Consider the following 57,671-nt stretch of genomic DNA (forward strand, 5'->3'; position numbering starts at 1 on the left):
TTCCTCGAAGATGGCTGCTGAAATTACACAATATGTCATGACGAGCTGGGACGATGCACGAACTGTCCAAGTCGATTTTATGAATCAATAAAACTTGTTAGAGGCCCGAAAAGGGTCTTTTTCTTTTGGTTGAAAGGTTTTTGAAACAAAAAACATGTTATCTGTTTCAAAATGTACGAAAAACGTCTAAAATAGGTTTGAACCCAATAAATATTAATGAGTCAGGAGAATCGCTAATGTTGAAAATTCAAGAAATTCGCGAAATAATTAAATTAATTGATCAATCATCCATTGACAAATTCACTTTTGAATCAGATGGTACAAAAATTAAACTCGAGAAAAAGAATGAAGGAGCAACACATCAAATGGTCGCTCAACCACAAAGTGAGCAACCGGTTCAGCAAGCGGCGCCTGCTGCTGTAGAAGTGAAGAAAGAGGAGCCGAAACAGGAAGTTGCTGAAAAAGTGGAAGAATCGCCAGCAGCGGAAAGCAAAAAGTCTGTTGACGATGCATCCTTGCACAAAATACCTTCACCAATGGTAGGAACGTTCTACAAATCTTCCGCACCGGACGCACCAGCTTACGTCCAAAAAGGAGATTCCGTCAAAGCGGATACAATCGTCTGCATCGTAGAAGCAATGAAGCTCTTCAACGAAATCGAAGCAGAAGTATCCGGTGAAATTGTGGAGATTCTCGTGGAAGATGGACAACTTGTTGAATACGGTCAACCTCTCTTCCTCGTCAAACAAAACTGAGGAGGAATGTAAAGATGAAAAAAGTGTTAATAGCAAACCGTGGAGAGATTGCGGTACGTATTATCCGTGCGTGCAAAGAAATGGATATTGAAACGGTTGCGGTGTATTCCGAAGCGGATCGTGAAGCCCTTCACGTTGAACTTGCTGACGAAGCCTACTGCATCGGCCCTAAACTGTCAAAAGATAGTTATTTAAACTTCTCAAACATTATTAGCATTGCAAAGTTAACTGGATGTGATGGAATCCATCCGGGTTACGGCTTCCTTGCAGAGAACGCAAGCTTTGCTGAATTATGTGAAGAAGTGAATATTGAATTCATTGGTCCTACTGCAGATGCCATTTCAAAAATGGGTACAAAAGACGTCGCAAGAGAAACGATGAAGCAAGCGGGTGTCCCGATTGTTCCAGGCTCAGAAGGCATTGTTGCTGATGAAGTGGAAGGATTGGCTGTTGCAAAAGAAATTGGTTTCCCAGTCATCATCAAGGCGACAGCAGGTGGAGGCGGTAAAGGAATCCGTGTCGCAATGAACGAAGAAGAGCTTGTCAAAGGGATTAAGATTACACAAAAAGAAGCGGCTGCTGCTTTTGGTAACCCTGGCGTCTATTTGGAGAAGTTCATTGAAGAATTCCGCCATGTTGAAGTGCAAGTGTTGGCAGATAAGCACGGTAATACAATTCACCTCGGGGAACGCGATTGTTCCATTCAAAGACGAATGCAAAAACTCGTTGAAGAAGCACCATCTCCAGCGTTAACGGCTACATTGCGTGAGCAAATGGGTGAAGCGGCTGTTAAAGCTGCACAAGCTGTTAATTATCGAGGTGCAGGGACTGTTGAGTTCATCTTCGACCATGTAAATGAGAAATTCTATTTCATGGAAATGAACACACGGATTCAAGTTGAGCATCCGGTTACTGAAATGATTACTGGCATCGATTTGATTAAACAACAATTGCGTGTTGCTGCGGGTGAAAAATTGCAGTATCGCCAAGAAGACATTACGTTTACGGGTGTGTCAATCGAATGTCGCATAAATGCAGAAAATCCATCGAAGAATTTCATGCCTTCTCCTGGTGAAGTGAAAATGTATATGCCACCAGGCGGCTTCGGCGTAAGGGTCGATTCTGCAGTATATCCAGGTTATTCGATTCCGCCATTCTATGATTCTATGGTGGCAAAACTCATTGTACATGCTGATACACGGGAAGAAGCTGTCGCAAGAATGAAAAGAGCACTGGAAGAATTTATCATTGAAGGTGTTCATACGACCGTTCCATTCCATGTGAATTTAATGGATCATGAAGTATTTAAATCGGGTGATTTCGATACGAAATTCCTGGAGAAATACCAAGTAATGAAGTAATGCATGCTTTTATAGGACCGTACACGATAGTAAGGGAGGAACAGTGAATGGCTGAAAAAACAAATCCTTCGTTCGTTGGAATGAGTTCAAAAGGTGACGCAATATTAGGTCGAGTCCAGCTTGCTCCTGAAGTGCTCGAAGTCATTATCGGTATTGCTACAAACGAAGTCGAGGGTGTAGCGACGACGAAAGGTAGCTTTGCAACAGGAGTGGCTGAGAAGTTCGGGAAAGTATTCCACGGAAAAGGCGTTAAAACGGAGTGGGTTGACGACAAACTTGTAATCGATGTGTATTGTGTCGTTCGGTACGGCTATTCGATCCCGAACGTTGCAACCGACATCCAAAAGCAAATTCGCCAAACCGTTTACAATATGACTTCACTCCAAACGAAAGAAGTGAACGTTCATATTACAGGAATCGCATTTGAATCATTGGCTGACACAGAATGAAGTTAAAAAGCATCGTCCATAGGATGGTGCTTTTCAACTTGTCCTACTATATCTTCATCAACTGAGTATGCTATGATAAAGCCCAAGAGATATAGGAATGAAGGAGACGAAACAATGAAACGAAGAGAAGCACGTGAAAAAGCGGTACAAACCCTTTTTCAATTAGACAACACTGAAATGACTGTGGATGAAGCCATTGCTTATATTACAGACTCACCGGTCAACGCATTTTATGAATCGCTCGTTAAAGGGACGATTGAAAACCGACAAGAAATTGACGCTGTGTTAAAAGACAAATTAGAAAATTGGTCACTCGACCGATTACCTAAAATTGAAAGAACGGTACTCCGATTAGCTGTTTATGAGCTACTGCATAATGAAGACGTTCCGCATCGTGTCATTTTGAACGAAGCGATCGAACTCTGCAAGCAATTTGGAGACGAAAAATCAGGCCGCTTCGTAAATGGCGTCCTCTCTAAATTCGAAGAGAAATAAAAAACGGGTTGTGTGGAGGGAAAGTAGATGACTGCAAAATTGATTAGTGGTGTGACGATTGGAAAAGAAATAAGAGAAGAGATTGCGACGAGTGTACTTGATTTGACAACAGAGGGTTGCCAACCTGGTCTAGCGGTCATTCTTGTCGGTGAAAATCCGGCTTCTCAAACTTATGTGAAAAACAAAGAGAAATCCAGTATTGAAGTTGGTATGAAATCACAATTGATAAAACTTCCCGACACAGTTTCAGAACAAGAACTGTTAGGACATATCGAAGAGTTAAACAGTGATGATAGCATCCATGGAATCTTAGTTCAATTACCATTGCCGAAGCACATTAATGAAGATTTGGTCATCCGATCCATTGACCCGAATAAAGACGTTGACGGATTCCATCCACAGAATGTCGGAAAAATGATTATTGGCCAAGAGGGCTTTCTACCTTGTACCCCATATGGCATTATGGAGATGTTGGAACGTAGTGGAATTTCAGTAGCTGGAAAGCACGCTGTCATTATCGGGCGAAGCAACATTGTTGGCAAGCCGATGGGGCAATTACTACTTCAAAAAGATGCTACTGTTACATATTGTCATTCTCGGACAAAAGATCTTCCATCTTTTACAAAGCAAGCAGATATTTTAATTGTAGCGATTGGTAGAGCTAAATTTGTGACTGTGGATTTTGTAAAAGAAGGTGCCGTCGTAATCGATGTCGGTATGAATCGGGATGAAAACGGCAAATTGTGTGGAGATGTAGATTTTAATACGGTGAAAGAAGTGGCTTCCGCAATCACTCCTGTTCCTGGCGGTGTAGGGCCAATGACCATTACAATGCTGTTAAAAAATACAGTGTTAAGTGCTGAAACGGCACTGCAAGAAGGCCGATGCAAGCAACAAGCGTAAGCAAACACAGTTAACTTAACTGTGTCAGATGTCAATAGCATTTCAAAACAGCGCTGTTTTTCAAAAGAAAGACAGCGTTTCTATACGTAAGCGACTTGGGGGTATGAAGGATGAGTCAAAATCTATATCTGACTGTACAATCACTTACAAAATACATAAAACGCAAATTTGAAGCTGATCCCCACTTACGGAACGTCTTTGTAAAAGGGGAGTTATCCAATGTGAAAATTCACCCAAGTGGCCATATCTACTTTACACTCAAAGACGATATGAGCCGTATCCAATCAGCGATGTTCAAAGGTGCAGCCAATCAGTTAAAGTTCAAACCAGAAGAAGGGATGAACGTTCTTATCAATGGGGATGTAAATGTCTTTGAAGCAAGTGGACAATATCAACTATATGTCCAGTCCATGCAACCTGATGGTGTGGGCGCATTATACTTGGCATTTGAACAATTGAAAAGACAATTAGCGAGTGAGGGTTTATTCGATCAACGATGGAAGCAACAAATCCCTACTTTACCTAAAAAGGTTGGTGTCATTACAGCGCAGTCTGGAGCTGCGATTCGAGATATTTGTTCGACAATCCAACGTCGATACCCGTTAACTGAAATTGTGTTGTTTCCGGCTGTTGTACAAGGACCTCAAGCAGCACCGTCTATTAACCAAGCGCTCATTCAAGCGGAACAATACGGTGATATCGATGTCATTATCGTTGGTCGCGGTGGCGGATCAATTGAAGACTTATGGGCATTTAATGAAGAATCTGTTGCACGGGCCATTTTTTCATGTAAAATCCCGATTATTAGTGCAGTCGGCCATGAAACGGACACGACAATTGCAGATTTTGTAGCGGATATGCGTGCACCTACTCCAACAGCAGCAGCAGAATTAGCAGTACCTTCAAAAGAAGAGTTGTTTGACAGGATATTGCAAAGGAAGCGGTCAATTTATCGCTCTTTTTCCAATCAAATTAAAACGGAAAGAAAAAGGTTGGTAAACGTTCAACAATCGTATCCTCTCCAATACCCAGAACGATTGTATCGACCATTTATTGAGAAAATGAGCGCTCTAGACGATCGACTCGTGCGTAGTCGACATGAGTTGACTGCTACAAGAGTTGCAGAACATGCACGATTAGCTAAGATGTTGGCTTTTTATTCACCCAATGTGCGCATTAAAGAAGAAAGTCGCTCCACAACGTTGTTGACAGAAAGATTGACGAGAGCAATGCAAATCGAACTTCGCAATAAAACAGATCATTTCACTGCTACTCTTCGGATGTTAAAAGCGCTAAATCCATTGGAAGTGATGGACAGGGGCTTTTCGATTGTGTATAAAGAAGGGAATGTCGCAAAATCTGTCAATACATTGACAGTAGGCGATCAACTAACCGTTCAATTACAAGATGGAACTTTACAAACTGAAATTCAGTCAATACAGTTGAAGGAAAAGGAGGAAGACAAATGAGCAAGGAGACGCTTCGTTTTGAAGAAGCAATGAGTAAGCTGGAAAGCATCGTTCAAAAATTGGAATCAGGTGATGTGCCATTGGAAGATGCGATCACTTTATACAAAGAAGGAATGGAATTGTCAGCTTATTGTCATGGGAAACTGCAAGATGCAGAAAAGCAACTCATTACAATAATTGATAAAGATGGTCAATCGAGCTCATTTGACCCTTCGAAAGGACAGGACACGAATGGATAAACAGTTAGAGATGTTCATGACAAAACACATACCTATGATTGATGAGCAACTACAGCAGTTATTAACAGGAGGCTATTCACCAATCTCTTTGAGGGAATCCATGCTCTATTCTGTCAAAGCAGGCGGCAAACGAATTCGTCCTCTTCTCGTTTTAGCGGTATTAGAGGATTTTGGTGTACAGTCTGCGGATGCACTGAAAGTCGCTAGCGCGGTGGAATTGATACATACATACTCACTCATACATGATGATTTGCCTTGCATGGATGACGATGATTATCGAAGAGGTCAATTGACAAATCACAAAGTTTTCGGTGAAGCGACTGCAGTATTAGCGGGTGATGCACTTCAAACGGCTGCTTTCAATGCATTGGCATCATTAGAACATACCTCAGCAGAAAAAGCGCTTGCATTAGTTCGATTGTTAGCGGAAGCTTCAGGTGCAAAAGGAATGGTCGGTGGTCAAATCCTTGATATGGAAGGGGAAAAAGCATCCCTATCACTCGAACAGCTAGAAGAAGTGCATTTGCATAAAACAGGTGCCTTATTATCATTTTGTATAGAAGCAGGTGCAATCCTTGCAGGGGCAAATGAAAACCAAATCGCTCAATTACGCAGTTACGCGCGTAACATCGGCCTTGCTTTTCAAATAAAGGACGATATTCTAGATGTAACCGCAACGACCGAACAACTAGGCAAGCCAGCGAACAGTGATACCGATAGTGAAAAATCGACCTATCCATCCTTACTTGGATTAGAAGGTGCCCGTCTACAACTGGAAAAATACCATACGAATGCAATTGAATGTCTTTCGTTCTTACCGAGTGATAAATCTTACTTAGCGCTTTTCGCAGATTATATTGTTCAAAGGGAACTGTAATTAGGTTTAATTTGCAAAGGTAATTGCTCAGAATTGGGAGAAACGTCTACGTCGCTCAATCAGAACAATGTTGAAAGTTTCTATTGGAAGGCCTTCTTGTTATAATGAATACAATTACTTACTAACAGAGGCAATCAATTTACAAAGGTGTGTGATCGTTATGGATCTGAATCAAATAACCAATCCGTCCTTTTTGAAAAAGATGAATAAAGAGCAATTGACGGAATTAGCGAAGGAAATACGAAAGTTTCTAATTGAAAACCTAGCTTCGACAGGTGGGCACATTGGACCGAATCTAGGTGTAGTCGAACTGACAATCATGATGCACAAACTGTTTCATAGCCCTGAAGACAAATTTATATGGGACGTCGGTCATCAAGCGTATGTGCATAAAATCCTAACAGGCAGAGCAAACCAGTTTGGGACACTTCGACAATATAAAGGGTTGAGCGGATTCCCTAAAATGGCTGAAAGTGAACACGATGTGTGGGAAACCGGACACAGTTCGACATCTCTTTCAGCTGCGATGGGAATGGCTGCTGCAAGAGATATGCAAGGCAAATCCAATTATGTCATTCCGGTAATTGGCGACGGTGCCTTAACGGGTGGTATGGCATTAGAAGCACTCAATCATATTGGCCATTTGAAAACGAATATGATCGTTGTGTTAAATGATAATGAGATGTCAATTGCGCCAAACGTAGGAGCTTTGCATACAGTTCTAGGCAAATTGCGTACTGCAGGCAAATACAACAGTGCAAAAGACGAGTTGGAATATATTCTGAAGAAAATCCCTGCGGTTGGTGGAAAAGTAGCGGCTGCTGCTGAGCGAGTGAAAGACAGTTTAAAGTACTTGCTCGTATCAGGGGTGTTTTTTGAGGAGCTCGGATTTACGTATTTAGGGCCAATTGATGGACATGATTTCGCAGATCTTGAACGTAACCTTTTATATGCGAAAAAGATGGAAGGGCCAGTGTTGCTTCATGTCATCACGAAAAAGGGGAAAGGTTACCAACCTGCTGAAGAAGATAAGAAGGGAACTTGGCATGGAACTGGACCTTACAAGATCGAAACGGGTGATTTTGTGAAATCGCCAACAACAGCGCCGTCTTGGAGTGGACTAGTTGCAGAAACGGTAAGGAAATTAGCGAGAGAGGACAAACGGATTGCGGCAATTACACCTGCAATGCCGGTTGGTTCGAAACTGGAGTCCTTTGCTGAAGAATTTCCTGAACGCTTCTTTGATGTCGGGATTGCTGAGCAACATGCTGCTACGATGGCAGGTGGCTTAGCGACGCAAGGGATGAAACCGTTTTTAGCGATTTACTCAACGTTCCTTCAACGCGCATACGATCAAATGCTTCATGATATTACGAGGCAAAAGTTAAATGTATTCATTGGCATCGATCGTGCTGGGCTTGTCGGTGCAGATGGTGAGACACATCAAGGTGTATTCGATATTGCATTTTTAAGACACTTGCCGAATCTTGTGATCATGATGCCTAAAGATGAAAATGAAGGCCAACATATGGTGAAAACGGCTTTTGACTACAATGAAGGGCCGATTGCAATGCGTTATCCAAGAGGGAATGGATTAGGCGTTAAAATGGATGAACAGCTTAAACCGATTCCAATTGGTACGTGGGAAGTTTTGAGTGAAGGTACCGATGGAACAATCTTAACTTTTGGAACGACTATTCCGATGGCGTTGGAAGCAGCTGAAACGCTCTCTAGCAAAGGAATCTCTGTGAAAGTTGTAAATGCTCGTTTCATTAAACCGCTAGATACGGATATGTTGGATCTTTTGTTTGTGGCAGGTAAACCAATTGTGACGGTCGAAGAGGCAGTGTTAGCTGGTGGATTTGGCAGTTCGGTCATTGAATATGCCCACGATACGAAGGCAACAACTGGTTCCATCGATCGCATTGGAATTCCTGATGAATATATTGAACACGGAAGTGTAGATAAACTGTTAGAGGAAATTGACGTTACTGCGGAAGCGATCGTAGCGACGATGGAAAAAGCTGTGGAAAATACGCTTGTGAGAAAAAGGGAAAAGATATGACGAACGGGCAACAAAAAGAACGAGTTGATATTTTACTTGTCCAAAGAGGACTCGTTGAAACGAGAGAGCAAGCGAAACGGTCTATCATGGCTGGCCTTGTATACTCGGCTGAAACACGTATGGACAAACCAGGAGAAAAGGTTAAAGTGGATGCGCCATTGCATGTGAAAGGTTCCGCTTTGAAATATGTGAGTCGTGGTGGTTTAAAACTTGAGAAAGCATTAGAAGTCTTCGAATTGGACGTGGCAGGCAAAATAGTATTGGACATCGGCTCTTCTACAGGCGGATTTACCGATTGTGCATTACAGAACGGTGCGGAGCATTGCTATGCACTTGATGTAGGAACGAACCAGCTCGCTTGGAAAATCAGGAGTGACGAACGGGTCACTGTTATGGAAAAAACGAACTTTAGACATGCGACACCCGCATTGTTTACGAACGGTTTGCCACATGTTGCGACAATCGACGTTTCTTTCATATCATTGACTCTAATACTTCCACCATTAAAAACGATTCTACTACCCGGTGGAGATGTGGTTGCGCTCGTGAAGCCTCAGTTTGAAGCAGGAAAAGAAAAAGTAGGGAAAAAGGGCATTGTCAGGGAAAAGTCTGTGCATTTGGAAGTATTGCAAAAAATAGCCGATGCTGCAATCGCGAATGGATTTTCCTTAACCGGTATTTCTTTTTCCCCTGTTACAGGGGGAGAAGGGAATATTGAGTTCCTCTATCACTTGATATCTGAATCCACCCCTGTGAATGGATTCACGACCGACGATTTTGAAAAGTTATTGCATGAAGCTTATAACCACCTAACATAAACAACTTTGCATTGGAGTGATATTCATGAACAAGGGGCAGAGGCATCTAAGAATTCGTGACATAATTTCTAACGAAGAAATTGAAACGCAAGATCAACTTGTCGATAAACTAAAACGTGCAGGCGTTGACGTGACGCAAGCGACAGTCTCTAGGGATATAAAGGAATTGCACCTCATTAAGGTGCCTGTTCAAGATGGAAGATACAAATATAGTTTGCCGACCGTCCAAAAATACAATACAGAAGAGAAACTTCGGCGCATGCTGACAGATGCTTTTGTTAGTGTGGATAGTGCAAGTCATTTTATCATCTTAAAAACACTCCCGGGTAACGCACACGCTGTAGGTTCACTTGTCGATAATCTCGGTTGGGAAGAAATGCTTGGGACGATTTGCGGAGATGATACATGTATGATCATCTGTCGGGAAGAAGCACTTACAGAAGAGGTCAAATCAAGACTATTAGCGTTACTTTAACGGTACTTTCGACAAAGGAGATGCATCCTAAATGCTAAATGAAATTGCCATCCATAACTTTGCCATCATCGAACATCTTGAAGTCCCTTTTGATGAAGGGCTTACGGTTTTGACAGGTGAAACAGGTGCAGGTAAGTCAATTATCATTGACGCTGTGCAACTTCTCGCAGGTGGCAGAGGCTCTCAAGAATTCATACGGCATGGTGCAAAAAAAGCGGAGTTGGAAGGAATGTTCACCGTGGAAGCGGAAGATCACCCTGTTTTTGAAAAGATGAGGGAGTTTGGGATTGACGCAGAAGACGGGAGCATTATTTTACGACGGGATATAAATTCAAACGGAAAAACGACTTGCAGAGTAAATGGTAAACTTGTCACAATCGCGACATTACGTGAAATTGGTTCACAATTAATTGACATTCATGGGCAACATGATAATCAAGAACTAATGCAGGAAAAACGACATATCCATTTACTTGATCAATTCGCCGGACAACCACTTGCCGAAGCACATGCGAACTACATGGATGTTTTCAATCGGTACAGTAGATTAAAAAAGAAGCTGGCAGCAACTTCTCAAAACGAACAACAAATTGCCCAGCGTATTGACTTGTATTCTTTCCAGTTGCAAGAAATTGATGCTGCTTCGTTAAGAATTGATGAAGAAGAAGAGTTGGAAGAAGAGAAGTTGAAACTGCAACATTTTAATCGGTTGTTCGAAAGGTTACATACAGCATACGAGTCAATAAGTGGAGACAATCATGCGCTGGATTGGGTTGGCTCTGCAATGAGTGATTTGGAAGATGCCGCTTCGATTGATAAACAACTTGCTGCTCACGCAGAAACGGTTTCTACTAGTTTCTATGCATTGCAAGATACTGCACACGAGATTAAGAGTCTAATTGATGAAATGGAATTCGACCCTTTACGCTTGGATGAAGTGGAAAATAGATTAGCAATGCTTAATGCATTAAAAAGAAAATACGGCAAGACAATCGAAGACATTGTGATTTATCGTGAAAAAATTGCGGATGAGCTTGATCAGTTGTTGAATCGTGACGAACGGATACATGCAGAGGAAGAAAAATTAGAACAGTTAAAGAAGGATTTGGAAGTTGAAGCGAATGAGCTATCGATGATTCGACGAGAAGCGGCAGTGCGATTAGAGGAAGCAATTATGACACAGCTGACCGAATTGCATATGGCCAAATCGACTTTTCATGTTTCCATTGAACAAAAAAGTGCGGGCAATTTTGATGCGAGTGGTTTTGATGATATTGCATTTCTCATCTCTACAAATGTCGGGGAACCGCTAAAACCGTTAGTGCGAATAGCTTCAGGTGGCGAACTTTCAAGGATTATGTTAGCGTTAAAAACAATCTTTTCAAAACATCAAGGTATTACTTCCATCATTTTTGATGAAGTGGATACAGGTGTGAGTGGTCGAGTCGCACAAGCAATTGCGGACAAAATCGCAATGATTGCTACACATTCGCAAGTATTGTGCATTTCCCATTTACCACAAGTTGCGGCGATGGCAGATCATCATTTCTTCATTTCCAAAGATGTAAAAGGTAACCGTACAACGACAGCTGTAACCGAAATTGTGGATCTTGACAGGACGAAAGAGCTGTCAAGAATGCTTTCTGGTGCAGAAATTACTGCGCTTACACTTCAACATGCCGAAGAGTTATTGACAATGGCAGAAGATAGAAAAGAGCAATTTCGTTAACGGATTAACTGGAATCGGTGGCGCATACTTTTGTATGCGTTTTTTCTTTATTTAACCTTTCATAAGTTCGGTTTGAAAGGACATACCAATAGTATCTTTCAGCCGAGGAGGTGAACCATGGGATGGAGTAAACGAGTCAAGTTGTCCGTTTCGTTCGCTGCGATTTTGTTTTTTCTCCCGTTCCATCATGAAACATCAGCATTGGCAAGTGAACAAGTGATACCGATGGGGCATTCCATAGGGATTCAAATGGAATTGTCGGGTGTGTTTGTCACGAACGATGTGCTATTGAATGGCGATAATTGGTTACGGGCCGGAGATGCTGTCGAACAAATTGATGATGCTGTCATAAGTAATCTGAAGGATTTTGAATCCGTTATGGCAACAGCTACATCAAAGCAAAATGTGTTGAAAGTGAAGCGACACGATTCGACACTTGAAATTTCAGCAGACCAAGAAGCCGTAAAACGCCTCTTACCCTTCTTGAAAGACCGGACAGAAGGGACAGGTACGTTAACTTACGTCGATCCGAAAAAAGGGACGTACGGTGCGCTTGGCCATCAAATCGTGGACAGTTCTTTGAAATCTCCACCTACCTTTAGACACGGCGCAATTTACCTCTCTGAAATTGAACAAATTAAGAAAAGTACTCCAGGAACCCCGGGTTATAAAATTTCCACCATCATTGCTGATGAAGACTATTTAGGCACCATTCAAACGAATGGGATTTATGGGATTTTCGGCATCTGGAATGATGCTTATAAGAAAGTGTTAGCGAAACCACTCGATATTATGCAACCATCCGAATTACAAACAGGGGACGCAGAGATTTTTACAACTGTAAAAGGGACCGAAGTCGAAACGTTCTCCATCCGGATTACACAAATTGAAGACGAACAATTTCATTTTGTATTAACGGACCCCGAATTGCTGAAAACAACGGGTGGCATTTTACAAGGGATGAGTGGAAGTCCAGTTATCCAAGAAGGAAAATTTGTCGGTGCAGTGACACACATGTTTGTGGATGAACCGACGAAAGGTGCAGGGTTGTTTTTAGTAACGATGAGAAGTGGGGAAAAAAATAAGTAAGTGTTACATGAACAATGGCTACAAAAAAGGTCAATCCTGCATGGATTGGCCTTTTTTATAAATTTCCGTCGAAAATTAGCGAAACCATCGTACGGAAGGTCTATTTTTAAAGAATTAAGAGGATAATCTGTTTGTTTGTCGAACTTTTCCTTTACAGCAAACTAAATTCATGCAAATAATGGAACAAGACGTTTTGCCATGGATGAAAAATGAGTAGGGGGAAAATGGGATGGGCAAATTGAAAGTTGCAATAGCGGATGACAATAAGGAACTTGTAAAAACGATGAATGTCTATTTTGATCAACATGAAGAGCTTGAAGTGATTTGGAATGCACATAATGGGAAGGTCTGTTTAACGATGCTCGAGGACAAAAAGCCGGATGTCCTGCTTCTCGATATTATTATGCCTCACCTTGATGGAATCGCAGTTCTAGACACCATTAAAGGAAATCCTGATTTTGCTGATATGCATATCATTATGCTAACTGCATTCGGTCAAGAAGACGTAATGGCACAAGCTGGAGGACTCGGTGCTTCTTACTTCATGTTGAAGCCATTTGAGTTCGATCGGCTAGTTTCTCAAATATTCCAAGTCGTCGGCGCGCAAAAGCAAGTGAAACCAACTCTTCAACAACCGAGTGAACAAGACCCTGCATTAACACAACGTGCTTTAGATACAACAATCACTTCCATCATTAAGGAGATTGGTGTTCCAGCTCATATTAAAGGGTACGCGTTTTTGCGGGAAGCCATTCAAATGGTTTACATGGATGTTGAATTACTCGGTTCAGTTACAAAAGTGCTCTATCCCGATATTGCCGATAAATATAAAACTACGCCATCTCGTGTAGAACGAGCAATTCGTCATGCAATTGAAGTGGCTTGGAACAGAGGAAATTATGACGTGATTTCTAAAACATTTGGTTATACTGTCCATCACCTGAAAAGCAAACCTACCAACAGTGAATTCATTGCAATGATTGCTGACAAAATACGATTGGAACATCTAGTAAGCTAATTTTCTTAAACAATTATTCTTGCATTCATACAAATCGATTTTAGTACAATCCACGCATTCTTTTACGAAAGTAGAAGGGGGCGTTTTTTGTTTTGCAGTGTAATGACGAAAATTTTCATTTATCAACTATTAAAACATGCCCCAACGTACTATAATGGTTAGAATAGCTTGAATTAAAGAGGTGTCCAACTATGTTAGTTGAAAATGATTTTTTCACTTTATATATCGAGGGAGAAGAAGTGTTCATTGACTTACAAAAAATCGGATTCCCGTTAAAGTCTTTTGAATTGATAACAAATCAGCATCCACGAATAAAAATCAGTTCGTTCCCAGAATTGCGCAAAGCGCTTATGGAAGTAGGGGAAAAACATAAAATCGGTTACTATTTACCGATTATAGATATTCAAGTAAGCCAAAACAAAATGCGTGCGGACGTACTCTTTAATGTGACGTCTAGTCAGTTGGAAAATGAGAAGGCGCGTTTAATTAGCCAAGCCGAGAAAGCACTTGATGAATATGGAATCGTTTTTGGAAGAACGAATTTAGCCGAATCTGCTATTTACCCTTGCACACCTATTGTTGCAGCTGTCGGGCAAGACCCTGTTAAAGGGCAAGATGCGAAAATTACCTATATTGCGCGACCTGAAAGAAAGCCGGTCATTCGTGAAGATGGGATAGCGGATTATTATGAAATGAACTTTGTGACGCATGTGCAAGAAGGGGATTGGTTAGGTGAAAAAATTCCTCCACAAGAAGGAATACCAGGAAGAGATATTTTCGGTGTGGAAATTGCAGCGTTAAGAGGAACGGACGCAAAATTACAATATGATCGGAAAGCTGCCATTGAAGTAGACGAGGATGGTAAAACTGTTCTTCGTGCAATGTTCGGGGGCGCACTAGAATTCACAGATGACGATGTTGTGAGTGTCAGTCGCGAGCTGATCATCAATGGGGATGTAGGTCCAGAAACCGGTTCGATCACCTTTGAAGGTGCTGTCACAATATCTGGAACAGTTTTAGCGGGCTACTCAGTTAAAGCATCAGGTGATATTTCGATTGAAGGAAACGAAGGCGTAACGAATGCAAAAGAAATTTGTTCGTCAGAAGGTGATATTTATATTAAAGGCGGCGCGTTCGGTGGCGACATGTCCTTAATCGAAGCAAGTGGTGACTTGTTCATTAAGCACGCAAACAATTGCAAAATCTATGCAAAAAATCTGTACGTAGGTTTATATATACTCGGTTCGGAAGTAGTCGCTGATCACGTTTTTGTGGATAAAAATCGTGGGAAAATCATTGGTGGCCGAATCGAAGCACTTTTTAGTATCGAATCCGCATATGCCGGAAATGTACATGAACGCTTGACGCACTTAATTGCAAAAGGGATTGACAAAGATCGAATTTACGAAGACATCCAACAGATTGCGCAAGAATTGAAAGATATACAGACAACTGTTTCAACTCTCGAAGAACAATTGGCCAAAATCGAACAGCTTGGCAGAAACCAGTTACTTGGTGAGCAGGCAACTGTCTATGCAAAGTTAAGAGCAACGCTTGATGCAAGTAGAAGTAAAATGTTTGAACTAGACCAAGACATTCAAATGGGACTTCGTAAAATAAAGGTCGCAGAACCACCACGAATTCATATAGCTAAAGAGGCTCACGCGGGTGTCGTCATTCAAATCGGTCAACTGTCAAGAACAATTACGTCAACGACTATGGGAACATTTGAAGTGATTGACCAGGTGTTACATGTCTAGACGGCTTGTGTTTGCACATAGAGGAGCCTCAGGTAGCCGATTTGAAAACACGTTATCTGCGTTTAGTGCAGCAGTGCAACAACGTGCAGATGGAATCGAACTCGATGTGCAAGTGACAGCAGACGGTATCCCGGTTGTTGTACACGATGAGGATTTGGTACGTGTTGCGGGTATTCGACGTAAAGTTTCCGACATGTACGCGAGTGAATTGCAAAACATTCGAGTCGGAAAGCGATTTATCCGCTCTCTATTCGGGCATCCAATTCCAACATTACGGGAAGCAATCTCTTTTTGTGCTATCAATCAATTGGCACTCAATATTGAGCTGAAAGCCTCTGTTGCAGAGAATTGTTCGATTTTAGAGGAGATCATTGACATGTCGAGTTTGTTGGATAACGTACATATTTCTTCGTTTGACGTAACACTCATTCAACAAATTAAGACACTGCATCCTCAAATGGAGACCGCGTTACTCCTTCGAAAGAAAACGACAGATTGGGATTCATTACACAGGTATACGTTTGCAGATGGCTTTCATTTTCATAAAAGATTGTACAAGGAACCTTATTTGAGTAAGCTGGAAGCGAGTGGAAAGCGCTTACGGGTTTATGGTGTAACGGGGAACGAGCCATTTGTACACTCTCCCTCTGCAGCAGTTGTTGGATGGATTACAGATTTCCCGCAACGATTTTCTTGAGGCCATAGGTAAAGGGCTATCGGAATATCCGATAGCCCTTTACCTATGAAGAAAAGTTTTATTTCAATCGTTCTTGTACCCGGCCTTTTCTACGATCTCTGCGTAATAGAAATCCTGCAAAAAACCATAGCCCTGCACCAAACATCAGAAAACCTACCGTAAACTGAAGCCAAATGAAAGGGAACAGACTAAATTGAATGCCAAATATGGAATCACGCATTAATTTAATGCCACCAGCCGTGATCAATATAGGGATTAAAAGAACAATAAACGCTGCCATACGTGCCATATTATCAATCTCCTTATTGTTTTTAATTTTACCTGCTCATGAAATATTGTCAAGACAGGCGCAGTCGTGTATGATAGAAATAGATTTGCAAAAGATTGCATGCTGCAAAAAGGAGATTGAATATCCTTGCAAAATGTTCTCATCGTAGGAGCGGGTTCTGGTGGTACAATCATTCTGAATCTCCTCTTGAATTTAGATTTCATGAAAGTAAAAGCAATTATTGACAAAGACGAGCAAGCACCTGGTCTGCTTATTGCAAAAGAAAAAGGAATTGCATACGGCACGGATTGGAAAGAATTCATGGTAGATGACATTGACATCGTTTTTGATGTTACAGGGGATGATGCGGTTTTCAATGCGTTATTAGCAAGTGTTCAACCAAGCACTTTACTTATCCCGGGGTCAGTTGCAAATCTTTTGGTTGGTTTGTTAAACGAAAATGATCGGTTCATTAGAAGTATGCAAACGCAAATGGATCGCCAACGCCTTATTTTTAATTCAATCGATGAAGGGATGATCGGGATCGATCGTCACGGGACAATTGATTTTATTAATGAAAGCGCTTGCATGATGTTAGAAGTTTCTGATAGTTATGCATTAGGAAAGCCTATTCACACGATTATCCCTGAAAGTAATTTGCCGAAAGTTTTCAAAACAGGTAAGCCTGAGCTAAACATTGAACTCGTGCTGCCGAATGGGCTGGAAATTGTCAGTTCTCGGTACCCATTGTTAACTGCCGAGGGAGAAGCATTCGGAGCTTTTGCGGTGTTTAAAGATGTGTCGGAAGTTGTTCAGTTGGCCGAAGAAATTACCGATTTGAAATCCATTAAAACGATGCTTGAAGCGATTATCCATTCAAGTGACGATGCCATTTCTGTCGTAGACGAAAAAGGCAATGGCATTATGGTCAACCCTGCGTATACACGAATTACAGGACTTACAGAAGACGAAGTGATCGGTAAACCGGCGACTGTGGATATTAATGAAGGCGAAAGTATCCATATGAAGGTACTCCAAACGCAGCAACCGGTTCGTGGTGTCAATATGCGCATTGGAGAAGACAACCGAGATGTTATCGTCAATGTCGCACCGATTATCGTTGACAAGCAAATGAAGGGAAGTATCGGTGTCATCCACGATATTACAGAAATGCGGAGCTTGATGAAAGAATTGGACTGGGCTCGTCAAATCATCCGTAAGTTGGAGGCGACGTATTCATTTTCGGATATCCGAGGCACGTCGATGAATATTTCAATAGCGATCGACCAAGCTGAAATAGCAGCAAAAACGGTTATTCCTGTCATGTTGAGGGGGGAACCGGGTACTGGCAAAGAATTGTTTGCAAATGCAATTCATAGTGGCAGTGAGCGGAAAGCACACAAATTCATTCGACTGAATTGCAGTGCAATCGATCCTTCCATTATGGAAAGAGAACTGTTCGGGGAAGCGCAGCATGAAAGTTTGAAAAACCGACGAATTGGATTGTTGGAGGAAGCAGCTGACGGGACGCTTTTTCTAGATGAAGTGACTGATTTGCCGATCAGTACCCAAACAAAACTGCTTGACTACTTACAAGAAACGAGTATTCCTTTATCACCCGAGGAAATGACGGGAACGAAGAAAGCACGAATCATTGTCGCAACTTCAAAGAATTTGGAAAAGGCCATAAATGATGGAACCTTTAACATGGAGCTCTATTATTTTTTAAATCGTCTATCCATCCAAATACCACCTCTTCGTACGAGAAAGTCTGATATTCCCGCTATTGCAAAACACTTGCTAGTCAAGTTGAACCAAGAGTTTGGCATGAATGTGGAGACATTAACGGAAGAAGCCTTGGACAGTTTACAACAATACGATTGGCCAGGAAATGTACGTGAATTGGAAAATGTTCTTAGTCGAGCGATGATTTATATGAAACCCGGCACAACAAAAATCCATGACACAGACATTAAAAGATCACTTTCCACTAATGGTGAGAAAACGGGAGAGCCTGTATTACCTGAGAAGAGCACGCTCGCATCCATAATGGATGAATACGAACGATCCGTTTTGGAGAAGGCATTGGAAGAACATGATGGCAATAAATCACTGACAGCAAATCGTTTAGGAATCTCGTTGCGTTCCTTATACTACAAACTAGAGAAATACAAACTCATCTAATGACAAGGAGGCAACTGATGAAAACACTTGAAGCGTTAGTCGATGAAACAGCTACATCCGGTACACGCATTGTATCCGTAGCATGTGCAGCAGATAAGGAAGTACTTGCTGCTGTTGAGATGGCGATGATGAGAGGGATTGCTTCGTTTATCTTAATAGATGACGAAGACCATTTACATACGATGATCAACAAGGAATTTCCTGAACTTGTCCGTCATCCAGCCATTCAGATCGTTCATAGCAACTCGAAGAAAGACGCTGCGGAAAAAGCAGTGCGAGCTGTATCGAGCGGGCAAGCACATGTGTTAATGAAAGGGAACGTACCGACTGCTACACTGTTGAAAGCTGTATTGAATGGTGACTACGGGCTGCGGACCGGTAAAGTATTGTCACATGTAGCTGCTTTTGAAGTGACAGGGTATGAGCGGTTATTGTTCGTGACAGATGCAGGCATGAACATTGCTCCTACGTTAGAAGAGAAAGCACAAATCATTCAAAATGCTGTCGTTGCAGCACGTGCTTGTGGCGTAACCTTGCCAATTGTAGCACCTTTAGCTGCAATTGAAACAGTCAATCCAAAAATGACGCCGACGATGGATGCCGCTGCACTCGTCGTGATGAACAATCGTGGCCAAATAACGGATTGCATCGTGGATGGACCGTTAGCTCTCGATAATGCAGTGTCCATCGACTCTGCAAAACATAAAGGCATAACAAGCGATACGGCAGGTAAGGCGGACATCTTGCTTGTGCCTTCAATCGAAGCAGGGAATATTTTGTATAAATCATTGATGTATTTCGCCAACGCAAAAGTAGGCGGTATCATACAAGGTGCTAAAGCGCCAATTGTCCTCACGTCCAGATCGGACAGTGCGGAAAGTAAATTGTATTCGTTAGCACTTGCAATCCAAACATCAAAACAATAACATCGGGCAAACCGAAGGAGGATATTACTCATGGAAATTTTCAACTATATGGAGAAACACGATTACGAACAATTAGTCATCTGTCAAGATAAAACATCGGGATTAAAGGCGATTATTGCCATTCACGATACGACATTAGGACCTGCTTTAGGTGGTACCCGCATGTGGACATATGCAAGTGAAGAAGAAGCGATTGAAGATGCACTTCGTCTTGCGAAAGGTATGACGTATAAAAATGCTGCAGCTGGTCTAAATCTTGGTGGTGGAAAGACGGTTATTATTGGAGATCCGAGAACCGATAAGAACGATGAAATGTTCCGTGCATTCGGCCGCTTCATTGAAGGGTTGAACGGACGCTATATTACTGCTGAAGATGTTGGGACAACAGAAGCGGACATGGATTTAATCCATTTGGAAACAGATTATGTAACAGGCGTATCAGCTGAATTCGGTTCTTCAGGCAACCCATCCCCTGTAACTGCATTCGGAGTATTTAAAGGCATGCAAGCAGCTGCAAAAGAAGCATTCGGAACAGATTCTCTTGAAGGTAAAGTCGTTGCTGTTCAAGGTGTAGGAAATGTAGCTTATACACTCTGTGAGTATTTGCATGAAGCAGGCGCAAAATTGATCGTAACGGATATTAACAAGGAAGCTGTGCAACGTGCAGTAGATGCGTTTGGCGCAACTGCAGTTGAAACAGACGAAATTTATTCGCAAGATGCAGACATTTTTGCACCATGTGCATTAGGTGCAATTATTAATGACGAAACGATTCCACAATTAAAAGCGAAAGTCATTGCAGGTTCAGCAAATAACCAATTGAAAAACCCGGAACATGGAGATTTGATTCACGAAATGGGCATCGTCTATGCGCCTGATTATGTTATTAACTCTGGTGGTGTTATTAATGTCGCAGATGAGCTAGCGGGTTACAATAGTGAACGTGCGCTAAAACGTGTTGCTGGAATTTACGATACGATTGAAAAAATCTTCGCGATTTCAAAACGAGACAATATCCCATCTTATGTTGCAGCGGATCGTTTAGCTGAGGAACGAATTGCTCGGGTAGCGAAGTCACGTAGCCAGTTTTTACAAAATGAAAAAAGTGTTTTGACTCAAAAGAAATAATAGCAACGCTAACATCATTGGGGGAATTATTGTGCAAGAAAACAGTTATACAATCCTTGTCATCAATCCAGGCTCAACATCAACGAAAATAGGTGTCTACAACAACGAACAATTAGTACTTGAACAGACCATCAGACACACTAACGAGGAACTTGCACAATATGCTTCAATTATTGACCAATATAGTTTCCGTAAAGATGCAATTCTCCGAAGCTTACAAGAGGGTGGGGTTGTATTAACGGATTTGCAAGCTGTTTGTGGGCGAGGTGGACTGCTCCGTCCAATCTCAGGAGGAACGTATGAAGTGAATGAGGCGATGCTCACTGACTTGAAGAAAGGGTACGCTGGGCAACATGCCTCTAATTTAGGCGGCATCCTGGCAAGTGAAATCGCTTCATCTCTAGGTGTTCAAGCTTTTATCGTCGATCCTGTCGTCGTCGATGAATTGCAGGCAGTCGCAAGGGTGTCCGGCTTCTCCCTCATCCAAAGGAAATCGATATTTCATGCATTGAATCAAAAAGCAGTTGCGAGAAGATATGCGAAACAAGTTGGTAAAAACTATGATCAGTTAAATCTCATCGTTACACATATGGGTGGTGGAATCACAGTAGGTGCCCATTCCGGTGGGAAAGTGATTGATGTGAACAATGGTTTGCATGGGGATGGTCCTTTCAGTCCTGAGCGTGCTGGAACGGTTCCAGCAGGAGAATTAGTAGAACTGTGTTATTCCGGTAAGTATTATCGCCATGAAATTATGGCAAAATTAGTTGGTCAAGGTGGTCTTGTCGGCTATTTAGGGACGAATGATGCCGTCACAGTTGAAAAGCGTATCGAGAAAGGTGACGAAGACGCTGCGCTTATTTACGAAGCGATGGCGTACCAAGTTGCGAAGGAAATCGGTAGTGCTGCAGTCGTACTGGGCGGAAAAGTCGATGGAATCATCTTGACGGGTGGTCTTGCATACGGAAAACAATATGTCGAAATGATTGCATCCAAAGTTCAGTGGATTGCGGATGTTACGGTGTACCCTGGAGAAGATGAACTAAAAGCATTAGCTGAAGGTGCTTTACGAGTATTGCAAGGTGAAGAAAACGCAAAAACGTATCCTGGGTAAAAGGATAGTTGAAGGAGGCCGTGTAAAGAATGGCACAAGAATACGATGTAGTGATATTAGGCGGAGGGACTGGTGGTTATGTTGCCGCCATCCGTGCAGCCCAATTAGGCTTAAAAACAGCACTAGTTGAAAAAGATCTACTTGGAGGCACTTGCTTGCATAGAGGATGCATTCCTAGTAAAGCATTACTGAAAAGCGCTGAAGTCTATCAAATGACAAAAAACGAAGCAACGCATTTTGGCGTAGATACAACGGGGACGACGTTGAACTTCTCAAGAGTGCAAGCTAGGAAAGACGAGATTGTCAGCCAGTTACATAAAGGCGTTACAGCCCTTATGAAAAAAGGTAAAATTGATGTCTATGAAGGACATGGAAGAATGCTAGGACCGTCAATCTTTTCACCAATGCCAGGAACCATTTCAGTGGAAATGAATAATGGCGAAGAAAATGAAATGCTTATTTTGAAAAACTTGATTATCGCGACAGGTTCAAGACCACGTACACTACCCGGTCTTGAGTTGGATGAACAACAAATCCTTTCATCTGATGGAGCGTTACGAATGACCGAGTTGCCTACGTCAATGCTCATTGTTGGTGGCGGCGTCATTGGAATTGAATGGGCATCCATGTTAAATGATTTCGGTGTAGAAGTAACAGTCGTTGAATACGCAGACCGCATTCTCCCAACAGAGGATGAAGACATTTCTAAGGAAATGAAGAAGCTATTGAGTAAAAAAGGAATTACATTCGTAACAAGTGCAAAAGTGTTGCCGGATTCATTGGAAAAGTCCAAGGATTCCATTTCCATTGCTGCAGATGTATCTGGTGAAACAACACAATTTACAGCAGAAAAAATGTTAGTTTCTGTTGGAAGACAGGCAAACACAGAAGGAATTGGCATTGAAAATACGGAGATTCAAATCGAAAATGGCTATATCCAGACGAAAACGACTTTCCAGACGAAAGAGAGTCACATTTATGCAATTGGTGACTGTATCGGTGGTCTGCAATTAGCACACGTCGCCTCCCACGAAGGAATTACTGCTGTGGAACATATTGCAGGTAATAACGTTGAACCGATAAATTATACAACTATCGCGCGTTGTATCTATTCAAGTCCAGAAGCTTCAAGCGTTGGTTTGACAGAAAAACAAGCGAAAGAGCAAGGATATGACGTGAAAGTAGCAAAATTCCCGTTTGCTGCAATCGGTAAAGCGCTTGTAAATGGGAATGCTGATGGGTTTGTAAAAGTGATTGCCGATAAACAATCGGATGACTTGTTAGGTGTTCATATGATTGGTGCACACGTAACGGATTTAATTTCCGAAGCTGGTCTTGCAATGGTGCTAGACGCAACGCCTTGGGAAGTGGCGTCTACTATTCACCCGCATCCATCCTTATCTGAAGTCATTGGTGAAGCGTCCTTAGCGGTTGACGGTAAAGCCATTCACATGTAATCCGAAAGCATATGAACAATTGAATTTAAGAGTAGAAGGGGGATTCTATAATGGCAAATCTGCGTCACGAAGAACTAGGATTGACGAAAGAGGACGTATTAGAAATTTATGAAACAATGGTTATGGCGCGTCGATTGGATGAGCGTATGTGGTTGTTAAACCGTGCTGGGAAAATTCCGTTCGTTATTTCCTGTCAAGGTCAAGAAGCGGCTCAAGCCGGAGCTGCTTATGCGTTAAATAAAGAAAAAGATTGGATTGCACCGTATTACCGTGATATGGGCGTTGTTTTACATTTTGGAATGACACCGAGAGATTTAATGTTATCGGCTTTTGCGAAAGCAGAAGATCCAAACTCAGGTGGTCGACAAATGCCAGGGCATTTCGGTCAACGGAAAAATCGGATTTTGACGGGTTCTTCTCCTGTAACGACACAATTACCGCATGCAGTTGGTGTGGCACTGGCGGCGAAGATGAAGAAAGAAGATTTCATCACATTCGTCACATTAGGTGAAGGGTCTTCCAACCAAGGGGATTTCCATGAAGGAATGAACTTTGCAGGTGTTCACAAGTTACCGACAGTCGTCATGGTAGAGAACAATAAATATGCAATTTCCGTACCACTAGAGAAACAGTTGGCATGTGAAAACGTTTCTGATCGCGCAGTCGGCTATGGTATGCCGGGCGTCACAGTAGATGGAACAGACCCACTTGAAGTATATCGAGTTGTAAAAGAGGCAGCTGATCGTGCGCGTAGCGGTGAAGGGCCGAGTCTCGTCGAAGCAGTTTGCTACCGATTGACAGCACACTCTTCGGATGATGATCATCGTTTATACCGCGATGCAGAGGAATTGGAAACCGAAAAGAAACTGGACCCAATCCCTAAATTTGCAGCGTACTTAAAAGAAGCAGGACTCATGGATGAGGCATATGAAACTGAATTAGAAAAACGTATTATGTCCATCGTCAACGAAGCGACTGAATATGCAGAGAAAGCTCCTTACGCAGAGCCGGAATATGCACTCCGTCATGTGTATAAAGAGGATGGGGGGAACGAATAATGGCTGTTTTATCGTACATCGATGCAATTACACTTGCGATGAAAGAAGAAATGGAACGTGATGAAAATGTCTTCGTTCTTGGAGAAGACGTCGGTCGCAAAGGTGGCGTCTTTAAGGCGACTACTGGCTTATACGATCAGTTCGGCGAATACCGTGCACTCGATACTCCGTTAGCAGAGTCTGCGATTGCTGGAGTCGGTATTGGAGCTGCGATGTATGGCATGCGTCCAATCGCTGAAATGCAATTCGCTGATTTCATCATGCCTGCTGTGAACCAAATCGTTTCGGAAGCTGCGAAAATCCGTTATCGTTCGAACAATGACTGGTCATGTCCGATTGTAATCCGTGCGCCGTTTGGCGGTGGGATTCACGGTGCGCTTTATCACTCCCAATCCGTTGAATCGATGTTTGCGAGTACACCGGGTCTGAAAATTGTCATCCCATCTACACCGTATGATGCGAAAGGGTTGTTAAAAGCAGCAATCCGTGACGACGATCCTGTTCTTTTCTTTGAACATAAACGTGCGTATCGGTTAATTAAAGGGGAAGTGCCTGAAGAAGAGTATGTGTTGCCAATCGGAAAAGCAGATGTTAAACGTGAAGGTGACGATCTAACGATTATCACATATGGTCTTTGTGTCCATTTCGCGTTACAAGCGGCAGAAAGACTTGCTGAAGACGGCATCTCAGCGCACATTCTAGATTTACGAACTGTTTACCCGTTGGATAAAGAAGCGATCATTGAAGCTGCTTCTAAAACGGGCAAAGTATTATTAGTAACAGAAGACAACTTGGAAGGCAGCATTATGAGTGAAGTGTCTGCTATTATCGCAGAAAATTGCTTGTTCGAGCTTGATGCACCGATTAAACGTTTAGCAGGACCGGATATTCCGGCGATGCCATATGCGCCGACAATGGAGAAATTCTTCATGGTTAATCCGGACAAAGTTGAAAAAGCAGCACGTGAACTTGCGGAGTTTTAATTGACAGGAGGTTGTCGTTTTGGCAATTGAAAAAATTGAAATGCCTAAATTAGGTGAAAGTGTCACTGAAGGAACCATTGAAAAATGGCTCGTTAAGCCGGGGGACACTGTTAATAAATACGATCCGTTGGCGGAAGTGAATACAGATAAAGTAACAGCTGAAATTCCGTCATCTTTTGAAGGGACGATTAAAGAGATTATCGTCCAAGAAGGTGAAACTGTTGAGGTAGGTGTCGTCGTCTGTACAATCGAGACGGCAGGTGGAGGAGAAACGCCGTCAGTTGCGACAGACAACGAAGTGGCAGCTCCTGCAAAAGAAGAACCTGCTAATGAGATGCCTGCAGCACGTAGTACAAAACCCGCTACTCCAGTTGCGAAAGGAGCTGGGGCGGCGCGCTATTCACCAGCGGTCATGCGCTTAGCTCAAGAACATGGAATTGATTTATCGCTCGTGCAAGGGTCAGGGAAAGAAGGCCGTATTACACGTAAAGACTTGCAAGCAATCATTGCATCAGGTGAAATTCCAACTGCTCCTGCGGAAGTGACGTCTGCAGCTCCTGCTGAACAGCAACAGACACAAGCTTCTCCACAACCGACAAGTAAGCCTGTTGAGCAGCCGACTATACCTACTGCAGCCGGCGATATTGAAATTCCAGTGACTGGAGTCCGTCGTGCAATCGCGTCCAATATGCTACGCTCTAAACACGAAGCGCCACATGCTTGGACAATGATTGAAGTCGATGTGACAAATCTCGTTCAATACCGGGATTCCTTGAAAACTGAATTCAAACAACGTGAAGGCTTCAACTTGACGTACTTTGCGTTCTTTGTCAAAGCAGTTTCACAAGCGTTAAAAGAGTTCCCGATGATGAATTCCATGTGGGCTGGCGACAAAATCATTCAAAAGAAAGACATCAATATCTCCATTGCAGTTGCTACGGAAGATGCACTCTATGTACCTGTTATTAAGCATGCGGATGAAAAGACAATTAAAGGAATTGGACGCGATATTAATGACCTCGCTTCAAAAGTCCGTTCCGGCAAGTTGAAATCCGAAGAAATGCAAGGTGGCACATTTACCGTAAACAATACGGGATCATTTGGCTCCGTACAATCAATGGGGATCATCAATTATCCACAAGCAGCAATTCTACAAGTGGAATCGATCGTGAAACGTCCTGTTATTATGGATGGTGGCATGATTGCTGCACGTGATATGGTAAACCTTTGTTTGTCACTGGATCACCGTGTATTGGATGGTCTCGTAGCTGGCCGTTTCTTAGCTCGCGTAAAAGAGATCCTCGAAAACATCACGCCTGCGAATACGTCTATTTATTAATGACTACAAGAAGAGCTGTCCAGAAAGTCAGTGAACACTGATTTTCCGTGACAGCTCTTTTTTAAAAAGATTGAAGTAACTAGGTATACTGATTAAACACTTATTCACAAAAAAATTTGGACCCATGGGATTACGTTTCGATGCATGCTTTCCAAGGGGTATGGATGAGCCAATCGAACAATGAAGAGTCTGATTTATCTAAATTTTAGTGTACTTTGCAAAAGTTAACGCATTTGCTCTTTAAATGCTACGCTTTTGCTCATAGTCAGCGCTTGCACTACCGCATATTAGAATTTGGAAACAATCTTAAGATACTTTTCACTATAAGAAATGCTCATTAGGATTGGAGAGGAAGGCGGCGAAAGCTGTCACGCAGAACAGCTTTTGCGAGTAAAAGCGTAGCGTTAGGAGCAGCGGTTCACCGAGGCTGCCTTAATTTCTGCACAAATCGCAGAAATACGGCAAAGCTCACCCTTCGCTGTTCGCTTGGCTGAAGCCGTGCCCGCGGAAAGCGTCCGCCTGGAACGGAAATCCGATTTTATATAATAATATAAGGAACTCGTATAGTCTTGTAACCTATTAATTATAACTCCTTAGAATTATCCTCAGCTATTTGACTTGCCTAACAATTTGACTTTAAAAGTGTGAAATTGTCAGTTACACTAGTAATAGAAGTACATAGGTAGTTATCTAGCATTCATCCGCCAGAGCATTCACTTATTGCAAAGGGTAGGGTATGTGCTAAAAAGTGAGACGCGACACACCGTTTCTCATTATCTCACGACTCCAAAGGAAGAAAGGAGCAACAGCTATGTCGATCGAACAAATGAAAAATACTTCATTTGACAAAGTAGATTTCCAACAATGGAAAGATCTCATTGAACAATCACTCAAAGGTAAACCTTATGAGACGTTGTTGACAAAGACTTTCGAAGGAATTGAACTTCAACCGCTTTATATTGGAGAAACGCCAACGAATAATGCTTCGCATATTCAACAGATGAAAGGTGAGTCAGGATGGACAATTGCGCAGCAAACAATTGCAAAAGACGGTGCTACGTTCATTCAACAATTACGCCATTCACTTGAGAGAGGGAATGAAGCAATCGTCTACGATGGTATGTTGAAAATTGATTGGACAGCTACGGATTTAGATGAATTGTCTTCCTATTTTTCTGATTACCCTGTAATTTTCTTGAATATCGATAAATCTGATCCCGCACTAGCAGCGTTTGACCGTGTCTCCCATGAAGTACGATCTTCCGTCAATGGCATAGTGGATTGCCACGACTGGACAGCTCCTGTCGGTTATGACAACTTACGGACGATAGGTGTAGACACATGGAATATTCACCATCAAGGTGCTGACGCTGTGACAGAACTCGCATTTACATTGGCGGAAGCATCTCAACTTATGACACAATCAACTTCATTTGAGGCATTTTCGAATCAGTTTTTCGTCCGTTTTGCCGTGGACACGCACTTCTTTATGGAAATCGCCAAGCTTCGTGCTTTCCGCCTATTATGGAAAGCGTTTTCAACAGCATTTGAACAGACTGAAGTGCCGGAGATTCCTGTCATGGCGGTTACATCTGTCCGATCGTATTCGAAGTTGGATCCTTATGTAAATCTCCTAAGAGCTGGCAATGAAACATTTGCTGCTATTTTAGGTGGAGCGGATATCATTACAACACACCCGCATACGGTTCTCACAGAACCAGATGCCAGCTCTATTCGATACGCTCGAAACATCCAATTAGTGTTAAAAGAGGAGACGCATGTTGATAAAGTTATTGATCCTGCAGGGGGGTCTTACTTTATCGAACAGTTGACGAACGAGCTAGTTGAAAAAGCATGGGCGCTTTTCTTGCAACTGGAAGAGGAAGAAGATATGAATCAATTTATTGACAGGCGACTGGCAGGTATTTGCCAAGAACGCCAAGGAGAAGTAGCAAAAGGGAAAAAAGCATTAATTGGCACGAATGCTTATGCCGAGTTGACGGATACAAACTTTCATGACTGGGAAGGAATTGAAGCTTTTCAACGGTTGGCGATTCCTTTTGAAACTATGCGAAAGCAATTTAGTGTCCAACAGCCAAAGACAGTGATTCTAACATTCGGTTTACTGAAAGAATTTAAACCACGCGCAGATTTTGTGACGAGTTACTTGTCTGCATGTGGTGTGAAAACAACGTGGAGTCCAGCTTTTCAACGTGTAGAGGAAGCAATTGAATGGATGCAACACGAACAACCGGAGTACATCGTCGTTTGTGCGCAAGATGATCAATTACACGCTATCATGGACGAACTGCTCAAACGAATTCCGGCAAATTGCCTTGTCGACGTTGCAGGGAAAGTAGATGAGCCAAGTGCCCAACGGTGGAAAGAAAAAGGCTTAAATGGATTCATACTGAACGGTCAAGACAAAATTGCTAAATTGCAAAGCATCTATGCGGCTTGGAAAGGAGTGGATGACAAATGAAGAAACCGAATTTTAGTAAAGTCGACATTGCATCTCTCCTCGTTGAACAGAAACAAGGCATTCAAGGACAACCTTTTGTTAGCAATGAAGAGATTGAAATTCAATCCGCTTATTCAGCGAAAGATACAGAAGGACTCACACACTTACAAGATTTACCTGGTATTGCACCTAATACACGTGGACCTTACCCAACGATGTATGTATCCCGTCCATGGACAGTAAGGCAATATGCCGGTTTCTCAACTGCAGAAGAGAGTAACGCATTTTATCGAAGAAACTTAGCGATGGGACAAAAAGGTCTATCGGTTGCGTTTGACTTAGCGACACATCGAGGATACGACTCGGATCATCCACGAGTGACAGGCGATGTCGGAAAAGCCGGCGTTGCAATCGACTCCGTAGAAGATATGAAAATCCTATTCGACGGCATCCCTCTTGACCAAATGTCTGTATCGATGACGATGAACGGTGCCGTATTGCCGATTATGGCTTTTTATATTATTGCAGCCGAAGAACAAGGGGTTTCTCCAGACAAATTAGCTGGGACGATTCAAAATGATATTTTAAAAGAGTATATGGTACGGAACACGTATATTTTCCCGCCTGACATGTCAATGAGGATCATTGCAGATATTTTTCAATACACGTCTGCGAATATGCCGAAATTCAACTCCATCTCCATTTCCGGTTATCACATGCAGGAAGCAGGTGCAACGGCAGATATCGAACTGGCGTACACATTGGCAGACGGACTCGAATATGTACGGACTGGCTTGCAAGCTGGAATTGATATTGATGCTTTTGCTCCGCGTCTTTCATTTTTCTGGGCGATTGGCATGAATTATTTCATGGAAATTGCAAAAATGCGAGCAGCCCGTAAAATTTGGGCGCAAATGATGGCGAGCTTCTCTCCAAAAAATCCAAAATCATTGGCATTACGAACGCATTCGCAAACGTCTGGGTGGAGTTTGACAGAACAAGATCCATTCAATAATGTGACGCGTACATTAATTGAAGCGAATGCCGCAGCAATGGGGCATACACAATCGCTGCATACGAATGCGCTCGATGAAGCGATTGCTTTGCCAACCGACTTTTCTGCAAGGATTGCGAGAAATACACAACTCTTCTTGCAGGAAGAAACCTACATGACGAAGACGATCGATCCGTGGGGAGGATCGTACTACGTTGAAAAACTGACTGCTGAGTTGATGGAAAAAGCATGGGGATTAATTGAGGAAATCGAAGAACTTGGCGGAATGGCAAAGGCGATCGAGACGGGCTTACCGAAAATGAAGATCGAAGAAGCAGCGGCAAAACGTCAAGCGAAAATTGATTCACGGACAGAAACGATTATTGGTGTGAATAAATACCGACTCGACAAAGAAGAAGCGATTGATATATTAGACATCGATAATACGCTTGTCCGACAGAAACAGATTGAACGGATTCATGCGATGAAGGCTTCACGTGATGAAGAAGCGGTAAAGAAAGCACTTGCTGCTTTGACGGATGCTGCTAGGAATGGAACGGGTAATTTATTGGCATTGTCAGTAGATGCAGCCCGTGTGCGTGCGACAATCGGAGAAATTTCGGATGCAATTGAAAAAGTATGTGGAAGGCACAAAGCGGTCATCCGCTCGGTCAGTGGCGTATACAGTTCCAATTTTTCAAATGCAGAGGAAATTGAAGAAGTAAAACAGATGACGGAAGAATTTATGGAAAATGAAGGTCGCCGTCCGCGGATTTTAATTGCCAAAATGGGGCAGGACGGACATGATCGTGGCGCAAAAGTCATCGCTTCATCGTTCGCGGACTTAGGCTTTGACGTAGATATCGGGCCGTTGTTCCAAACCCCTGAAGAGACAGCTTTGCAGGCGGCTGAAAACGATGTACACGTTATCGGTGTAAGTTCACTTGCTGCAGGGCATAAGACACTTGTGCCGTCTTTGAGGGATGAATTGGCCAAAATCGGTCGTCAAGATATTCTAATCGTCGTAGGTGGGGTGATTCCTGCTCAAGACTACGACTTTTTAAGAGAAAACGGGGCGACCGCAATTTTCGGACCGGGAACTGTTATCCCAGTCGCCGCTCAAAAGGTAATTGAAGACATTTATCGTGCGCTCGGGTACGAGGAAGTGATCGAGTGAGTCGGATAGACGATACAAATCGAGAGAGTGCGTTACATGTGAAGAATGGCATTGAATCCCAGCACGACGGAATGGTCCCTTCTCGTCGAAAGCGGTTTGCGAAAAAACAGCGTGTCATTGATGTGGATGAAGTGTATGCCAAGATTTGTGAAGGATCGAGATTGCATTTATCAAAAGCGATTACACTCTTAGAAAGTATCCATGAAGAGGACAAGAAGGCAGGGCAAGCGTTACTGAAAAAGCTGCTGCCTAAAACCGGTTCGAGTATTCGCATTGGTATAACCGGGGTGCCGGGTGCCGGTAAAAGTACGTTCATTGAAACGTTTGGACTCATGCTTGCTGAGAAGGGCTACAAAGTGGCGGTGCTTGCCATCGATCCGAGTTCTACAGTGAATGGTGGAAGCATTTTAGGCGACAAGACAAGGATGGAAGCACTTGCTCGTCATCCGAACGCTTTCATCCGCCCTTCACCCTCTTCAGGAACATTAGGTGGTGTGCATAAAAAGACGCGAGAAACGATGTTACTGTGCGAAGCTACGGGGTATGACATCATTCTGATTGAAACGGTCGGTGTTGGACAAAGTGAAACGGTCGTCCGCGGAATGGTCGATTTCTTTGCATTGCTAGTCTTGACGGGTGCAGGCGATGAATTGCAAGGGATGAAAAAAGGCATTATGGAGTTGGCAGACGCAATCGTTGTCCATAAAGCTGATGGGGATAATGAAAGACTTGCCAAAAAGACGGTACGAGAATACCGGCAAATCTTGCATTTTCTTCAACCGGCATCACCCGGTTGGACAACGACCGCAATTCCGGTATCATCGTTGCATAATACAGGTCTTGATGTCTTTTGGGAAACGGTCCTTTCATTTCAATCCACGATGGAAGAAAGCGGGGAATGGCAGCTCCGTAGACAAAAGCAGACGAAGGATTGGTTCCATGCGATGATCAGGGACCGACTCATCGACAATTTTTTTGCACAGGCAGGCAAGAAAGAACTTGTCACTACACTCGAAAAAGAATTGCTTGTAGGAGAATTGACAGTGGCAAGCGCGGTAGATCTGTTAGTTTCGGACAAAGGGTTTTGAACGCTTATTGGCAGACATACTTTTTTGCAAGTACCCGATTCTCCTGCTATGATGAAAGCATATAGAAAGGGGACAATGAAATGACAATGGATTTTAATTTCTACATGGAAGATATAACGAAACAAGCGCGGTCTGAAATGGAAGCAAGCGGCTACGAACAATTGACGACACCGGAAGAAGTGGAAGCAGCATTTAAACGCCCGGGTACGACGCTTGTTATGATTAACTCTGTATGTGGTTGTGCAGGAGGCATTGCTCGCCCAGCTGCAGCACACGCCATCCATTATGATAAACGCCCGGATCACCTCGTGACAGTATTTGCTGGACAAGATAAAGAAGCAACAGCTTATGCACGTATGCTTTTCGGTGAAGATCACCTGCCGTCTTCTCCATCATTTGCATTGATGAAAGATGGAAAGTTAGTAGCTGAAGTAGGTCGTTATGAAATCGAAGGCCACGATCCAATGTCGGTCGTCGTAAACTTGCAAGGCCACTTTGAAGAACATTGTGAAGAGATTTAAGTTGAGTAATTTTTTATAAAAGCAGATGGAGAAAAACGGATTGTTTTTCTTCATCTGCTTTTTATAGTGGATGAAAGAGGGGGCGTGCGAGTGTTGTCTCATAACCCGCTTTAACTTGGTGAGACGGTGATAAAGTCGTGTGAATCGGTGATAACATGCAGAGAATCGGTGATAAAGTCGGTCAAACCGGTGATAAACCCTCCCGAATCGGTGATAACCGCTCAAGATTCAGTGATAACACCAAATTGATGAAGATCGGGCACATCCTCTCTATAGAAAAAGACTGTCCTGTAAAGTTTGCATTCGCACACTTCAGGACAGTCCTTTTATTAAAGAATCATACTTAATCCGATCATAACACTTGAAGCGACCATGGCAGCAACCATTAAGTAGACGACAACCTTTTGGACTTTTTTATTGCTCATTTGGCAAATCTCCTTACGCTTATAGATAGTTCCATTTTAACAGATTTACTGAAATTCTCAAGATGTAGCACATTGGTTTAGAAAACGTTACAATAGAAAAAAGGGGGCGTATGAATGAAAAAGGTAGATCATATCGGCATTGCGGTAAAGGATTTGCAACTTGCATTACCCTACTATACGGAAGTTTTACAGTTGCCATTACTAGGGATAGAAGAAGTTTCAAGTCAAAATGTTACGGTCGCATTTCTTGATGCGGGAAACATTAAACTTGAGCTATTGGAGCCGATAGGAGAAGAAGGGGCAGTTGCAAAATTCATTGAAAAGCGTGGGGAAGGCATGCACCACATCGCGTTTGGCGTCAGTTCTATCCAGGAGAGGATGGAAGAGTTAAAAGCGAAAGGTGTTCAGCTACTGCAAGATCAGCCAAAACAAGGAGCTGGTGGAGCAGCTGTGGCGTTTATGCATCCTAAAGCATCTTTTGGTGTCTTATATGAACTATGCGACAAGGGGGAGAAATAAGAATGGATATATACGACAAAATTAATGAGTTATATGATAAAAAACGAGAAATTGAATTAGGGGGCGGCGATGAGCGGATTGAAAAGCAACACGAAAAAGGAAAATTGACCGCTCGTGAACGCATTGAGTTATTGGTGGATGCAGGCACATTTGTCGAGTTAAATCCATTTGTTATCCATCGCACACGCGATTTCGGAATGGACAAGCAAGTGGGGCCAGGCGATGGCGTTGTTACGGGCTATGGCAAGATCGATGGCCGTCCAATTTATCTGTTTTCACAAGATTTTACGGTTTTCGGAGGTGCATTAGGGGAGATGCATGCGATGAAAATTGCGAACGTCATGGATCTAGCCGCTAAAAATGGTGCACCGTTTATCGGTTTAAATGATTCAGGAGGCGCACGTATCCAAGAAGGTGTCGTGTCATTGGATGGTTATGGAGAAATCTTTTATCGGAATGCGATCTATTCAGGTGTCATTCCTCAAATTTCCGTTATCTTAGGCCCTTGCGCTGGTGGTGCAGTGTATTCCCCTGCGATTACAGATTTTGTTTTCATGACGGATGAGACGAGCCAAATGTTCATTACGGGTCCAAAAGTTATTGAGACGGTTACTGGGGAGAAGATTACTTCAGAAGATTTAGGTGGATCGAAAGTACATAATCAAATTAGTGGAAATGCACATTTCCGAGGAAAAGATGAGAAGACGGTTCTAGCTCAAGTACGAAAATTACTGTCGTATCTTCCACAAAACAATGAAGAAAAGACACCGATTTTGCCGATAGAAGATGAAGAGGACTATCGCAAGGATTTAGCGGATGTTGTGCCATTTGAAACGATTCGTCCATACGACGTCCGTAATGTGATTGATCAAGTCGTGGATGCCCATTCATTCATGGAAGTACAAGCAGAATTTGCAAAAAATGCGGTTGTCGGCTTTGCACGCATGAAAGGAGAATCGGTCGGCTTAATTTGTAACCAACCGAGAGTGATGGCGGGCGGTCTCGATATTAATTCATCTGACAAAATTGCTCGTTTCATACGAACGTGTGACTCGTTCAACATACCGATTATTACATTTGAAGACGTGACAGGCTTCTTCCCGGGCGTGAAGCAAGAACATGGCGGAATCATTCGTCACGGGGCAAAAATCTTGTATGCTTATTCTGAAGCGACAGTGCCAAAAATTACAGTCATTTTACGCAAAGCTTTTGGGGGTGCGTATGTCGCTTTGAATTCCAAAGCGATCGGGGCAGACCTTGTGTATGCATGGCCAAATGCTGAAATCGCGGTGATGGGTGCAGAAGGGGCTGCGAATATCATTTTTGCAAAAGAAATAGCAAATAGTGATACGCCTGAACAGACACGAAACGAAAAAATTGAAGAATACCGGACGAAGTTTGCGAATCCGTATGTTGCAGCATCACACGGGATGGTCGATGATGTCATTGATCCACGTGAGACGCGCATTAAACTGCTGCAAGCACTTGAGATGATGCGCAACAAACAAGAGACTCGACCGAAAAAGAAACATGGAAATATCCCGTTATAAAAATTTGAAGGCAAGGAGTGATAGGGTTTGAATGAACAACGACTACTCGATGAATTTTTTGAACTCGTTCAAATTGATTCAGAGACGAAACACGAAGGAACAATTGTGACAATCTTAAAAGAGAAGATGGAAGCACTCGGATTCGATGTGATTGAAGATGAGACGAAAGAAGTGACAGGACATGGTGCAGGGAACCTTATTGCAACGCTGAAAGGTACTGTTGAGGAGGCAGATCCAATCTACTTTACTTGTCATATGGATACAGTCGTCCCTGGGAAAGGAATCAAACCCGAGTTACGTGAAGACGGGTATATTTATTCCGACGGCACAACAATTCTAGGGGCAGATGATAAAGCCGGTATCGCTGCGTTGTTCGAAATGGCAAAAGTCCTGAAAGAAAGCGGCATGCCGCATGGCGATATCCAATTCATTATTACGGCAGGCGAAGAAAGTGGTCTCGTCGGTGCAAAAGCGATGGATGCATCGTTACTGAAAGCGAAGTATGGCTATGCAGTGGACAGCGATGGGAAAGTTGGAGGGATTGTGACGGCCGCTCCATATCAAGCTAAACTTTGGACGACCATTCATGGCAAGACTGCTCATGCAGGTGTCGCGCCCGAAAAAGGCGTTTCAGCAATTACGATTGCTGCCAAGTCCGTCGCAGCGATGTCATTAGGTCGAATTGACAGTGAGACTACAGCAAACATAGGCAGATTCGAAGGTGGGCAAGCGACGAATATCGTCTGTGATGAAGTAAAAATTCTCGCAGAAGCGCGTTCGATTAATGAGACAAAATTGAACAAACAGACTGCACATATGATGGAAACGTTCGAGAAGACTGCAGCTGCAATGGGTGGACACGCAGAAACGGATCTTCAATTGATGTACCCTGGTTTCAGTTTTAGTGAAGATGATGAAGTCGTCCAGACGGCAATGCATGCAATTAGCAATATTGGAAGGACACCAAAATTAATGACAAGTGGCGGTGGCAGTGACGGTAATGTATTTAACGGCGCTGGCGTTCCAACGGTGACATTGTCTGTAGGTTATGAAGAGATCCATACGAAGAACGAACGGATGCCAAGAGAAGAATTGAATAAGTTGACCGAACTTTTGCTTGAGATTGTTCGGGTTGTTGCGACGAAAGGGGCTTCATGATGAACGATTTTAAAGCGGTTATTATCCAATGCGGACAGGAAGAATATGCATTGCCTGTGGAGACAGTCATTTCAATTGAGAAATTAGAGCACGTAAATCCAATTCCTCATTTACCGGAATACATGCTTGGTTTAATGAAAAACCGAGGAGAGTTAGTACCAGTTCTGGACTTTCAACAGATTCTGTATGGCAACTCGGCGAAAAATGATGAACAGGCGAGAGTCGTCGTCGTTGAGACTGAAAACATTGTCATGGGGTTGTTAGTCCTCGATGCTAAAGAAATACTAGACATCCCTGGCGATCGATTGACCTCTTCAGGCCTTATGGCTTACTCACGCACTCCGTACTTTACGACAGTTGCAAATTTGGAAGATCGCGTCATTACGATTGTCGACCCACATATTTTGTCACGCACATTAGCAGGAATGGATGCAATTGGTGACTACGTCGAGGCACAAAAATCTAAAGAAATGTAACGAATTGACCGGGTGGTTTTCATCCGGTTTTTCTTCTACAAATGGAGGTGGAGTCCATGCCAAACTTCACGCATTCAAAGGCACGTGTTATTTTACATCTAGATATGAATAGCTTTTTTGCTTCAGTCGAACAAGCGCACGACCCAAAGTTGAAAGGGATACCAATGGCTGTTGCTGGCAATCCGAAAGAAAGGCGTGGCATTCTTGTTACGTGTTCGTATGAAGCACGAGCATTAGGCATCTATACAACAATGTCTGTTGGCGAAGCAAAGCGCATTTGTCCTGAACTTGTAATCGTGCCACCCGATCATGAAAAATACCGGGTCGCTTCGAATGCAGTGTTTGCTATACTTCGAACGTATACCGATCTTGTGGAACCCGTGTCGATCGACGAAGCGTATATTGACATTACGGAGATCGGCGGGTTAACGGATGCGATGAACATTGCAATGCAAATGCAACAGCGAATCTTACGGGAATTGGACTTGCCTTGTTCTATCGGGATTGCGCCAAATAAGTTTCTCGCTAAGACGGCATCAGATATGAAAAAACCGATGGGAATAACCGTCTTACGAAAACGGCAAATCCAAGACGTGTTATGGCCTCGGCCAGTTATCGAGATGCATGGTGTAGGGGAGAGTACGGAGCAAAGACTAAAAGAGCTTGGCATTACAACAATTGGTCAATTGGCGACGGTGGATGAACATCTCATTAAGGTGAAACTCGGGAAGAATGGTCAGCGTCTTCGCGAAAGGGCGAATGGGATTGATAATCGACCTGTGGATCCAGAAGCCGCAGCAGAACGAAAAAGTGTTGGCAGTTCCACTACATTGCCGATTGATGAAACTGAATTGCAACCTTGTTTGGCAGTATTAGCTCGTCTGGCAGCCAAAGTGGCGAAACGATTGGAAAAACAGCAATTGGCCGGCCAAGTCATTATGATTCAAATGCGGACGTCTGACTGGAAGAATCAGTCGAGAAGCCGGACAGTCATGAATCCAATCCATAAGGAACACGCTATTTATGAGGAAGCGAAAGATCTGTTTCAGCGGCATTGGGAAGGAGATCCGATTCGTTTGTTGGGAATAACCGTTTCAAACGTTATCCCAATGAGTGAATTACATGTGCAATTATCCATTGACAGTTTTGAGCACTATGCAAAAGAGGATCAGATGGAGCAACTTGTTTCACGTTTAGAGAAGAAGTTTGGTCCGAATGCTGTCAAGAGAGGTTTTCGAGAAAGGTAGGCAATCAAATGGAATTGATTTTTTTAGGGACAGGTGCAGGAATGCCTTCCAAACAACGAAATACATCTTCTGTTGTGTTGAATTTATCAGCAGAAAAAGAAGGCTATTGGATGTTCGACTGTGGGGAAGCGACACAACACCAACTACTGAAAACGTCTATTAAACCAAGGAAAATCAATAAAATCTTTATCACACATCTTCATGGTGATCATCTATTCGGTTTACCTGGATTTTTAGGTTCCCGGTCTTTTCTAGGTGGAGAAGAAAAATTGACGATTTATGGGCCGGTCGGTATAAAGCAATGGATCGAAGTAACAATGCACATTACAAGGACGCATTTGACCTATCCTCTTGACATCATTGAGGTGAAAGAAGGTGGCGTTTTATTTGAAAATGAGCATTTTACAGTGACGACTAAAGAGTTGCAACACGTCATTCAATGTTTTGGGTTCCGGATTGAGCAAAAACCGCTTTCTGGCAAATTATTTATTGAAAAAGCGTTTGAAGCAGGTGTTCCGAAAGGTCCATTATTAAAACGTTTGAAAGAGGGAGAGGACGTCCGTTTAGACGATGGTACAATCGTCTACAGTAAAGATGTGACTGGAGAAGCGCAAAAAGGATTCACGGTTGCCATTTTAGGGGATACTCGAATTTGTTCTGCGGCGAAGGAATTGGCACAAGATGCTAACATTCTTGTGCATGAGGCGACATTTGATATGGAAACGGGAGATTTGGCGAAGGAGTACGGGCATTCAACGATCGGGCATGCGGCGCAAACTGCAAAAGAAGCAAATGTTGATGTGTTAATTGCCAATCACATCAGTGCTCGTTTCATGCCAAGTGATTTAGCGAAGTTGAAGGAGCAAGGTCAAGCAATTTTCCCTGAATTGCTGATAGCTGAAGACTTTTCGCATTATGAATGGAAAAATGGCTTTCTTGAGTCAAAATGAAGCTGTCGCAATGTCGAATCGACTGCGACAGCTTCTTTTCATAAGGGATTAAATCCATCCACGGTCATATTGTGTGGGCGCTTCAATGTTATACCCTAATTCTTTAGCTGCTGAATACGCCCAATACGGGTTACGAAGCAGTTCACGTGCGAGTAAGACGACATCTGCTCGACCGTTTTTAAGTAGTTCTTCAGCCTGCAAACCGGACGTTAGTAAACCAACAGCGCCTGTTGGAATTTGCGCTTCTTTCTTTAACTGCTCTGCAAAGTTCACTTGGTAACCCGGATATGTGTCAATCTTGGCCGGCACGACACCACCCGAACTGACGTCAATTAAATCGACACCTTGACTTTTCATCCAACGTGCCATTTCGACGTATTGGGAAGTGTTCATTCCATTCTCAGCATAGTCTTCTGCTGAAATCCGGACAAAGAGAGGACCATCCCAAACAGAACGAACGGCATCAATAATTTCTCGTAAAAACCGGTATCTGTTTTCAGAAGAACCGCCGTATTGGTCGTCCCGTTTATTCGTTAATGGCGATAAGAACTCATTAATTAAATACCCGTGGGCACCGTGCAACTCGATGACATCGAAACCTGCTTTTTTGGAGCGGATCGCTGCCTCTTTAAACGCATGTACAGTTGTTTGAATAGCACTAATCGTCATTTCCACAGGTGTCTTATATTGTTCATTGAACCGTAGGGCACTTGGCGCATGAATCGTACCCTCCACAGTCGATTTCCTTCCGGCATGTGCAAGTTGAATACCAGCTTTTGCACCGTGTTGTTGCATCAGACGGACAACCTCTGACAAGCCATCAATGTGATCGTCTGACCAAATCCCGAGATCTTTATCTGAAATCCGTCCCTCCGGCTGTACAGCTGTTGCTTCAACGAGAATGAGACCGACTTGCCCGACTGCTCTTGAAGCATAGTGGATTTTGTGCCAATCTTCCACTTGACCATCCTTCTGCTCACATGAATACATACACATCGGTGCCATTACAATTCGATTTTTGAATTCCACTCCGCGAATTGTTAACGGAGAAAAAAGCATTGCCATAATATGACCTCCTTCATATATGCAAATTATAACAAAAGAGCGTGTATTCGTTAGCTAAAACGATTACCACTAGTTTGAAATCGTATCGGTCAGTGCGCCAAGTTCACGTGAGCGATTTTCAGCACTGTCAATACAAGCTGCAATGCTTTCTTTAAATCGTTGAGCCGCCAATGTATTGACGCCCGCTTCGGTTGTACCCCCTGGACTCGTTACATTACGTCGCAGTTCGCATGGCTCATTTTGTGTTTCTTTTAACATCGTTGCTGCACCGAGCAATGTTTGGATAATTAGTTCGCGCGCAATTTCTTTTGACAGGCCCTTCGCTAACGCTGCTTCCTCAAGTGCCTCAGCCATGTAATACACATATGCAGGTCCACTCCCAGAAAGGGCTGTAACGAGATGTAAAGCATCTTCTTCTACCTCTTCAACAATGCCGATGGCGGATAATAAATTTGTGATACGCTGTTTCATATCCAGCGAAACTGAAGAATTATACGCAATTCCTGTAGCAGACAGACCGATTGTTGCCGAAGTATTCGGCATGGACCGTGCAATTGCTCGACTACCCACACCTTTTTCAATTGTCGAGATAGACACCCCTGCGATGACAGATAAAACTGCTGTGTTATCCTGCAATAAGTGCGAGATATCTTGCATCGCTTGTTGGACGTCCTTTGGTTTCGTTGCCAAGATGACTAACTCTGCTTGTGCCAATTCACGTCGATCTGGACGTACGATCGATACTCCATATGTTTGTTGTAAATTTATTAATCGTTCTTCATCCGATTTATTCATGACAAACACGTCTGTTGCAGGCATGACACGCTGATGAACAATCCCTGCAATGATTGCTTCTGCCATCGATCCTGCACCTACAAATACGACTTTTCCCATTATATCCTTCCTTTCTCCATAAAAAAATGCGTTTTCATCCTGAATCATCAGGACGAAAACGCATGTTTCCGCGGTACCACCTAAATTTGCTGCTCGTTGTCAGCACAACTTGAACCTTTCATAACGTGAAAGCACCCGGCTATGTTTTCATAGCAGCTCAGAAGTAGGTTCAAGATAGGAGAGGGATATGCGGCTTTCAGTCGATGACCGCACTTCCTGATTTCCTTCACTATCCATACTCGTCTTCCTCAACGCTCTTTTTTGATTACTAACGATTATTGCACTTGTTAGACAACTTGTCAATCGTCAAAAGCCTTCTTGAAAAAGATAAATGATGCCGATGATGAAAAGAATGATGGCGCTTAAGATCGATACTTTCCAAATGCTAATGGGTGCTTGTCCGCTTACTTTCCCTGTTTGTCCATTGACGAGAAAGCGATAAACTTTGTTGTTAAATTGGAAAGAGGATACCCAAATCGGGAGTAATAAATGCTTGAAAGTGATGGCATCGTAATTCGTATCGACGCTCACAATACGCACTTCATCTCCAATCTCTTTCTGGAAGATTCCATTACGTATACGGTTATCAATTATATCCTTCGCATCTGTCCATCCGTCTTTCAACGGAATGGAATAGCGTTCAGCCAAGAAACCCGATAAATACTCCATCCGATAGTCGACTAAATGATTTAATTGGAAGGGCTCTACTTTGTCAATTAAAGTGGATGCGACATTTTTAGAAGCTTTAATGAGAACATCATCATAAAATTTTTGGTACGTACCACTTTGTGTACGCCATCTAATTTTACGAACTTGCTCCGTTACTTGTTCGGTTTTTCCATCTCGATGGACTGTTCTCGTTTCGGTTACATAATAATACGTTCCGATTTTGACAATATAAGCAGAGTGAGTTTGAGCGTCAAATGTCCAGTAGGGGATGTACGCTCCACTGATTTTTTGCAACTCGTAATCATGTTTTAGTTTATTGGGGGCAAAGTAGCGTTTACGAATCCACAATTTGAACTTTTGAACAGCCTCTTCTTTTGCCACATGGAAGGGAATGAGTAGTGCCGGTTGAATGCCCGCATCATGATTGGTGACAGCAATATGCGAAGAACCACAGAAGGCGCAAAAATCAGCAATTTTATCTTTATCCAATACCGATTCCGCGCCACAATTCTCACATTTGAATACACGCTTCTCTTCGGTCCAACTATGAGACGATCCTTCAAGTGCTTCAAGAAAGTCATGTTCAGTCGTATTATGTTGTGTCGTTTCTATCGTTGTTTCAGTACCGCAAAATGGGCATTTCAATCCTTTTGTCGCCGGATCATACAAGGCATTACCGCCACAAGATGCACACTGATTCACTTCTGTTTTTTCAACGAATCCATTTTCAGTTGAATCCTTCTCAATGTTCGTCATCGCTTCACCTCATTACGATTGGCCCGAAAGCCCTTCGCCACATTCGCCACAAAATTTTGCAGAAACGCTGTTCACAGCTCCACAAGCTGTGCATTGTTTCTCCGTTACTTGTTGGGTCCCGCAATCTCCGCAAAACTTCGACCCTTCTTTGATCAATGTTTTACAATTAATGCATGGCACTTTCAATTGTTGAACGGCTTGCCCACAATCTGGACAAAATTTAGCGGATGCCCTAATGGATGATTGGCAATGCGGACAAGACTGCTTGGTTTCTTCTTTGGCCACTGGTGCTGGCTGGGCATTGTTCGAATTGAATGCACTTGCCATCGCATTACCAATCGCTGCTCCGGCGCCAATACCTGCGCCAGTTGCTGCCATTCCTCCGCCTTCATTGCGCGCAGCTTCTCGAATCGCTTCTGCGGCTTGGTATTGTGTATACGTTTGCATGTTTCCTAAAACACCCATGGAAGTGCGTTTATCCATCGCTTGTTCAACTTCTTTAGGTAACGACAAGTTCTCGATATACAGTGAAGTAATCTCAAACCCGAACGCAGCGAACCGTTCTTCCATCTTCTGTTTCCCTTGTGTGCTTAATTCGTCGTAATACATTGCAAGGTCGAGAGCGGGAATTCTGGATTCTGCAAATAAATCCGTCAAACCGGAAAGTATCATTTTTTTCAAATGCTCTTCTACACTCTTCGTATCAAAAGATCCATTTGTACCAAACAACTCTTTCAAAAATACAACGGGATCTGCTACTCGATACGAATAAATGCCGTACCCACGTAATCGAATCATGCCGAATTCAGCATCACGCATCATAATCGGGTTCGACGTTCCCCATTTTTGATTAATGAATTGTTTCGTGTTAACAAAATAGACTTCCGCTTTAAACGGCGAGTTAAAACCCGTTTTCCATGATTTTAGTTTCGTTAGGACGGGTAAGTTTTGCGTATATAAAAGATGATTACCCGGTAAAAATACATCTGCAATTTCACCTTCATTGACGAAAATGGCTACTTGAGATTCTCGTACAATTAAGCTCGCACCCATTTTTATTTCATTATTTTGTACCGGAAAACGGTACACCATTGTATCCGTATTTTGGTCTGTCCATTCAATGACTTCAATGAATTGGCTTTTAAAAAAATTGAAAATACCCATTGTCATCCCCCTCTACCTCTTTACAAGTAGTATAGCATACGTATGTAAGTCCCAAAGGTTTCAAGAAATGAGAATGAAAAAGTGACGTTCATGCCAAAAAACGGTACAATAGAATGAATGACGATTCATAAACTTAATTGAAAATTGTTTTGAAGGAGTAATGAGATGATCCATAAACTTACAATTCCCACGCCGTTTGCGGTAGGGGATGTCAATGCATACGTCGTTAAAGGGGATGCATTATCCCTTGTTGACGCGGGACCCAAAACGCCTGAAGCCTATGAAGCCTTAAAGCGGGGGCTAAAAGAACTCGGTTATTCATTCAAGGACATTGAACAAGTATTTCTTACGCACCATCATCCAGATCATGCGGGTTGGATGGATGCATTTGATCGCGCTGAAATCCTCGGTCATCCTTACACAGACATCTGGTTAAAAAGGGATCCAGCTTTTATGGCTTTTCACGATCAGTTTTACCTTGACCGTCTAAAAGAAGAAGGGGTTCCTGAAACGTATTTTCATTGGGTTGAAAAGATGAAACGACCGATAAAGCTAATGGGCGAACGAACGCTAGACAGGGAAGTGGGCGAAGGGGAGGAGTGGAGCGGTCATCCTGGCTGGTCAATAATGGAAACATTAGGCCATGCACAAAGTCACCTTGTTTTATTCAATGAAAAGACGGGTGAAATGATCGGCGGAGACTTAGTACTTGAAAAAGTGTCCTCCAATCCACTTGTCGAACCACCGTACAACCAACAGGATGATCGACCAAAATCTTTACTGCAATATAACGACTCGTTAAAAAGACTACTCGATTTACCTGTCTCACTCATTTACAGTGGCCATGGCAATGAAGTAAAAGACGTTCACCCGCTCATTGAGAGAAGATTGACCCAACAACATGAACGTGCGATGAAAGTACACGGAATGCTAGCTGATCGACCGAAATCAATTTTCCAATTGACGCAGGAATTGTTCCCAACAGTGTATGAAAAAGAATTAGGTCTTACATTATCCGAGACAATCGGTCAAACAGACTATTTGCTCGCAGAAGGATTCATTCGACAAACTAGGAACGAAGAAGGCATTTTGCATTATGAACAAGCGTAAGACAGTGTTAATTACAGGTGCAACAAGTGGTGTTGGGTATGCTGTTGCGCAACGGTTGCTAAACGAAAAGGAGAATTTTGAGGTATTCGTTACGGGTAGATCGATTGAAAAGTTGGCGGCTCTTACCAAATTAGGAGCAGTCGCAATCGAAGCCGATCTGACAAATCCAGCGGACATGGACCGGCTAGTCAACAATTGTCCCTCTCCACAAATCGTTCTATTTTGTGCAGGTGTGGGCTTGTTTCAAGCAGCGCATCTATTACCGGACGATGCGAGTCGAGACATGATGGAAACGAATGTCCTTGCCCCGATTGCGCTGACGAAACGCGTGTTGCCTGCAATGATGGACCGACGCAGTGGTCATCTCCTGTATGTCGGTTCTCAAGCTGGAAAAGTCGCTACGCCAAAAGCTTCTGTTTACGCAGCTTCCAAGCATGCTTTACTCGGCTATACAAATGCTCTACGAATGGAAGTGGCAGCATTCAATATACAAGTATCCGTTGTAAACCCGGGCCCAATTGACACGCCATTCATAGATCGGGCAGACACGACGGGCACTTATCGGGCTTCCCTTGGAAAACATTTATTGACGATCGATGAAGTGGCAGATTGTATTCAAGAGACGATTTCAACTCCAAAAAGGGACGTGAACCTTCCGGGAATTATGGGCTTTACGAGTAAACTGTACGGACTTGCCCCTACGCTTGTGGAGAAGCTAGGAAGAAAGTACTTTATGAAGAAATAGCGTTTTATTCGTCCATCAAGACATAAACTTACGTTCAGATTGTCTATATTGGAAGTAATTTAGAGGGGAAATGGTAAAAAGCATGATCCCGCTAAAAGGATCATGCTTTTTATGATGGAAATCGTCTCTTGCTTATTGTTTAGGCAAAGTGAACGTAACCGTTTTTTCTTTAAACAATGGTTTTACATCTTCATCTTTAAAAGGACCTACTTGGAAATCTAACTTCTTGTAGATTTGGAATTCATCTTCACGGAATAAGTACACATGATAGATCTCAGCAGAATCACCAGGTTCAATGTTGCCTCTTGGTGTCGGTTCTAGCATTCCTTGCGACAACATGGTGCCACGGTTATCGTCAATGTGCAGTCTTGTTTCCATGAAAAATTTAGGAATCGGGAATTCGCTCCCATTTTGAATTGTCGTTTTTGTTGTTAAAGCAACGAGTGGCCCATCTCCAAAGTTTTTAAATCGTTCTTTGTGTGCATCCGTTGGTGTAATATTCGCATATTGTACACCGTTTAAAGTAATTTTGACGCCATCTATTTCTTTTGTTTCATCGATGTTTTCTTCAGCATAAAAGATTTCTTTATCCGCAATTGTATCTGTCACCATCTTATCAGGATAAAGATTAGCTACTGATGCTGCTTTATCCATACTTGCTTCATTCATCGGAATTGTAAAGACTGCTTCTTCCCCAAATGTTTTACTCGTATCATCTTCTAGGAAAAATTTATCGATTTTAAGGATTGGTGTATGCATCTTCTCAAATTGCTCATTCGTTATCATGAAAGCTACAAGGCCAGTAACGGCTTTTCCTTTAGAAAACTGTGAATGGCCTTCGGCATCGTAATCTTTTAGCCATTCATCTCGATCTACAAAATGCGTCCGCTTCATTATGTAATCATTTCCATCGTCTGTAAGAAAAGTCATGCCACCCGTATAATAGACGTCTTCATCAGAATTATTGTGAATGGTCATTTGATACGTCATAACATAGCCTTCGTCTGCATCTTCAAAACTGGATTTTGCAGATTCGTTCATGTTTGTAACGTGAACAATTTGATACTTGTTAATTTCAATTGATACGTCTTCTTTGTAATTGTGTTTCATGGCAGATTCGTTATTCGTAAAAACGATTTCGATATCGCCACCTGTTTCTTCTTCAAGATAAGTATTCAACATCTTGTCGTTTGTTGCGCTAACAGGTTCTTTTTCTTCCGCTTCCTCAGCATCGTTCTCTTCGACTCCTTTACTTTCCGTATCAACTTTTTCAGATGATTCGTCCTCTATTTTTGGTGCGGATGTCTCATTGTCGCTTTTCTTTGCATCACCCGATCCACATGCTGCGAGTAGGAGAAGTGCTAGTAATGAAATAACCCCTAATAATCTTTTGAACATCATTAATTCTCTCCCTTTTAGAAATTAGAAATATTCACCAATGTATAATAACATTGCCTATAAACGGAATGGTGTCTAATTTTGGATAAAGAACTTTATAAGCATCAATTAAATGTTTAATGGTAATTAGTGGGTTACTTAAGTGTTGAAAGGACTATAATGATTGGTGAAACTAATTTTTGAAATGAAGGGAGGGAGACTCTTGTTGCAAATATCCTCTTTTAGATTCAATTTAGAATAGAGCTGCTCGTTTCCATGTTATACTAAGTCGAGCTTCTTTTAAGAAATAACAGGTCTGTAAATTAACCAATTTGTCGCTCCAATCCTGATAAGCGTTTATAAGTTGAGAGGCAAATAAGTTGACGGCACAAACTAGTTGGCTGGAGTGCAGGCGCCGACTCCTGCGGGGGGATAGCACGAATGGTGAGACCCCGGAGGGAGCGAAGCGGACGAGGAGGCTCACCCGTGCCCCGCGGAAAGCGTGTGCCGGAACGCAAGCCAACGGGTTCGAAGAAATCTAACTGTAAATAAGCTTTTAATTAACAGGCCTGAAAAATAAATAAATTTATTAGGAGGTGTGATGGATTGAAGGTTGTTACAATCGAAAACATCGTCAAGCGATTTAAAATGGAAGTGTTGGTCGGACATCACGAATTACATCGCCAATTAAAAAAGACAAAAGTGCGTAGACCCGGCTTGGAATTCATGGACAAATTCGATTTCATTGCAACGGAACACGTTCAAATTCTTGGCAAAAACGAAATCAATTACTTACATACACTGACTGATGAAGAATGCAAATTGCGAATAGCAAATATCGTACAATACGATCCGCCTTGTATTGTCATCACATCTAACCAGGAAGAGCCTCTCGGGTTAAGACAATATTGTATGGAAGAACATATCCCAGTATTGCGCACCCCTGATTCAACAAGTGAAATGAGTGCGAAATTGGATGCATTTGTCACAAAAGAGATGGCGCCGGAAATTGCCGTCCACGGTGTGTGTGTCAATGTCTCGGGCATTGGTATTCTTTTGCGTGGGAAATCGGGTGTAGGCAAAAGTGAAACGGCACATACGTTAATCGGTAGGGGACACAGACTCATTGCAGATGATATTGTTGTGTTAAAAAAACTGAGTCCCCAAACGCTTCTCGGTACGCATGATGAAAAAAATAAGGAATTTTTAGCGCTTCGAAGTATCGGTCTACTGAATGTTGTTCGGCTATACGGAAGAGCGGCTTTTCAAGAGGAAAGTAGAATCGCACTCGATATTGAACTGACTGAATGGCAAGATAACGCATTGAACAACGAGTTGGAATTGGACACGAAGTTCAAGACGTATATGGACGTCCCAATCCCACATATTCAAATTCAATTGCAGCCAGGGCGTGATGTGGCAGGTTTGATCGAAGCAGCCGCGAATAATTGGTATTTGAAGCAACAAGGTTACAGCGCAGTTGAAGAATTCATGAAAAGGTTGGAACCTGAATTCAACGAATAAAGCATAAGGGTAGAGGGACTGGGTGATAAAAAATGAAACAGCAATTACTAAACCTCGTAAAGATGGAGAAAGCGGAACTCCAAAATTACATGGAGAGGCATGGCGATACGCTATTTCCATACATGCTTACTCATTTAGGAACGATCGATAGTGAATTACGAGATCAACTCATCTACCAGGCATTTTGTAAATTAATTACGTATGACTTGCTACGTGAAGAACAGTTGGCACAGGCCTTCCGATTGATAATTAGTGACGAATATTTAATGCGTGGGATTGAAGATGGAGAATCGGATGAAGTGTTCACAAGATCATTTTCCACGTTATGGCTGACGGGCCTTTTTTGGATCGACAAACAGAAGCCATTTCTAGAACAACCAATGCGAAATGATGCGTTTGAAAGATGTGCGACTTACTTGCTAAAGGAACGCGATACACGTGGTTTTGTGGAGGATAAAGGTTGGGCACATAGTATTGCGCATGGTGCGGACTTAGCTGCTATGATTGTCGATCATCCACTTATAGAGAAGAAATTAATTCCTGTTGTGTTGGAAGGAATCACTTCTTGTTTTTGGAAAGGTCGCGTGTACGTTGATGATGAAGACGAACGATTAGTCGCAGTTTTAATGACTTTGGTAACTGCCGAATATGAAGAGGAAGTTCTGATCGAGTGGGTGGAACAAGTTTTTGATCGCCTCGAACAAAAGACAAGAGTAGACGGGTATGACCGTTCGTTTTATCATGCACGCACTAACAGTCTCCAGTTCATGAAAACATTTTACTTTGCATTAAAGAAAAGCCATCGAACTCCAAACCTCCGCAACACAGTTGCTTTCTTTGTTGAAAGATGGCAAAACGCATAAACAAAAACCGATCGACTTTCTCCAGCATTGGAGCAATGTCTATCGGTTTTTGTTCGTAAAATACATGATTAGGTACTTATTGGAATCAGTGAACTTTTGCCATTTCCACGAGTTGATGAATATAATCGAGCGTTTTTTTCTCTGCTGTAGCTAAATCATAATCGAGACGATTATTTAAGATGTTTGTCAGCATTCCTTGCCAAACAAGAATTGTCATATCGTTGAGCGATTCGATGTGATCTTCTGCGATTTGCTTTTGTTGAGCAGCTTGTTGCAATAGCGATTTGCCACGCATTGTAATGCGTCTTTCGAATAAAATAGGTTTTAATTCATCGGGAACGTTAATTAATTCAGCAGGGTACATCTCATAGTAATCTTCAATCAATTTTTCCGGATGATCCCCTAAGTTCATAATGAACACGGCATGAAAAATGCTCGGTTGTTTAAAAGAGTGCTTGCAAAAGCATTCCCAGGAGAGCCAATACTTTTCTAATGGCGTTTGTCCGTTTTTAATATAATTGCTCACTTCCTCCACGTAATCTTGTAAGAGCTTCATGGAAGCAAAAAATATTAAATGAGAAACCTCACCGAAATAATTGTAAATCGTTGCGCTGTTGTAACCCGCTCGATCAGCTACTTTCCGAATGGTCACTTGCTCAATACCGTCTTCTTGAATAATTTCCACGGTAGCTTCAATGAAATATTTCCACATTCTACTCATTTGTATCGTCTTGTTGCTCATTCATACACCCCGCATCTTCTAGTAATCAATTTAAACCACTTTATCATTCAGTATACAATAATTACAAATCAGTTTATTAGAATTTTAGATTGTTCTTCAATTTTGACTGTGGTAGAATAATCGATATTAATAAATAATCATGATTAGTTTATCTTATCTGATTGTGATTATTGTTGCAATGATGCTTTCGATGTTTATTGTAAAGCTACTTCTAGCGTCCGTGAGGTAGTTTTGTAAGCGTTGTCAAACATGATGAAAGCCTTTGCAATCAATTAACTGTCAAAATAGGGGTGAGGACATGAAAAAAGCACGTATTGATTCAACAATTTTCTGGGCGTCTATCGTAGTTATCGTAGCTGTAACCGTGTTACTAGTACTAAACAAATCTACAGCACAACCCATATTGGATAATGTAATGACGGCCATTACTTATAAAATGGATTGGGCATTTCAGTTTTTAACAATTGGTTTGTTTATTTTACTGATTTGGTTGGCTTTTAGTAGATATGGTGCGATTAAGTTAGGGGATGGAAAACCAGAATTCTCAACTTTCAGCTGGGGAACAATGTTGTTCACTGCAGGTATGGGAACAAGTATTATGTACTGGTCAATGATGGAACCACTCTATTATTTCACGGGCCCTCCTTTTGGGATAGAACCTGAGAGTAACGAAGCAGCTGAATGGGCATTGACGTATGGGTTATTTCATTGGGGGATTTCCGCATGGTCACTTTATGCATTTCCAACTGTTGTCATCGCGTATTCATATTTCATCAAAAAGCGACCTTCATTGAAAATGAGTGTTGCACTAAGTGGGGCGCTTGGTAAGTATGCGGATGGTTGGGTAGGTAAGCTAATTGACATATTGGTCATCTGGAGTCTCGTTGGTGGACTAGGAACGTCACTAGGATTAGGTGTTCCAATGGTTTCTGCAGAAGTCGGAGCGATATTTGGACTTGAACAATCCTTAACGTTGGATGCTATTATCGTAATTTGTATTACGATTATTTACTCTGCGAGTGCTTATTTGGGGCTGCATAAAGGGATTAGACGCTTAAGTGACCTTAATGTCTATTTAGCACTAGCGCTAGCTATTTTTGTATTTATCGCAGGGCCAACGTTATTTATTTTAACGTACTTTACGAATAGTTTTGGTATGATGATTCAAAACTTCGCAATGATGAGCTTCTATACAGATCCAATTAGTCAGGGTGGCTTCCCTCAAGGTTGGACGGTCTTTTATTGGGCATGGTTTGCTGCTACAGCTCCTTTCATGGGCTTATTTGTAGCGCGCATTTCAAAAGGGAGAACGCTACGTCAACTTATCACCCATATGCTATTGTGGGGATCTATCGGTGGTTGGCTATACTTCATGGTATTCGGCGGATATACGATGAACTTGCAATTGGAAAATATCGTACCAGTGAAAGACATCTTGGCAGACAGTGGCGGTCCAGCAGCGGTTGTAGCGATTTTACAATCCTTACCGTTAAGTGCAATTGTACTAGTGTTTTTTGTTGTCTTAGCCGTAATTTTCCTTTCAACATCAATGGACTCAGCAACATATATTCTTTCTGCGATTGCTACGAAAGAATTGAATGAAGGTCAAGAGCCAGCAAGATGGCACCGAATGGTTTGGGGCATAATTTTGGCAGCAATTTCACTCTCTCTACTCTTAATAGGTGGATTACGCGTTATTCAAACATCAGCAGTTGTCGTATCCATCCCAATATATGTATTCTATTTGTTACTTATTGTTTCACTATTAAAATGGTTAAAACAGGACTTTCCAAAGTAATAAGGAAAATCTCAATTTTTGGAGGTAATCGTAATGGTTTTCAACGTACGTGAATCAAATCGCATTATTCGGGAAGAGTTTCCGAGAAAGGTAAAGGAAATTAAGAACATTTGGATTCCGATGTCTGATGGCACTCGTCTTTCTGCAAGTATCTGGTTACCGGAAGATGCAGAACAACATCCAGTGCCAGCAATTTTAGAGTATATCCCTTACCGAAAAGATGATTTTACCGCTCTTCGCGACTCGTTGCGTCATCCTTATTTTGCGGGTCACGGCTATGCAAGTATACGTGTCGATATTAGAGGTGCGGGAAATTCAGATGGGATTTTATACGATGAATACTTAAAACAAGAACAAGATGATGCCCTTGAAGTCCTCACGTGGATTTCACAACAGCCTTGGTTTACAGGAGGCGTAGGGATGATTGGAAAATCGTGGGGTGGCTTTAATGGCTTACAAGTTGCTGCAAGACGCCATCCTGCTTTAAAAGCAGTGATTACCCTTTGTTCAACAGATGATCGGTATGCAGATGATGTTCACTATAAAGGAGGAGCAATGCTTGCCTCTGACATGCTTTGGTGGGCATCGACAATGTTTGCTTATAATGCAAGACCTGCAGATCCGGCTGTTGTGGGTGAGAGTTGGCGTCAAAATTGGCTTGATCGATTAGAAAAGACCCCGCCGTATGTAGAAGAATGGGTAAAACATCAGCGTCGTGATGACTATTGGAAGCACGGGTCAGTTTGTGAGAATTATGATGACATTGACATCCCTGTATTTGCAGTAGGGGGCTGGGCAGATGGGTATACAAACGCCATCCCTCGGTTATTGGAAGGACTCAAAGGACCCTCTAAAGGCTTAATTGGACCATGGGCACATGAATACCCAGAAATGGCGGTTCCTGGACCGCAAATTGGATTCCTGCAAGAGTGTCTTCGATGGTACGATCACTGGTTAAAGGGAATTGACACGGGCATCATGGACGAGCCGAAGCTTAGAGCATGGATGCAGGACAGTGTTCCTCCACAAACAGATTATTTCGTCCGTCCAGGACACTGGGTTGCTGAAGAGCAATGGCCACCGGCAGATTTGATTGAAAAGAAATACTATCTCAACGGGTCTAAACTACAGTGTGAAGTAGGAGCAGAAGAGGAGATTCTTGTCGGGAGTGTCCAACAACATGGACTTCATGCAGGTGTATTTTGCCCGTTTGGTCAACCGGGAGATTTACCTGGTGACCAACGGAATGAAAACGGCTATGCAGTTGTATTTACAACGGAACCGACAAAAGAGAAGGTTCATATTTTAGGACATCCTACGTTTCATGTTGAACTCTCATCCAACCAACCGAACGCATTATTGTCAGTGCGGTTGAATGATGTCGCGCCTGATGGTTCATCAACGAGAGTTACGTGGGGATTATTAAACTTAACACATCGGAATAGCCATGAATTCCCTGAATTATTAGAGCCAGGAAAAACCTATGAAATAGCTGTGATGATGAATGCAATCGGTCACACATTAGCTGAAGGTCATCGGTGGGAGTTAGCGATTTCTCCAACGTACTGGCCGCATGCTTGGCCTTCACCAGAAGAAGTGACATTGACGGTCTCTTCTAACGAAAAAACGTACTTGTCATTGCCTGTACGTGAACCAAAACCGTTAGATTTCAAATTAACACCATTCCAGCATCCTGAAACAGCACCAGTTCTTGAGAAGGACATTTTACGCGAAGCAAATCGAACTAGGGAAATCATACATGATGTGGTCACAAATACGTGGACGCTCGATGATTTTTCAGATGAAGGAGCAAGGAAACTGCATAGTAATGGCACTGAATACGGAAGTACGAATCGCAATATCTACACAATTAAAGAAAATGATCCGCTATCTGCTAAAGTACAATGTGATTGGACATTAACAGTCGGTCGAGATGATTGGCAAACAAGCCTCGAAACTTCAAGTGTCATGACAGCCGATGAAAAGAATTTCTATTTAGTCAATCAGTTAATTGCATATGAAGGGGACGAGGTAGTATTCGATCGTACGTGGAATACTGCAATCCCAAGAGAATTTGTTTAAAGGAAGACATGATTGAAGGAGGCGATAATTCGTCTCCTTTTCACTGGATAAATTTTTTATAGGTTACTAATCATGATTAGTATATAATCAATGTGAAGTGAGGGTTTAATCGTGGTCATTCAAAAGCGAGTCAATCAAATTAGAAAGTTTATGGACGCAAATGAAGTGAAGCTTTCCATTGTGTGGGAGCCAGATAATCAATTTTATTTGACGGGTTTTCGAGCCATCTCCTACTCACGCCCGATTGTCACTTTGCTAGAAGAGAATGTAGTGCAGTTAATTATTCCAGGTCTAGAAGAAGCGCATGCCGATGAAAAAGCGAACGTGGATCGGATCCATGTTTACTATGAGCAATATGGCTTGCGAGAACAAGTGTTGACGTACATTGAACATCTAACAAACATTTTGCAACAGTATCCGCGGAATACAAAAATTGGTGTAGAGGTCGGTGTGTTACCAGCATCCGTTTATTTGTTTGTGCAAAATATGGGTTTCCTGCTCGTTGATATTGGAGCTAAAATAACAGAAATGCGCTCCATCAAGGATGCTCATGAAATTGAACTGTTAAAAGTGGCGGGTCATTTGTCCGATTTAGCGATTGGTGAATCATTGAGAAATGTGCGGATTGGTATGAGCGAGCTTGAATTTGATTCGTATGGAGACCGACTTCTTCTCGAAAAGGCTTCACAGGATTATCCAGACGAATTAATCGGTTATGCTGATTGGACATGTTCTGGTTTACCTCGAAGTGAGATGCCGCATCTATACTCCAGTACACGTAAATTCAAGGATGGAGATGTTGTTGTCCATAGCCGTCAAGTATGGTTTAACAATTACCGTGCAGAAAACGAAAGAACATTTTTAATTGGAAATGTAACTGAAAGACAAAAAGATCTACTCAAATTAGCAATTGAAGCACAGCAAGTAGGGATGGAACTAATTCGTCCTGGTATCACTGCAGGTGAAGTAGATAGTGCCTGTTTTAATGTTTTTAAGAAAGCTGGACTTGCTGATTACGTTCAACATCGTGTCGGACACGGCCTTGGTTTATCAGAACACGAAGAACCTTATTTACGGTTTGACAATGACTTGATCTTGCAAGAAGGAATGGTTTATACAATTGAACCAGGAATTTACGTCCCAGGTGTTGGTGGATTCCGTCATTCAGATACGGTTATACTAACGAACAATGGAAGTTTTTCGGTTACCAAACATGCTCGAGATTTTGAAGGTATGCGATTTTAATTAAACGTAGAGTAGGGGAAAAGTATGCTGTCCATGATATTAACGATAATTGTCATTAACTTGGCATATGTCTCATTGTTTACATTGCGTGTTCTCTTTACATTTAAAGGATTACGTGTGATTGCCTCTTTTGTTTCAATGGCTGAAGTATTTATCTATTTAATGGGTCTTACGTTAGTACTTGATAACCTCGACAAGCCTATCAATATTGCAGCATACTGTTTTGGGTGGGGATTAGGTGTTTATGTCGGAAGTCGAATTGAGAAAAAACTGGCGCTTGGTTATACCGTATTTGAAGTTGTTGTAAATGATACGGATATGGATATTTGTAGACAATTGCGAGAGAAGAATTATGGCGTAACCTCTTGGTTTGCAGATGGCAAAGACGGTAAACGACTTGTCATGAAAGTACTTGCAAAACGCAAAGATGAACAAAAATTCCGGAATATGATACTTGGAATCGCTCCAAAAGCGTTTATCATTTCGTATGAACCCACTACGTTTAACGGTGGATTCCTTGTGAAGAATTTACGTTGATTTTGGATAGATTCGAGATAAACCCGTGTGAGACAAATGCATGATGTCTCACACGGGTTTTTTGTCGATAGGTATGCATGTGGAAGATGTTGAATTTTATGAGAGGTATGAGCTTGTTTGAAGAGTGGATTATAAAAGACGCGGGAGCGGTGAAAAACCTGAGTCCCGCGTCAATAAGTGGTTTTATCAACGCGCGAGTGGTGAAAAAACCGCGTCGCGCGTCAATAAGTGTTTTTATCGACGCGCGAGGAGAGAAAAACCAGTGTGCCGCGTCAATAAGCTGCTTTTAATGACGCGCGAGCAGAGAAATAACCGCGTCCCGCGTCAATAAGTGGTTTTATCGACGCGCGAGGAGAGAAAAACCTGAGTCCCGCGTCAATAAGTGGCTTTTATCGACGCGCGAGGAGAGAAAAACCTGAGTCCCGCGTCAATAAGCAGCTTTTAATGACGCGCAAGCAGTGAAAAACCCGTGTCCTGCGTCAATAAGCTGCTTTTATCGATGCGCAAGCAGTAAAATAACCGCGCCCCGCGTCATTATACAAAAAAACCACAAACTTATAGCAGAGTAATCGTTGCTTCTACGTTTACAAGTACGTTTCCTTGCAAAGCACGGCTAATCATGCAAGACGATTCCGCTTTTTTCGTTAACCGTTCAACTTTTTCTATCTCTTTTTCAGAAGCAGTCGCTGGTAAGACAACGAGCGGTTTATGGAGTATCTCTTTGTATGTAATGACGCCATTCGTTACATCTACTATCCCTACAGATTCCATCGTTAAACTCGTTTTCTCAATATGATTTCTTTCCATCATGGCAGCTAGCGTAATGATATAACAAGTGGCTGCTGCGCCAAGCAGCATTTCATCCGGGTTTGTCCCTACTCCGGGGCCGTCCATCTCAGGTGGAATGGATACGTGTGTTTTTAAATTAGCTGTTTCAATTGTACCTACATCATTTCTCAAGCCTGGCCAGCTTGCAGATAAATGAAATTGGTGTTCTGCCATTGGCTCTTCCTCCTATCGTTATATATGTTTTATAGCTTATCAAATAACGAAAATGCATTCTACTATGGAAAACAACATGTAAAACCTGTTTCAATGCCTACCGTCTCCGTTGCTTCTGGACATATACATAAAGGATGCTAGACGAGTGCGGAGGGATACAATGATTGTGCTAACAATCCTATTACTTGGTATTGTTGCGAACTTGGATAATGTCGGTATTAGCATATCGTATGGGTTGCGTTTTAACAAAATCCCAATGAAATACACGTTATTCATTTCAGCGATTTCGGCTCTCTTTGCTTATGTCGCGTTAAGGATAGGAGCAGAGTTGGCGGAAACGCTGCCTGTCATGTTTGCAAATTTGATTGGGGGAAGTTTATTAATCTGTATTGGCATTTGGCTTTTGTATAAAAACTTGTTGGGTACGCAACACGAAAAACCAAATCGATTGATAGCGATTAGTTGGAAAGAAGCTATCCTTCTCGGTTTTCTCCTCGCCATAAACTGTTTGTCAATCGGATTTGGTGCAGGGATTACCGGGGTACCGCCATTTCCTGCTGCGCTATCGATCGGCGTGTTCTCTGTAATTTCAATTGTCATCGGTGTCCAACTTGGCCAACAACTTGGACGGTCTTGGTTTGGTCGTCATTCCGATGCAATCGCTGGAATTTTACTCATCATCATTGGATTGTACGAAATGTTTATCTAACGACAAAAAGAGCGCTGTACATTTTGACAGACGCTCTTTTCTTTATGACGTCAACTGTTTCACTGATTTCGCATACTTCAGATAGACAATGAAAAACAACAGGGCACTGAAGAATCGTACGGATGAATTTATGTACATAGCGACGTCCACACCGAGTGTGTCCAATA

General features: G+C 42.5%; 54 protein-coding genes (2 of these 54 only partly in view). 44 read left to right on the forward strand and 10 right to left on the reverse strand.

The window, feature by feature from the left end:
• The 17 genes from NRI27_RS03580 to NRI27_RS03660 all read left to right on the forward strand — a co-directional run.
• On the forward strand, nucleotides 1-91 hold the 3' portion of the coding sequence (locus NRI27_RS03580; protein WP_317942022.1) for a SpoIIIAH-like family protein. The gene continues 452 nt to the left of window position 1, outside the view; only the last 91 of its 543 coding nucleotides appear in the window; its start codon lies off the left edge, out of view; its stop codon occupies nucleotides 89-91.
• 145 nt (nucleotides 92-236) lie between these two features.
• Nucleotides 237-755 carry an acetyl-CoA carboxylase biotin carboxyl carrier protein gene (gene accB, locus NRI27_RS03585; RefSeq protein WP_371389556.1) on the forward strand — a complete coding sequence of 173 codons (519 nt, stop codon included), beginning with the start codon at nucleotides 237-239 and terminating at the stop codon, nucleotides 753-755.
• A gap of 14 nt (nucleotides 756-769) precedes the next feature.
• Complete coding sequence (gene accC, locus NRI27_RS03590; RefSeq protein WP_317942020.1) at nucleotides 770-2,116, forward strand: acetyl-CoA carboxylase biotin carboxylase subunit; 1,347 nt, start codon at nucleotides 770-772, stop codon at nucleotides 2,114-2,116.
• Nucleotides 2,117-2,163: 47 nt separating this feature from the next.
• The gene (locus tag NRI27_RS03595; RefSeq protein WP_371389557.1) at nucleotides 2,164-2,565 is read left to right on the forward strand and encodes an Asp23/Gls24 family envelope stress response protein; all 402 of its coding nucleotides are present in this window, start codon (nucleotides 2,164-2,166) and stop codon (nucleotides 2,563-2,565) included.
• Between the two features lie 114 nt (nucleotides 2,566-2,679).
• On the forward strand, nucleotides 2,680-3,060 hold the full coding sequence (gene nusB, locus NRI27_RS03600) for a transcription antitermination factor NusB (RefSeq protein ID WP_317942018.1): 381 nt from the start codon (nucleotides 2,680-2,682) through the stop codon (nucleotides 3,058-3,060).
• A gap of 27 nt (nucleotides 3,061-3,087) precedes the next feature.
• A complete protein-coding gene (folD, locus tag NRI27_RS03605; protein WP_371389558.1) occupies nucleotides 3,088-3,963 on the forward strand; it encodes a bifunctional methylenetetrahydrofolate dehydrogenase/methenyltetrahydrofolate cyclohydrolase FolD in 876 nt (291 codons plus the stop codon).
• Between the two features lie 110 nt (nucleotides 3,964-4,073).
• Nucleotides 4,074-5,432 carry an exodeoxyribonuclease VII large subunit gene (gene xseA, locus NRI27_RS03610; protein WP_371389559.1) on the forward strand — a complete coding sequence of 453 codons (1,359 nt, stop codon included), beginning with the start codon at nucleotides 4,074-4,076 and terminating at the stop codon, nucleotides 5,430-5,432.
• Nucleotides 5,429-5,671 (forward strand): exodeoxyribonuclease VII small subunit, encoded by a 243-nt coding sequence (locus NRI27_RS03615; RefSeq protein ID WP_317942015.1) that lies wholly within the window; start codon nucleotides 5,429-5,431, stop codon nucleotides 5,669-5,671. Before xseA ends, NRI27_RS03615 begins: the two co-directional genes overlap by 4 nt.
• Nucleotides 5,664-6,548, forward strand: coding sequence for a polyprenyl synthetase family protein (locus NRI27_RS03620; RefSeq protein ID WP_371389560.1), 885 nt, complete (start codon nucleotides 5,664-5,666; stop codon nucleotides 6,546-6,548). Before NRI27_RS03615 ends, NRI27_RS03620 begins: the two co-directional genes overlap by 8 nt.
• Nucleotides 6,549-6,708: 160 nt before the next feature.
• Nucleotides 6,709-8,613: a 1-deoxy-D-xylulose-5-phosphate synthase gene (dxs, locus tag NRI27_RS03625; protein ID WP_371389561.1), complete on the forward strand. Its 1,905-nt coding sequence runs from the start codon at nucleotides 6,709-6,711 to the stop codon at nucleotides 8,611-8,613.
• The gene (locus NRI27_RS03630) at nucleotides 8,610-9,431 is read left to right on the forward strand and encodes a TlyA family RNA methyltransferase (protein WP_371389562.1); all 822 of its coding nucleotides are present in this window, start codon (nucleotides 8,610-8,612) and stop codon (nucleotides 9,429-9,431) included. The genes dxs and NRI27_RS03630 overlap by 4 nt, the downstream gene beginning before the upstream one ends.
• 25 nt (nucleotides 9,432-9,456) lie before the next feature.
• The gene (gene ahrC / locus NRI27_RS03635) at nucleotides 9,457-9,906 is read left to right on the forward strand and encodes a transcriptional regulator AhrC/ArgR (protein ID WP_317942011.1); all 450 of its coding nucleotides are present in this window, start codon (nucleotides 9,457-9,459) and stop codon (nucleotides 9,904-9,906) included.
• A gap of 31 nt (nucleotides 9,907-9,937) precedes the next feature.
• Nucleotides 9,938-11,635 (forward strand): DNA repair protein RecN, encoded by a 1,698-nt coding sequence (gene recN / locus NRI27_RS03640; RefSeq protein ID WP_371389563.1) that lies wholly within the window; start codon nucleotides 9,938-9,940, stop codon nucleotides 11,633-11,635.
• Between the two features lie 117 nt (nucleotides 11,636-11,752).
• Complete coding sequence (locus NRI27_RS03645; RefSeq protein WP_371389564.1) at nucleotides 11,753-12,724, forward strand: SpoIVB peptidase S55 domain-containing protein; 972 nt, start codon at nucleotides 11,753-11,755, stop codon at nucleotides 12,722-12,724.
• Nucleotides 12,725-12,953: 229 nt separating this feature from the next.
• On the forward strand, nucleotides 12,954-13,742 hold the full coding sequence (gene spo0A, locus NRI27_RS03650; RefSeq protein WP_317942008.1) for a sporulation transcription factor Spo0A: 789 nt from the start codon (nucleotides 12,954-12,956) through the stop codon (nucleotides 13,740-13,742).
• Between the two features lie 191 nt (nucleotides 13,743-13,933).
• Entirely contained in the window at nucleotides 13,934-15,502 is a 1,569-nt protein-coding gene (locus NRI27_RS03655) for a FapA family protein (RefSeq protein ID WP_371389565.1), read from the forward strand.
• Nucleotides 15,495-16,199: a glycerophosphodiester phosphodiesterase gene (locus NRI27_RS03660; RefSeq protein WP_371389566.1), complete on the forward strand. Its 705-nt coding sequence runs from the start codon at nucleotides 15,495-15,497 to the stop codon at nucleotides 16,197-16,199. Before NRI27_RS03655 ends, NRI27_RS03660 begins: the two co-directional genes overlap by 8 nt.
• 58 nt (nucleotides 16,200-16,257) lie before the next feature.
• On the opposite strand, the gene NRI27_RS03665 is transcribed toward NRI27_RS03660, so the two are convergent.
• Complete coding sequence (locus tag NRI27_RS03665; RefSeq protein ID WP_317942005.1) at nucleotides 16,258-16,488, reverse strand: DUF2627 domain-containing protein; 231 nt, start codon at nucleotides 16,486-16,488, stop codon at nucleotides 16,258-16,260.
• Between the two features lie 126 nt (nucleotides 16,489-16,614).
• Between NRI27_RS03665 and NRI27_RS03670 the strand changes: the two genes are divergently transcribed.
• The 12 genes from NRI27_RS03670 (at nucleotide 16,615) to NRI27_RS03725 (ending at nucleotide 32,897) form a co-directional block, all read left to right on the forward strand.
• On the forward strand, nucleotides 16,615-18,651 hold the full coding sequence (locus NRI27_RS03670; protein WP_371389567.1) for a sigma 54-interacting transcriptional regulator: 2,037 nt from the start codon (nucleotides 16,615-16,617) through the stop codon (nucleotides 18,649-18,651).
• A gap of 17 nt (nucleotides 18,652-18,668) precedes the next feature.
• Nucleotides 18,669-19,577, forward strand: coding sequence for a phosphate butyryltransferase (gene yqiS, locus NRI27_RS03675; protein ID WP_317942003.1), 909 nt, complete (start codon nucleotides 18,669-18,671; stop codon nucleotides 19,575-19,577).
• Nucleotides 19,578-19,607: 30 nt separating this feature from the next.
• Nucleotides 19,608-20,705, forward strand: a complete 1,098-nt coding sequence (locus NRI27_RS03680; RefSeq protein WP_371389568.1) for a Leu/Phe/Val dehydrogenase — start codon at nucleotides 19,608-19,610, stop codon at nucleotides 20,703-20,705.
• Nucleotides 20,706-20,736: 31 nt separating this feature from the next.
• On the forward strand, nucleotides 20,737-21,819 hold the full coding sequence (gene buk / locus NRI27_RS03685) for a butyrate kinase (protein ID WP_371389569.1): 1,083 nt from the start codon (nucleotides 20,737-20,739) through the stop codon (nucleotides 21,817-21,819).
• A gap of 29 nt (nucleotides 21,820-21,848) precedes the next feature.
• Nucleotides 21,849-23,276, forward strand: coding sequence for a dihydrolipoyl dehydrogenase (gene lpdA, locus NRI27_RS03690; protein WP_371389570.1), 1,428 nt, complete (start codon nucleotides 21,849-21,851; stop codon nucleotides 23,274-23,276).
• A 50-nt stretch (nucleotides 23,277-23,326) separates the two neighbouring features.
• Nucleotides 23,327-24,334 (forward strand): thiamine pyrophosphate-dependent dehydrogenase E1 component subunit alpha, encoded by a 1,008-nt coding sequence (locus NRI27_RS03695; RefSeq protein ID WP_371389571.1) that lies wholly within the window; start codon nucleotides 23,327-23,329, stop codon nucleotides 24,332-24,334.
• Nucleotides 24,334-25,317 carry an alpha-ketoacid dehydrogenase subunit beta gene (locus NRI27_RS03700; RefSeq protein ID WP_371389572.1) on the forward strand — a complete coding sequence of 328 codons (984 nt, stop codon included), beginning with the start codon at nucleotides 24,334-24,336 and terminating at the stop codon, nucleotides 25,315-25,317. The genes NRI27_RS03695 and NRI27_RS03700 overlap by 1 nt, the downstream gene beginning before the upstream one ends.
• 19 nt (nucleotides 25,318-25,336) lie before the next feature.
• Nucleotides 25,337-26,656 carry a dihydrolipoamide acetyltransferase family protein gene (locus tag NRI27_RS03705; RefSeq protein ID WP_371389573.1) on the forward strand — a complete coding sequence of 440 codons (1,320 nt, stop codon included), beginning with the start codon at nucleotides 25,337-25,339 and terminating at the stop codon, nucleotides 26,654-26,656.
• A gap of 811 nt (nucleotides 26,657-27,467) precedes the next feature.
• Nucleotides 27,468-29,138 (forward strand): methylmalonyl-CoA mutase family protein, encoded by a 1,671-nt coding sequence (locus NRI27_RS03710; RefSeq protein WP_371389574.1) that lies wholly within the window; start codon nucleotides 27,468-27,470, stop codon nucleotides 29,136-29,138.
• On the forward strand, nucleotides 29,135-31,288 hold the full coding sequence (scpA, locus tag NRI27_RS03715) for a methylmalonyl-CoA mutase (RefSeq protein WP_371389575.1): 2,154 nt from the start codon (nucleotides 29,135-29,137) through the stop codon (nucleotides 31,286-31,288). Before NRI27_RS03710 ends, scpA begins: the two co-directional genes overlap by 4 nt.
• A gap of 71 nt (nucleotides 31,289-31,359) precedes the next feature.
• Nucleotides 31,360-32,376: a methylmalonyl Co-A mutase-associated GTPase MeaB gene (gene meaB / locus NRI27_RS03720; protein ID WP_371389675.1), complete on the forward strand. Its 1,017-nt coding sequence runs from the start codon at nucleotides 31,360-31,362 to the stop codon at nucleotides 32,374-32,376.
• 80 nt (nucleotides 32,377-32,456) lie between these two features.
• Nucleotides 32,457-32,897 (forward strand): BrxA/BrxB family bacilliredoxin, encoded by a 441-nt coding sequence (locus tag NRI27_RS03725; protein WP_371389576.1) that lies wholly within the window; start codon nucleotides 32,457-32,459, stop codon nucleotides 32,895-32,897.
• Nucleotides 32,898-33,226: 329 nt separating this feature from the next.
• Here NRI27_RS03725 and prli42 read toward each other — a convergent pair whose 3' ends face one another.
• Nucleotides 33,227-33,322: a stressosome-associated protein Prli42 gene (gene prli42, locus NRI27_RS03730; RefSeq protein WP_371389577.1), complete on the reverse strand. Its 96-nt coding sequence runs from the start codon at nucleotides 33,320-33,322 to the stop codon at nucleotides 33,227-33,229.
• A gap of 114 nt (nucleotides 33,323-33,436) precedes the next feature.
• Between prli42 and mce the strand changes: the two genes are divergently transcribed.
• The 6 genes from mce to rnz are packed head-to-tail and all read left to right on the forward strand — an operon-like array spanning nucleotide 33,437 to nucleotide 39,222.
• Entirely contained in the window at nucleotides 33,437-33,841 is a 405-nt protein-coding gene (gene mce, locus NRI27_RS03735) for a methylmalonyl-CoA epimerase (protein ID WP_371389578.1), read from the forward strand.
• Nucleotides 33,842-33,843: 2 nt separating this feature from the next.
• A complete protein-coding gene (locus NRI27_RS03740; protein ID WP_371389579.1) occupies nucleotides 33,844-35,391 on the forward strand; it encodes an acyl-CoA carboxylase subunit beta in 1,548 nt (515 codons plus the stop codon).
• A gap of 27 nt (nucleotides 35,392-35,418) precedes the next feature.
• The gene (locus NRI27_RS03745; RefSeq protein WP_371389580.1) at nucleotides 35,419-36,549 is read left to right on the forward strand and encodes a M20/M25/M40 family metallo-hydrolase; all 1,131 of its coding nucleotides are present in this window, start codon (nucleotides 35,419-35,421) and stop codon (nucleotides 36,547-36,549) included.
• Nucleotides 36,549-37,025, forward strand: a complete 477-nt coding sequence (locus tag NRI27_RS03750; RefSeq protein WP_317941989.1) for a chemotaxis protein CheW — start codon at nucleotides 36,549-36,551, stop codon at nucleotides 37,023-37,025. Before NRI27_RS03745 ends, NRI27_RS03750 begins: the two co-directional genes overlap by 1 nt.
• Nucleotides 37,026-37,081: 56 nt before the next feature.
• Nucleotides 37,082-38,272 carry a DNA polymerase IV gene (locus NRI27_RS03755; RefSeq protein WP_371389581.1) on the forward strand — a complete coding sequence of 397 codons (1,191 nt, stop codon included), beginning with the start codon at nucleotides 37,082-37,084 and terminating at the stop codon, nucleotides 38,270-38,272.
• Between the two features lie 8 nt (nucleotides 38,273-38,280).
• Nucleotides 38,281-39,222: a ribonuclease Z gene (rnz, locus tag NRI27_RS03760; protein WP_371389582.1), complete on the forward strand. Its 942-nt coding sequence runs from the start codon at nucleotides 38,281-38,283 to the stop codon at nucleotides 39,220-39,222.
• Between the two features lie 48 nt (nucleotides 39,223-39,270).
• Here rnz and namA read toward each other — a convergent pair whose 3' ends face one another.
• From namA to NRI27_RS03780, 4 genes are all read right to left on the reverse strand, one after another.
• Complete coding sequence (namA, locus tag NRI27_RS03765; protein WP_371389676.1) at nucleotides 39,271-40,290, reverse strand: NADPH dehydrogenase NamA; 1,020 nt, start codon at nucleotides 40,288-40,290, stop codon at nucleotides 39,271-39,273.
• Nucleotides 40,291-40,356: 66 nt separating this feature from the next.
• Complete coding sequence (gene proC / locus NRI27_RS03770) at nucleotides 40,357-41,181, reverse strand: pyrroline-5-carboxylate reductase (protein WP_371389583.1); 825 nt, start codon at nucleotides 41,179-41,181, stop codon at nucleotides 40,357-40,359.
• Between the two features lie 306 nt (nucleotides 41,182-41,487).
• Nucleotides 41,488-42,606 (reverse strand): TFIIB-type zinc ribbon-containing protein, encoded by a 1,119-nt coding sequence (locus NRI27_RS03775; RefSeq protein WP_371389584.1) that lies wholly within the window; start codon nucleotides 42,604-42,606, stop codon nucleotides 41,488-41,490.
• Nucleotides 42,607-42,618: 12 nt separating this feature from the next.
• The gene (locus tag NRI27_RS03780; protein WP_371389585.1) at nucleotides 42,619-43,770 is read right to left on the reverse strand and encodes an SPFH domain-containing protein; all 1,152 of its coding nucleotides are present in this window, start codon (nucleotides 43,768-43,770) and stop codon (nucleotides 42,619-42,621) included.
• Nucleotides 43,771-43,935: 165 nt separating this feature from the next.
• Between NRI27_RS03780 and NRI27_RS03785 the strand changes: the two genes are divergently transcribed.
• Nucleotides 43,936-44,880 (forward strand): MBL fold metallo-hydrolase, encoded by a 945-nt coding sequence (locus NRI27_RS03785; protein WP_371389586.1) that lies wholly within the window; start codon nucleotides 43,936-43,938, stop codon nucleotides 44,878-44,880.
• Nucleotides 44,867-45,625, forward strand: a complete 759-nt coding sequence (locus tag NRI27_RS03790; protein WP_371389587.1) for an SDR family NAD(P)-dependent oxidoreductase — start codon at nucleotides 44,867-44,869, stop codon at nucleotides 45,623-45,625. The genes NRI27_RS03785 and NRI27_RS03790 overlap by 14 nt, the downstream gene beginning before the upstream one ends.
• A gap of 132 nt (nucleotides 45,626-45,757) precedes the next feature.
• On the opposite strand, the gene NRI27_RS03795 is transcribed toward NRI27_RS03790, so the two are convergent.
• Entirely contained in the window at nucleotides 45,758-47,023 is a 1,266-nt protein-coding gene (locus tag NRI27_RS03795; protein ID WP_371389588.1) for a DUF5068 domain-containing protein, read from the reverse strand.
• Nucleotides 47,024-47,608: 585 nt separating this feature from the next.
• Between NRI27_RS03795 and hprK the strand changes: the two genes are divergently transcribed.
• Both hprK and NRI27_RS03805 read left to right on the forward strand, forming a co-directional pair.
• Nucleotides 47,609-48,526 carry an HPr(Ser) kinase/phosphatase gene (gene hprK / locus NRI27_RS03800; RefSeq protein ID WP_371389589.1) on the forward strand — a complete coding sequence of 306 codons (918 nt, stop codon included), beginning with the start codon at nucleotides 47,609-47,611 and terminating at the stop codon, nucleotides 48,524-48,526.
• Nucleotides 48,527-48,558: 32 nt separating this feature from the next.
• Complete coding sequence (locus tag NRI27_RS03805; protein ID WP_371389590.1) at nucleotides 48,559-49,389, forward strand: DUF2785 domain-containing protein; 831 nt, start codon at nucleotides 48,559-48,561, stop codon at nucleotides 49,387-49,389.
• An 85-nt stretch (nucleotides 49,390-49,474) separates the two neighbouring features.
• Here the strand turns inward: NRI27_RS03805 and NRI27_RS03810 are convergent, their stop codons facing one another.
• Nucleotides 49,475-50,131 (reverse strand): TetR family transcriptional regulator, encoded by a 657-nt coding sequence (locus NRI27_RS03810; protein WP_371389591.1) that lies wholly within the window; start codon nucleotides 50,129-50,131, stop codon nucleotides 49,475-49,477.
• A gap of 298 nt (nucleotides 50,132-50,429) precedes the next feature.
• On the opposite strand from NRI27_RS03810, the gene NRI27_RS03815 reads away from it, so the two are divergent.
• The 4 genes from NRI27_RS03815 (at nucleotide 50,430) to NRI27_RS03830 (ending at nucleotide 55,793) form a co-directional block, all read left to right on the forward strand.
• Entirely contained in the window at nucleotides 50,430-51,929 is a 1,500-nt protein-coding gene (locus NRI27_RS03815) for a BCCT family transporter (RefSeq protein ID WP_371389592.1), read from the forward strand.
• A gap of 33 nt (nucleotides 51,930-51,962) precedes the next feature.
• Nucleotides 51,963-54,011, forward strand: coding sequence for a CocE/NonD family hydrolase (locus NRI27_RS03820; protein ID WP_371389593.1), 2,049 nt, complete (start codon nucleotides 51,963-51,965; stop codon nucleotides 54,009-54,011).
• A 111-nt stretch (nucleotides 54,012-54,122) separates the two neighbouring features.
• Nucleotides 54,123-55,256 (forward strand): M24 family metallopeptidase, encoded by a 1,134-nt coding sequence (locus tag NRI27_RS03825; protein ID WP_371389594.1) that lies wholly within the window; start codon nucleotides 54,123-54,125, stop codon nucleotides 55,254-55,256.
• Between the two features lie 24 nt (nucleotides 55,257-55,280).
• Complete coding sequence (locus NRI27_RS03830) at nucleotides 55,281-55,793, forward strand: DUF2179 domain-containing protein (protein WP_371389595.1); 513 nt, start codon at nucleotides 55,281-55,283, stop codon at nucleotides 55,791-55,793.
• Nucleotides 55,794-56,348: 555 nt separating this feature from the next.
• Here the strand turns inward: NRI27_RS03830 and NRI27_RS03835 are convergent.
• Nucleotides 56,349-56,795 carry an OsmC family protein gene (locus NRI27_RS03835; RefSeq protein WP_371389596.1) on the reverse strand — a complete coding sequence of 149 codons (447 nt, stop codon included), beginning with the start codon at nucleotides 56,793-56,795 and terminating at the stop codon, nucleotides 56,349-56,351.
• Nucleotides 56,796-56,955: 160 nt separating this feature from the next.
• On the opposite strand from NRI27_RS03835, the gene NRI27_RS03840 reads away from it, so the two are divergent.
• The gene (locus tag NRI27_RS03840) at nucleotides 56,956-57,504 is read left to right on the forward strand and encodes a manganese efflux pump MntP (protein ID WP_371389597.1); all 549 of its coding nucleotides are present in this window, start codon (nucleotides 56,956-56,958) and stop codon (nucleotides 57,502-57,504) included.
• 42 nt (nucleotides 57,505-57,546) lie between these two features.
• On the opposite strand, the gene NRI27_RS03845 is transcribed toward NRI27_RS03840, so the two are convergent.
• Nucleotides 57,547-57,671, reverse strand: partial view of an MFS transporter gene (locus tag NRI27_RS03845; protein ID WP_371389598.1) — the 3' end only. Its footprint extends 1,093 nt past the window's final position; only the last 125 of its 1,218 coding nucleotides appear in the window; its start codon lies off the right edge, out of view — the gene reads right to left on this strand; it ends in the stop codon at nucleotides 57,547-57,549.

The organism is Sporosarcina sp. OR05, assembly GCF_041414805.1.
Lineage (GTDB): Bacteria > Bacillota > Bacilli > Bacillales_A > Planococcaceae > Sporosarcina > Sporosarcina saromensis.

What these genes read in the sequence shown, in the direction of transcription:
- accB (WP_371389556.1), top strand. Translation starts at nt 237, where the DNA reads ATGTTGAAAATTCAAGAAATTCGCGAAATAATTAAATTAATTGATCAA.
- accC (WP_317942020.1), top strand. Translation starts at nt 770, where the DNA reads ATGAAAAAAGTGTTAATAGCAAACCGTGGAGAGATTGCGGTACGTATT.
- NRI27_RS03595 (WP_371389557.1), top strand. Translation starts at nt 2,164, where the DNA reads ATGGCTGAAAAAACAAATCCTTCGTTCGTTGGAATGAGTTCAAAAGGT.
- nusB (WP_317942018.1), top strand. Translation starts at nt 2,680, where the DNA reads ATGAAACGAAGAGAAGCACGTGAAAAAGCGGTACAAACCCTTTTTCAA.
- folD (WP_371389558.1), top strand. Translation starts at nt 3,088, where the DNA reads ATGACTGCAAAATTGATTAGTGGTGTGACGATTGGAAAAGAAATAAGA.
- xseA (WP_371389559.1), top strand. Translation starts at nt 4,074, where the DNA reads ATGAGTCAAAATCTATATCTGACTGTACAATCACTTACAAAATACATA.
- NRI27_RS03615 (WP_317942015.1), top strand. Translation starts at nt 5,429, where the DNA reads ATGAGCAAGGAGACGCTTCGTTTTGAAGAAGCAATGAGTAAGCTGGAA.
- NRI27_RS03620 (WP_371389560.1), top strand. Translation starts at nt 5,664, where the DNA reads ATGGATAAACAGTTAGAGATGTTCATGACAAAACACATACCTATGATT.
- dxs (WP_371389561.1), top strand. Translation starts at nt 6,709, where the DNA reads ATGGATCTGAATCAAATAACCAATCCGTCCTTTTTGAAAAAGATGAAT.
- NRI27_RS03630 (WP_371389562.1), top strand. Translation starts at nt 8,610, where the DNA reads ATGACGAACGGGCAACAAAAAGAACGAGTTGATATTTTACTTGTCCAA.
- ahrC (WP_317942011.1), top strand. Translation starts at nt 9,457, where the DNA reads ATGAACAAGGGGCAGAGGCATCTAAGAATTCGTGACATAATTTCTAAC.
- recN (WP_371389563.1), top strand. Translation starts at nt 9,938, where the DNA reads ATGCTAAATGAAATTGCCATCCATAACTTTGCCATCATCGAACATCTT.
- NRI27_RS03645 (WP_371389564.1), top strand. Translation starts at nt 11,753, where the DNA reads ATGGGATGGAGTAAACGAGTCAAGTTGTCCGTTTCGTTCGCTGCGATT.
- spo0A (WP_317942008.1), top strand. Translation starts at nt 12,954, where the DNA reads ATGGGCAAATTGAAAGTTGCAATAGCGGATGACAATAAGGAACTTGTA.
- NRI27_RS03655 (WP_371389565.1), top strand. Translation starts at nt 13,934, where the DNA reads ATGTTAGTTGAAAATGATTTTTTCACTTTATATATCGAGGGAGAAGAA.
- NRI27_RS03660 (WP_371389566.1), top strand. Translation starts at nt 15,495, where the DNA reads ATGTCTAGACGGCTTGTGTTTGCACATAGAGGAGCCTCAGGTAGCCGA.
- NRI27_RS03665 (WP_317942005.1), bottom strand. Translation starts at nt 16,488, where the DNA reads ATGGCACGTATGGCAGCGTTTATTGTTCTTTTAATCCCTATATTGATC.
- yqiS (WP_317942003.1), top strand. Translation starts at nt 18,669, where the DNA reads ATGAAAACACTTGAAGCGTTAGTCGATGAAACAGCTACATCCGGTACA.
- NRI27_RS03680 (WP_371389568.1), top strand. Translation starts at nt 19,608, where the DNA reads ATGGAAATTTTCAACTATATGGAGAAACACGATTACGAACAATTAGTC.
- lpdA (WP_371389570.1), top strand. Translation starts at nt 21,849, where the DNA reads ATGGCACAAGAATACGATGTAGTGATATTAGGCGGAGGGACTGGTGGT.
- NRI27_RS03695 (WP_371389571.1), top strand. Translation starts at nt 23,327, where the DNA reads ATGGCAAATCTGCGTCACGAAGAACTAGGATTGACGAAAGAGGACGTA.
- NRI27_RS03700 (WP_371389572.1), top strand. Translation starts at nt 24,334, where the DNA reads ATGGCTGTTTTATCGTACATCGATGCAATTACACTTGCGATGAAAGAA.
- NRI27_RS03710 (WP_371389574.1), top strand. Translation starts at nt 27,468, where the DNA reads ATGTCGATCGAACAAATGAAAAATACTTCATTTGACAAAGTAGATTTC.
- scpA (WP_371389575.1), top strand. Translation starts at nt 29,135, where the DNA reads ATGAAGAAACCGAATTTTAGTAAAGTCGACATTGCATCTCTCCTCGTT.
- meaB (WP_371389675.1), top strand. Translation starts at nt 31,360, where the DNA reads ATGGTCCCTTCTCGTCGAAAGCGGTTTGCGAAAAAACAGCGTGTCATT.
- NRI27_RS03725 (WP_371389576.1), top strand. Translation starts at nt 32,457, where the DNA reads ATGACAATGGATTTTAATTTCTACATGGAAGATATAACGAAACAAGCG.
- prli42 (WP_371389577.1), bottom strand. Translation starts at nt 33,322, where the DNA reads ATGAGCAATAAAAAAGTCCAAAAGGTTGTCGTCTACTTAATGGTTGCT.
- mce (WP_371389578.1), top strand. Translation starts at nt 33,437, where the DNA reads ATGAAAAAGGTAGATCATATCGGCATTGCGGTAAAGGATTTGCAACTT.
- NRI27_RS03740 (WP_371389579.1), top strand. Translation starts at nt 33,844, where the DNA reads ATGGATATATACGACAAAATTAATGAGTTATATGATAAAAAACGAGAA.
- NRI27_RS03750 (WP_317941989.1), top strand. Translation starts at nt 36,549, where the DNA reads ATGAACGATTTTAAAGCGGTTATTATCCAATGCGGACAGGAAGAATAT.
- NRI27_RS03755 (WP_371389581.1), top strand. Translation starts at nt 37,082, where the DNA reads ATGCCAAACTTCACGCATTCAAAGGCACGTGTTATTTTACATCTAGAT.
- rnz (WP_371389582.1), top strand. Translation starts at nt 38,281, where the DNA reads ATGGAATTGATTTTTTTAGGGACAGGTGCAGGAATGCCTTCCAAACAA.
- proC (WP_371389583.1), bottom strand. Translation starts at nt 41,181, where the DNA reads ATGGGAAAAGTCGTATTTGTAGGTGCAGGATCGATGGCAGAAGCAATC.
- NRI27_RS03775 (WP_371389584.1), bottom strand. Translation starts at nt 42,606, where the DNA reads ATGACGAACATTGAGAAGGATTCAACTGAAAATGGATTCGTTGAAAAA.
- NRI27_RS03780 (WP_371389585.1), bottom strand. Translation starts at nt 43,770, where the DNA reads ATGGGTATTTTCAATTTTTTTAAAAGCCAATTCATTGAAGTCATTGAA.
- NRI27_RS03785 (WP_371389586.1), top strand. Translation starts at nt 43,936, where the DNA reads ATGATCCATAAACTTACAATTCCCACGCCGTTTGCGGTAGGGGATGTC.
- NRI27_RS03790 (WP_371389587.1), top strand. Translation starts at nt 44,867, where the DNA reads ATGAACAAGCGTAAGACAGTGTTAATTACAGGTGCAACAAGTGGTGTT.
- NRI27_RS03795 (WP_371389588.1), bottom strand. Translation starts at nt 47,023, where the DNA reads ATGTTCAAAAGATTATTAGGGGTTATTTCATTACTAGCACTTCTCCTA.
- NRI27_RS03805 (WP_371389590.1), top strand. Translation starts at nt 48,559, where the DNA reads ATGAAACAGCAATTACTAAACCTCGTAAAGATGGAGAAAGCGGAACTC.
- NRI27_RS03810 (WP_371389591.1), bottom strand. Translation starts at nt 50,131, where the DNA reads ATGAGCAACAAGACGATACAAATGAGTAGAATGTGGAAATATTTCATT.
- NRI27_RS03815 (WP_371389592.1), top strand. Translation starts at nt 50,430, where the DNA reads ATGAAAAAAGCACGTATTGATTCAACAATTTTCTGGGCGTCTATCGTA.
- NRI27_RS03820 (WP_371389593.1), top strand. Translation starts at nt 51,963, where the DNA reads ATGGTTTTCAACGTACGTGAATCAAATCGCATTATTCGGGAAGAGTTT.
- NRI27_RS03830 (WP_371389595.1), top strand. Translation starts at nt 55,281, where the DNA reads ATGCTGTCCATGATATTAACGATAATTGTCATTAACTTGGCATATGTC.
- NRI27_RS03835 (WP_371389596.1), bottom strand. Translation starts at nt 56,795, where the DNA reads ATGGCAGAACACCAATTTCATTTATCTGCAAGCTGGCCAGGCTTGAGA.
- NRI27_RS03840 (WP_371389597.1), top strand. Translation starts at nt 56,956, where the DNA reads ATGATTGTGCTAACAATCCTATTACTTGGTATTGTTGCGAACTTGGAT.